This is a genomic window from Mariniflexile ostreae (genome assembly GCF_042427585.1).
GTDB lineage: Bacteria > Bacteroidota > Bacteroidia > Flavobacteriales > Flavobacteriaceae > Pseudalgibacter > Pseudalgibacter ostreae.
Window position 1 is genome coordinate 57672 of the sequence record NZ_JBHMFC010000010.1, and the last position, 57671, is coordinate 115342.

The following is a 57671-nucleotide window of genomic DNA, read 5'->3' on the forward strand; positions in this document are numbered from 1 at the left end:
GTTTTTGTATCAAAAGCCTAATCAGTTCTTAATGCTTTTTAATTTTTTTTATTTCCAAATCTAAAAGTTACATAACATAAAACTAAAATTGTGTAACATGTAAAGCGGATTCCCTATCGATATTTGTAGAGTCGATAAGCGGTAGTTTTATTATAAAAAATAAAACTGTGTAAAGAGAAATTAAAAAAAACAGCATCATGAAAACAGCATATTTAAAATCAAATACTATAGAGGTCATGTTTAAGCAATTAAAAAGAAGCTTAGGTGGCTCATTAAAACAAGATTCCAATGAATATGTTTTGGAAATAGAGAATGAAATAGGTAAAGGGAAAATACAAGGGATTTCTTTAAAAGGAGGGATTTCTTATCTGGAATTCAATATGGTGTTTTCAGACGATTTAATATTGTCTATACACACCACAGAAAAAAATCCAATTTACTTTACTTATTGCTCAAAAGGAAGTTTGTCTCACAGTTTTGGTATCGATGGTGAAAAAAGAGTATTAGAAAGTTTTCAAACCGGTATTCTAACCAGTCAAGAAGAAGATGTAAATGTGCTATATTTTAAGAAAGATGAAGTTTTAAAAAACACGTTAATAACGGTTCAAACAGATAATAGAACGCATTTGTCTGGTAATGGCGAATTGAAAACCAAATTGCGCCAAACCTTTTTTAAAGAAGGAACTCCAGGTAATTTTGTTTACATAGGCTCACATAATTTGAAAATTGCAGAAAAGATACAACAGTTAAATAGCATTACTCAAGATGGTATTGTAAGAAGCCTGTTAACACAAGGATTGGTGCACATGATTCTTGCCTTAGAGATACAGCAGCATACTGATGATATGAAAAATCAAGAAAGCTGTATGGGCTCATTATCAATAAGAGATATGGATGCTATTAAAGAAGCGTCTGTGTTTATTGAAAATAACTATGATGCACAGCTTTCTATTACAGAGCTGTGCAGCCAATTTAGCATTTCACCTTCAAAACTTCAAGAAGGGTTTAAGTTGATGCATGGACGTACAGTTACAGACTATGTTAGAGACGTACGCGTTTGTAAGGCCGAAGAGTTAATAAAAAATACCGACCTTAATATATCCGAAGTGGTTTATAGCATAGGTTTTACTAGTAGAAGTTATTTCTCTAAAATATTTAAAGCGAAGTATAATTGCAGTCCAAAAGAATATAAAGACTCTCAAAGATTAATGGCTATCTCTGCATAGTATTAGTTAATTTAATCCGAAAAAAATCCGCTTTTAAAGCGGATTTTTTTATGGTCCTAATAGTAGTTAGAAAAAGGCATTAAGTTTTATATAAAACATAATTTATGTTTTATATAAAACTTTCATCATCTGTGGTAGGTGAAATTGTAGGTGTTTGGTGATTCATTGTTTTTTTAAGTCCGGCAGAATCCACTCCAAAAAAGGTCATAATTTCAGAGCGCTGTGTTACCACCATCGCCCTATCTCCATTTATGGCAATAGGTTTCTGTAAAACCACTGGATTGTTGTTAATAATTTTTATCCAATCTTCTGAGTTAAAATCAGCAAACTGTTCCGTGTTTATTTTTTCTTGCAAATAATCTGTTTCGAAAATTTTATGGAAGGGCAAATTTAAATTATCCGCCAATTCTACCCAAATAGTGCCACTTAAGGTTTCTTTGGCAATATCGATGGTCTCAATTTTTTTATCTGCTGCTTGTACATAACCAAGAACTTGTTTGCCTAATTGGGACAGAGAACTATAAATAAGGGTGATTTGTTTTTTATCGCGTGCTAGTATGGGCATGTTTTTCATGTTTAAACAAAATATGTTATTATAATCAAACTTCATGAAAAAAATGTTCAGTTATTGATTTGAAAGGATAAATTGTTGATGCAAATCCCTCCTTCCGTCTCTGGATAGGCTCTTTTTCTTTCCAGTTAAAATTCTGTGTTTTAGAGCAGATCAAGCCCTGCCTGTTTTATTAATTTCAGTAATAGAAAAAAAATAATATTTAAAAAATCATAAAAATGAAATTACGAGATAAGAAGGTAGCGATACTTGCTACGGACGGATTTGAGAAATCAGAATTATTTGAACCTTTAAAAGCCCTAAAGGGAGAAGGTGCAACCGTACATATCGTTTCAAATAAAAACGGAAATATTAAAAGCTGGGACAAAACCGATTGGGGAGATACTATTGAGGTAGACAAAATCCTTAAAGACGTTCATGCAAGCGATTATCATGCATTGGTGCTTCCTGGAGGCGTTATTAGTCCGGATATTTTACGTATTGATGAATTGGCCTTAAATTTTATTAGGGCGTTTTTTAAAAAGGGAAAACCTGTGGCTGCAATTTGCCATGCGCCTTGGCTTTTAATAAGTGCAGAAGTAATTAAAGACCGAAAGGTGACTTCGTACAAAAGTATAAAAAGGGATGTTTTAAATGCAGGAGGGCATTGGGTCGATCAAGAAGTTGTGGTTGATAATGGTTTGGTAACCAGTAGAAATCCAGATGATCTTCCCGCATTTTGCAGTAAAATAATAGAAGAAGTACGAGAGGGAAGGCACGATGGGCAACACGTTTAGCATGTTGACCATTGCCTCTAATAAACGTTTTTTTATACATATAAGAATTGCCTAAGGATTAGTGCTTGGGAGCTTTATAGGGGCTAGTCTAAATATGCAAAAGGAACCAAGCATGGAATACCTGTTTTTAAACACGAGTACTATATAAAAACAAAAACCTATGATACGAAATTATGAAAGCTGTATAAAAGCCTGTCAGCAATGCTTTATCGATTGTCAAAATTGTTTGGTACAAATGGCTGGTAAAAAAAGTATGAACGCTTGCCCAGCCTGTTGTTTGGGATGTGTAGAGGCTTGTTTAGTATGCATTAAATTTATGATAGCCGATAGCCCATATACTAAAGCATATTGCAAGTTGTGCGCGGAAATTTGTGAATGGTGTGCAGCACAATGCCAAGAACATGATCACGAGCATTGTCAAATTTGTGCCGCGTCTTGCTTGGTTTGTGCTGAAGAGTGTCGCAAGCATGCAGCGTAAATTATAAGATATTTAAACTATAAAGAGTAAAAGAATGAGCGATAAAGATTTTACAAAAGATAAAGATGGCCTTCAAAAAATGAGGGATTTGATAGAGGTACCCAAAGTTGTTATGATGGCAAGTCGGTTGGATAAAATACCATTTTCAGTGTGCCCCATGACGCTTCAGAGTATGGATGCTCAAGGCGACTTGTGGTTTTTTACATCAAAGGAAAGTGGTCTTTTTAAGGATGTTGATTATGATAACCGCGTTCAAATTATGTGTTCCGATGAGGAAAAACAAAAATACATATCAATATTTGGTAATGCCACGCATATTGTAGATCAGGAAAAAGTGGATGAATTATGGAATCCGTTGATGAGAAATTGGTTTGATGGCAAAGAAGACCCTAATTTGGTATTGTTGAATGTTAATATGGAGAATGCCTATTATTGGGATAACCAATACAATAAATTAGTTTCTTTTTTTAAACTGGTTAAGGGCGCAATACCAGAGCAACAACCAAATATGGGAGACAAGGGACATATCGATTTACAAGACCACTAATTATTATGATAATATGGGGTTAATTAGTAGGGGTTAGTGAACAAAAAAAAGGCCTTAATTATATGTTTTTTTTGATTGATATATTAATGCGTATAGAAATTCAGGGATCAATTTAAACGACCGTTACTAGATAACGATTTTTCCTTAGGTATCTCTCCATGTGCTGTGAAGGCCTATGTTATGTCGCACTTTGTTGAAATAGTGGTGTTTTAGTTTAACAGGTATGAGAAAAAGTATTGTAGATTACGATTTACTTGTAGTGTGGGGTTACTTTAATTGAAAAAGGATTCCTTGAGTGTTTCAGGGAATCCTTTTTCAGTATTTAAAATAGAAGTTAATGGTTTTCTTCTAATGAACGTCTGATACCTAATTCTAAGCCGCGTAGTTCTGCAAGACCTCTTAAGCGTCCAATGGCAGAATATCCTGGATTGGTTTTTTTCTTTAAGTCGTCTAACATTTTATGCCCATGGTCGGGTCTAAAAGGCATTCGTAAGTCTTTACGTCCAGTAGCAACGCGCTTTTGTTGTTCTTCTACCAAAGCCTTCATTACACCATACATATCTACATCTCCATCTAAATGATCGGCTTCATGGAAATTACCGTGTTCGTCACGCTTTGTAGCTCTTAAATGGATAAAGTGTATGCGGTCTCCCAATCGTTTTACCATGCCAACTAGGTCATTGTCTGCACGAACACCAAAGGAGCCAGTGCAGAAGGTAAGGCCGTTGTTTGGGCTTTTTACCGCTTTATATAAATCTTCAATATCTTGTTCTGTACTCACCACTCGAGGTAAGCCTAATATAGGAAATGGAGGGTCGTCTGGATGGATGCACATTAAGATTCCTGCTTGTTCTGCAGCGGGGATAATGTCACTTAAAAATGAAAACAGGTTTGCTTTCAATTCTTTTGGCCCAACATGTTTGTAGGTGGCCAAAATCTGATTGAATTCTTTAAGTGTATAACCTTCTTCAGCTCCAGGAAGACCTGCAATAATATTTTTAATTAACTTTTTTTGGTCCTCGGGAGAGGCATTTTTAAGATATTCTTCTGCCTGTGTTTTCTGTGCTTCGGTATATTCGGTTTCTGCGCCTGGCCGTTTTAATAAAAACAATTCAAAAGCTGCAAATGCAGCAGCTTCAAAACGTAGTGCTGTCGATTTATCATCAACTTCATAATCTAAATTGGTACGCGTCCAATCCAGTACGGGCATAAAATTATAGCATACAATATCAATACCACAAGCGCCCAGATTCAATAGGGTTTGCTTATAGTTTTCAATATATGTTTTATAATCGCCAGATTTAGTTTTTATAGACTCATGAATGGGTACGCTTTCCACAACAGACCAGGTTAAGCCTTCTGCTTCTATAAGGGCTTTCCGTTCTTTAATGTCTTCAATACTCCAAACTTGTCCGTTTGGAACATGGTGTAATGCCGATACTATTCCAGTAGCACCAGATTGTTTTACATCTAAAAGCGATACAGGGTCCTTTGGGCCGTACCACCTCCATGTTTGCTCTAATTTTAAATTCATATCTAGAATATTAAGTTTTGTTTAATTAGCTGTTTTATTGCGGAGGTTTTATGTCGTTAATAAAACAATAATTGGTATTATTTTAATTATACACCACTATATGCTGCGAACCCACCATCGATAGGAATTACCACTCCAGTAACAAAACTAGCGCCCTCACCACAAAGCCATAGTGTTGTGCCTACTAAATCTTCGGGTTCTCCAAAACGCCCCATGGGGGTTTGGTCTATAATTTGGTTTCCACGTGGTGTTAAACTACCGTCTTCTTTGGTTAATAATGTTCGGTTTTGATCGGTTAAGAAAAACCCAGGAGCCAATGCATTTACACGAATGCCTACTTTTGAAAAATGGACGGCAAGCCATTGTGTGAAATTCGAAACTGCAGCTTTAGCACCACTATATGCTGGAATCTTAGTTAAAGGTGTAAAAGCATTCATGGAAGATATATTCAGGACACTGCATCCTTCACGCCCTACCATGTCCATGGCAAAAACCTGTGTTGGTAAAAGTGTTCCAATAAAGTTCAAATTAAAAACAAACTGGATGCCGTTAGCATCTAAATCGAAAAATGTTTTAAAGCCTTCATCTTTGTTCATTAAATCTTCTGCGACTAAATACGGGTTACTGGTGGTCCCTAAAGGATGGTTTCCGCCAGCGCCATTTACTAAAATATCACATTTTCCAAAAGCATCGTTCACTTCTTTTTTAGCTTGGATCAAAGACTCTTTTTCTAATACATTTGCTGCAACGCCTATAGCTTTACCACCTTCTTTTTTAATGCTTTCTGCTACTTTATCCGCAGCGTCTTTTCTTAAATCAAGTACGGCCACTTTGTGCCCTTGTTTAGCTAAAGCAGAAGCTAGCGTACTACAAATGACACCACCTGCTCCTGTTAATACAATTGTTTTGCTCATTATAATGTGTATTAATTAAATATTTTTTTTAAAAGTATTAAAAATACAATAAGTTTCTTAAAACTTACTGATGAATCTTCCTTGTTTAGCCAAATAAGGACTATTGTACCCCCTGATTTTAAACTTATAACCACATTTGTAAAGTTCTGTCTAAAAATGAAAAATTGATAGCCCTAAAATACTAGGCTTATTATATAGGACATTTCTTCATGCTATATTCGTTTTGTATATCGATTATTAATATTTTCTACTAGTAGGACACATTAATTATTAAAATCTATAGATATTTAAAAAGTGCTTTAAGAGGTTTTGATACTAGAGTCGACACATATATATCTTCATTTTTTGCTTTTTTGAGAATCTAGGGTTGGATGGCAGAAAATCAATTTTAAACTTTCAATTTAGGTGTTTTAGTCATTTAAAGCTGTTTATTTAGGTTTTAGATGTTTAATCATCTTTTTTGGGTAGAATCTTTTTATTCATGTCTTTTTTAATTTGATTAGTTTTGTAATTCACCACTATACTTATTGAAGTATCCTGTTGTCCAATACATCCTAATTATGAAATTTAAATTCCTTAATTTTTTCTTGATATTGTGTTTGTTATTAAATACACATATTTTAATAGCCCAGTATACACCATATTTTCAAAATTACTCACTTTCAGAATATCATGCAGGAAACCAAAATTGGGGTGTTTCGAAATCGGAAAACGGTAAATTATATGTTGCCAATAATAATGGTCTGTTGGAGTTCGATGGTTTGAATTGGGAATTAAAAGCACTTCCTAATAAAACGATAATCCGATCGGTTTTAGCTCATAATGATAAAATTTATACGGGTTCTTATGAAGAGTTTGGGTTTTGGGAAGACAATAAAAAAGGGGTTCTAGAATACACGTCTTTAAGTGATAAGCTTCAAGGAAATGATTTTTTAAATGAAGAATTTTGGGAAATTGTAGCTTATAAAGATATGGTGGTGTTTCGGTCTTTTTTAAATATTTACATTGTAAAAGGGGGCGACATCATAAAAATAAAACCAAAGTCGACCGTTATTTCGTGTGATATTGTTAACGGGCAGTTGTTCGTATCTACTTTAAGAAATGGGATATTCACTCTTGATAATACAAGATTAATTAATGTTATAGAGGATGAACTATTAAAAGAATCGAAAGTTGTTTCAATTTCTAAAATCAAGAAAGGTTTATTAATTACTACAGCGATTAAAGGTTGTTTTATTTATGATGGTACATCACTATTTCCTTGGAACTCGAATATAAACTCGCTAATAAAACAGCATCAGTTAAATTCTCATACCACATTAGAGGATGGCACTATGGTTTTTGGCACGATTCAAAACGGGGTGTATTATACAGATGCCGATGGTCGTATTAGATTTCATATCAATAAAGAAAATGGACTGGCAAATAACACAGTCTTAAGTCAGCACCTTGCATTAAATAATGAGTTGTGGCTGGGTTTAGACAACGGCTTAACGTCTATAGACTTAAATGGGGCCCACTCTTTTTATAATGATATTTCGGGAAGCTTGGGTGCCGTATACGATGTTATATCATTCCAAGGCACCATCTATATAGCAAGCAATACCGGTTTGTACTTTTTAGATCAAGAAAGTAGGTTGCACTTTATAAGTGGCTCACAAGGGCAGGTTTGGGATTTAAAGGAAATTAATGGGCAATTGTTTTGCGGACATAACAATGGTACTTATCTGGTTGAAAATAAAACCATGCAATTAATTTCAAATTTTACTGGTGGTTGGGTCCTTAAAAAAGTGCCAGAAAAAAACAAGATATACATGCAAGGAACTTATGCAGGTATAGTAAAGTTTGAAGAAAATGCCGGAAAATGGAATGTAACCCATATGCAAAAAACAACAGCGCCTATTCGCTATTTGGAATTTGAAGACCAGTATCATGCTTGGGCGGCCCATGCGTATAGAGGTGTATATAGGATGAAATTCAATAAGGACTATGATAGTATTATTGAAATGAAAAACTATAAACATAAAGGCTTAGAGTCTAACTTTAATGTGAGGGTCTATAAGATTAAAAACGATATATGTTTTAAAACAAACAATGGCTGGCATAAGTACGAGCCGCTTTTGGATAGTATTGTAGCGTATCCTTTTTTGAATAAAAAATTCGGGAAAGATGCCTATATTATTTCAGAAGCGGATATTAATGTATTAGGGGTTAAGGGGGATGAAACTATAAGTTTTAATACGTTTACATCTTCAAACCATGATTTTTTCTTGCCTATAAAGTATTTTAAAAACCGGTTAATAGTTGGGTACGAGAATATATCTAAAATATCCGATTCTGTTTTTGCGCTAAGCTTAAACGATGGTTTTGCTTTATTGAATAAAAGCGGTAAAGCTGTTAAGGACTCCTTGTTCCCTGTTTCTATTGAAAGTGTTGGAATTAACGGAGCACTAATAGACTTAGAGGGTGTTGATGCTATAGACTTGCCTTACAGTGATAACATTGCGATAACAATATCCAGTCCAAAATCTAAAGATGCTTTTTTTGAATATGCCATATTTCAGCAAACTCCTAAAGTTTGGAATAAAATGGAACGTGCAACTTTAAAGCTTTCAAATTTAAATAATGGCGATTATACCATTTCTTTTAGAGTAGCCAATGGTTTTGGAGATAGAAGTGTTGCTAAGGATATTAAAATAAAAGTACTTCCACCTTGGTATAAAGGCGTTAAGGGGCTGTTTTTATTTATTGCCGTACTGATATTGGTCTCTTTAGTTGCTTTTTATTTTCATAAACGAAAAATTGAAAAAGAGCAAAAAGCTTTGCAAGAGAAATTGGCAGCTAAGCAAGAGGCCCTACTTAAAGAGCATGCGGTAGAGAACGAAAAACGAATGGTACAGTTAAAAAATCAATCTTTAAAAAGCGAGGTAAAATTAAAAAGTAAGCAGTTGGCTAATACGGCTATGTCTTTAGTGAAAAAAAACGAGTCTGTACTTGAAATTAAAAATGAACTGGTTAAAAGTAAGGCAGAGTTTAAAAACACTTTTGTCTATAAGAAATTATTAAGAAAAATTGATAATTCCATAGGGCATGAAGATGAATGGCAGTTATTTGAGTATAATTTTAATCAAGTCCATGAAGAGTTTTTTAATCAATTAAAAAGTAAATTCCCCAAGCTTACTCATAAGGATCTTAAAATTTGTGCTTACATCAAAATGAATTTGCTAACAAAAGAAATTGCACCATTAATGAACGTGTCCATTCGTGGTCTTGAAACCCACAGATACCGACTAAAAAGTAAGTTGAATTTAGGGAATGACATTTCTGTAAGTGATTTTTTGAGAGATTTTAAATAAAAGACTGCTTTATTATGTGATTTTTTTACTTTTAAATTACGTCATTACTACGTCATATAGCGTTTTAGTTCTTAATGTACCGTTAAATTATGAAGGCATAGTATACGTCATATAAGGTTTTGACAAGCTTTTTTCTGCATGACGTAATTTTTGTGTAATCAATTTTTTTAAGAGCGCTTATATAGTTTATAACTTAGTGGAAACTAACTTTTAAATTAAACTATATGAAAACAAGAAATACTTTATTGTTTATTTTTCTATTTTCTATTTGTAGTTTTGCTCAAGATAAAACGATCTCGGGTGTTATTACAGGCTCAGAAGACGATATCCCTATTCCAGGTGTAAACGTTATAGTAAAAGGAACAAGCAGGGGGGTGAGCACAGACTTTGATGGAAATTATTCTATTAATGTAGCTAGTGGCCAAAGCTTAGAGTTTAGTTATTTAGGTTTTAAAACAAAATCTGTAAGCATTCAAAACCAAACAACTCTTAATGTCGCTTTAGAACCAGATGTTGCGGCACTAGAAGAAGTTGTGGTTATTGGATATGGGTCACAAAAGAAAGCCGATTTAACAGGAGCTATTACCACTATCAAGTCAGAAGATATTACAAGAACACCTTCAGGAGCTGCTATGCAGTCTTTACAAGGTAAAGTAGCTGGTTTGCAAGTGGTGAGCAGTGGTGCTCCAGGAGCAGCACCCACTATTCGGGTACGTGGTCTTGGGTCTTATACCGGCGATGGGGCGTCGGCGCCGCTTTATGTGGTAGATGGGACGTTTTACGATGATATCAATTTTTTGAATAATGAAGACATTGAAACCATTTCGATACTTAAGGATGCTTCAGCCTCTGCTATTTATGGAGTTCGGGCCGCAAATGGTGTGGTACTTATTCAAACTAAATCTGGAAAAAAGAACCAGAAACCACAAATAACGTATAGTGGTTATCAGGGCGTTCAAGTGGCTCAAAATATAGTTAAATTATCAAATGCAGAGCAATTTAGCACTTTGGCAAGAGAATCTGGTTCTGCTGCAGAAGCCAGTTTTATAGACAATGCTATGCAGCGCTATGGCAGGAGTAGAGTAAACCCTAATATACCTAATGTAAATACAGATTGGTATGATTTAATTTTACGCCATGCGCTTATACAGAATCACAGTTTAGGGATTACTGGTGGCGCAGAAAGTGTTACGTATTCCTTAGGTGTTAGTCAGTTTGAACAGGAGGGCATTCTAAAAATGAAAAACGAGTACGAACGTTTTAATATTCGTTCAAAAATAGATGTGGATTTAAGTGATCGATTGCAAGTAGGGGTCTCGGCGCTTTTAAGTAATGCTACAAGATATCGTGCGGAGGATGGTGCTTTTAATTCTGCTTATTTTGCGGTACCTATCATGCCTGTTCTCGACCTTTCTAAAACGGACGCATATCCAAGGCCCTATGCAAATGCTACCGATTTAGGCTATAGAGGGCCACAAAATCCATTCCCTTTAATGGAAAATACAGAAAACAGGGATAAAACACGAAATATCTTGATGAACTTTAATTTGCAGTATCAAGTTATTCCAGACAAATTAACCTTTAAAACCGTATACTCCCATAATTTTGAAACCCTTGAGGTAAGAGACGTAAGACTTCCTTATTTCTTCGGTGATGGAAATGCTTACAGGGAAAATGCAGAACTTGTTAAAAAGAATGAAACATTTTCAGAACAAACCTGGGATAATACAATAACTTATAATGATGATTTTGGAAAACATAATCTAACGGTTTTGGCAGGAACCTCTTTTAGAGATAGGTCCTTGGAACAGTTAGAGGCTAAGGGAGTGAATTTTCCAAATGGCCCAGGAATTGGAGACGAATCTTATTATTTAGATTTAGCAAAAGATATTGATGTAGATGGTGTTGGCGATAACGGTGTAAGACAATATTTTTTCTCTTATTTTGGACGGGTCGCCTATAATTTTGATGATAGATATTTATTGTACGGTACCTTTCGTGCAGACGGCACAAGTAAATACCAAGAAAAATGGGGTTACTTCCCTACTATTGGCGCCGGTTGGGTGGTGTCTAGTGAACCTTTTATGAAAGACAATGGTGTATTGGATTTCTTTAAAATAAGGGCAAGTTGGGGCGAATTGGGTAATGCTAATGTAAATGCTAGTACAGGGGGCATAACGTCTACCGAGGTTACTTCTGTTTTTGGCGATGTAAGATATCCAGGATTGGTTACCAATAGTGATTTTGAGGCTTTAAAATGGGAAGTAACAGCAGAAACAAATGTTGGTATTACCACAAGGTTGTTCAACAATCACTTATCTATAGAGTCCGATTATTTTGTTAGAGAAACACGGGATGCTATTATTCCCGTCTCTAGGCTTTTAGTTCCCGGAGAAACAAGACAGAACCTAGGAGTTATAAAAAACTCAGGATTTGAGATTGTAGTAGATTGGAATAAACGCGTCTCAGAAGATTTTAGCTATAGAATAGGGGCTAACTTTTCAACTTTAAAAAATGAGATATTGGATTTGGCCGGACAAGAAAATTTAACATCTGGTGGGGATACCGCGCAACGTTCTGTTGTAGGGGGTGCAATAAACTCTTTTTTCGGTCTTGAAGTTGCTGGCGTGTACCAAACACCCGAAGAGATTCAAGCAGACCCTGCGGCACAGGCTGCCATATCTAACGGATTAACGGTGTTGCCAGGAGATTTTAAATTTGTAGATCATAATGGCGATACCCAAATAGATGCGCAGGATAGAGTAGATTTAGGTTCTTACTTGCCTTCTTACAACTTTGGTTTTAATCTAGGGCTTAATTATAAAGCTTTCGATTTTTCTTTAAGCGTTATTGGCCAAGGTGGCAATGTAATCGCAAACCAAAAACGTTTTGCTATCCGACAAACTTCAGACCCCAATATAGATAGGGATTTTGCTATTAATCGTTGGCATGGGCCAGGTACTTCAAACGATTATCCTTCTGCAAGAGGTATAAGAAACCCTTGGAGCAATCAATTTTTAAACAGTTTTTTTGTTGAAAAAGGAGACTATGTGCGTTTGCAGAATGTAACCTTAGGGTATACATTACCAGAGTTAAAAGGAAAGTTTAATCCAGATATTCGATTTTATGTTACTGCAGAGCGCCCTTTAACGTTCTTTGATTATAATGGTTTTACTCCAGAGGTTTCAGATGGTAGGGATACCCAAACGTACCCTATCCCAGGAGTATATACATTAGGGGTAAATATTAAAATTTAAAAAAAATAGCGATGATACATATAAAAACAAACAAATTGCTTGGGCTTTTAGCTGTGTTGGCTATAACGCTCTCCGGATGCTCAAACGAATTGGAGCAACCCGAACTTAATAATAATTTTGCTGGAGGGACAGATTTTTCAAAAACTGAAAACATGATCTTTTCTCTCATTGGTGTCTATCAATCTGTTAGTGATAGGGGTTGGGAACAACCGCTGGTGGTTTCTACAAGAGGAGATGATGTGAATGCTGCAGGCGATCAACAAGGGCTTAAAAACCTAGATCGTTATGTTTACGACAATTCTTTTTTTGGCTCACGAACATTATGGGAAACGTATTATGGCGATATTATCAAAGCCCATACAGGAATGGAGCAAATAGAAAGGTATATAGAGTTCGCAGATGTAGAGGATGTCGCTTTAGGGAAGCAGTATATTGCAGAAGCCAAAGTATTGCGGGCTATATTGCTTTTTCAACTGTCACAGGTTTATGGTGCGGTGTTTATTCCAGAATCTTCTAATCTTAATGATTTTGCCAATGTAACTTCAGTGCCTTCAAAAGAGGAGGTAATGCAGCATCTTTCAAATCAGATGGGTGAAGCTATTCCATTTTTACTAGATATGCGTCCTAATGAACGTACCGATTTACCAGGTGGTGTTACTAAATATACAGCCTTACACATTAAGGCTCTAGCAAACCAAGAGCTAAAAGATTATCAAGCGGTAGCAGATGCGGCAGGACAAATTATAAGTTCAGGGAGATTTAGCTTAATGGCAGATTATTACGAATTGTTTAAAACTCCAGGGAAATTGAGCAATGAAAGCTTATACGAATTTCAATATTCCGATTTTGGTGCAGGAACAGGAGAACGGGTAGGACATCTTTATGCGCCTTATGGCCCAAACGGTTGGACGTCTGCCGTTGCGGGAGCGAGTCCAGGATGGGGCTTCTTTGAGCCAAGCATGAAGTATGTTAAGTTTATGTTGGATCGCGGGGAAAATGAACGCTTAGAAACCACGGTGTTATTTACAAAAAAAGGAATAGATAGTATTATTGCAACTACTAGCTATACTGCTAGTACACTTCCTTCTTTTGTGTCTGCAACTACGAGGGATGGAGATGTGTTAAAAGATAATGCGAGAGCTGTTTTTACTAGTGGTAAACATTATTTGCCAAGTAATCAATTAATTCCTGGTCGTACGGAGTATGGGAGCAACAAAAACTATATCGTATATCGGTATGCCGAAACACTTTTAATGTATGCCGAAGCTTTGGTTCAAGGTGCTTCAAGTAGTGTAATGACTAAAGATGAAGCGGTAAACATCGTAAGGGGTAGAGCAGGGCTTACACCAATAAGTGGTGTAACTTTAGATCAAGTTGTAGATGAAAAATACGCCGAGCTGGCCATGGAGTGGGGTAAGCGGTTTTTTGATATGGTAAGGTTGGAAAGATATGGTGAATTGAGTTTTGAAGGGAGAACCTTTACTAAAGACAAAAGCTTTGTAACCTATCACCAAGATCAAATTGATGAATTTCCGATTTTAGGCGAGATCGCTAACCAAAATTAACGAACAACACTGAAAAAAATGAAAACATATCAAAATAAATATATTGTATTATTGTCGTTGTTGCTGGTCTTCTCATGTAATGAAGGCATAGACTCTATAACGGCTGTCGACGCTGGCGCAGATACAGGAGCTCCTGTAGTAACCATTAAAGCGCCTTTAGAAGGTGCTAAATTTAAGGTGAATGATCCAGTTATTGACGTAGACTTAGAGTTTGAAGTCACTGATGATATTGAAGTCGGTTCTATTTCGGTGTTCTTAGACGGAACACAAATAGCCATGATGAGCGATTTTATAGATTATCGCCGTGTATTAAAAACCCTTAGCGCAAATAATATCACTACCGGCATTCATGAATTAAAAGTTACGGCAACAGATCTTGATGGAAAATCGACTACTTCAACGGTTAGTTTTGAGAAAGAGCCGCCTTATGTTCCTTTGTTTGCAAATGAAATGTTGTATATGGCATTTGATGGGGATTATACCGAATTAATAAGTGTTACTAAAGCAACAAAAGTGGGTGCGCCCAGTTTTGCAGGGGAGGCCGTGGTAGGGTCTAATGCGTATGCTGGTGCAACAGATTCTTACGTAACCTTGCCCACTAGTGCTTTACAGTTAGGGGCGGAACTATCAGCTTCCTTTTGGTTTAAAGTAAACAAGACGCCCGATCGTGCTGGGATTTTAGTTATTTCACCACAAGATGATACTAATCCGGAGGCACAAAATAATAGAACTCGTGGTATTCGGTTCTTTAGAGAAAATGCAGATGGGAAACAGCGTTTCAAATTAAATATAGGTGACGGCATTGCAGATACCTGGGTAGACGGTGGGGCTGCTGCCGATGTTATACCTGGCTCTGGTTGGGTACACTTAGCTTTTACAATTTCTGCAACATCTGCGAAAGTTTATATTGGAGGAGAAATGGTTAAAGAAAGTGCTATTACAGGGGTAGATTGGACGGGGTGTAATCTGTTATCGATCATGTCTGGTGCGCCTCGCTTTACAGAATGGGGCCATAAAGCAGATTTGAGTTTTATGGACGACTTACGATTGTTCAATAAAACATTAACCCAGGCCGAAATACAAAATGTTATTGAGGTTACCAATCCTTATATTCCAGCAGATAGGGAAACACTGTACATGGCGTTTGATGGAAATTATACTAATAAGGTAAATGGAGCAGAAGCTACAGTTATGGGAACGCCTACTTTTGATGATGCAGGTAAAAAAGGAAATGCTTATTTAGGCGCTACAGATTCTTATTTAACAGTTCCATCAACTGGTTTACAAGGAGAATCATTTAGTGCTACCATGTGGTATAAAGTAAACCCCACACCAGATAGAGCTGGCATTTTAGTAATGGGGCCTGAAGATACCGTTAATCCAGCCGCACAAAATAACAGGAAAAGTGGTTTTCGTTTTTTTAGGGAAAATGCAGGGGGTAAACAACGTTTTAAATTGAATGTGGGTAATGGTACTGAAGATGTTTGGGTAGATGGAGGCATAGCTGCCGATGTGGATCCCGATGCTGGAGCATGGGTGCATTTGGCCTTTACTATATCCCCAACAAAAGCTCTCGTGTATATTAATGGAGTTGCTGTTGGAGAAAGCAGCATTACTGGGGTAGATTGGACAGGGTGTGATTTGTTATCTATCATGTCTGGTGCACCGCGTTTTACAGAATGGGGTCATAAATTTGATGCTAGCTTCTTGGACGAGCTTCATGTATACAAGAAAGCGCTTTCTCCTGCAGAAGTTATGGAGAGTATGGGTAATTAAAAGCATAAAACCTTGATTGCACACGTGTTTTTGAGGTCTCTCGAATGTTTCTTTAAGTTTTTTTAATAGATGTTATTTTCAGCTGTGCCTTTTGTTTAAAAACAAAATTTCTAGGTACAGCTGAATAATAACAAACACTCTTTTTATAAAATTTTCATACTAATGAGGTTATTATATATATACGTTTTAGCAATTCTTGTTTTTAGTTGTAACTCTAAAACAAAACAGGCTAAATATGTGGAGAACGAAAACAAATATGTTGGACTATCAGATGATGTGCTTTTAGATTCCATACAAAAACAAACTTTTAATTATTTTTGGGATGGGGCAGAGCCTAACTCTGGCTTAGCTAGAGAGCGTTTGCACATGGATGATGACTACCCTACATCTCCTAAAAACACCATCACTACTGGAGGCAGCGGTTTTGGGTTTATGGCCATATTGGTAGGTGTGAAACGTCAGTTTATAACCCGTGAACAGGCTTTGGAGCGTTTTCATAAAATGGTCGATTTTTTAGAAACCGCCGACAGGTTTCATGGTGTATGGCCACATTGGTTGAATGGAGAAACAGGAAAAATGATCCCATTCAGCAAAAAAGATAATGGAGGTGATTTGGTCGAAACGGCTTTCTTAATAGAGGGCATGCTTACCGTAGCGGCGTATTTTAAAAACGGAAATGAAAGCGAACAGGCTTTGGTTACGAAAATAGATAAACTATGGAGAACGGTAGAGTGGAACTGGTACACTAAAAATGGTGAAGAGGTGCTATACTGGCATTGGTCTCCTGAATATGGTTGGGATATGGACTTTCCCATTGAAGGTTATAATGAGTGTTTGATTATGTATGTTTTGGCAGCGGCATCACCAACGTATCCTATAAAACCATCGGTATATCATAATGGATGGGCTCGAAATGGAGGCATTGTTTCAAATGAAAAATACTATGGGGAGGATGTTGTTTTAGATTATTATGCAGGAAGTGAGACTCTTACAGGGCCAATGTTTTGGGGGCATTACTCTTATGTGGGCTTAGATCCAAGAGGCCTTTCAGATTCCTATGCCGATTACTGGAAGCTTGTTCAGAATCAAGCAAAAATCCATCATAAGTATGCGGTAGACAATCCTGAGAATTTTAAAGGGTATGGCGATAGCTTATGGGGGTTAACCTCAAGTTATTCCGTTAAAGGCTACAAATCCCACCGCCCTGGTAATGATGTAGGGGTTATTGCGCCTACAGCAGCCTTGTCGTCGTTTCCATACACACCAAAGGAAAGCATGAAAATGCTTAAAAAACTCTACAGGGACCATGATTCTTTAATAGGGAAATATGGCCCTTATGATGCTTTTAGCTTAGAAGATAATTGGTATGTTCCTCGCTATTTAGCCATCGATCAAGGTCCTATTCCTGTTATGATTGAAAATTACCGTTCAGGGATGCTTTGGGAGTTGTTTATGAAAAATGAAGATGTTCAAAAAGGGCTTGATAAACTTGGGTTCACATATAATAAACCGCAGTAAGATTATGAGTAGATATATCACTTTGTTAATAGGCATACTGGTTTTTTCTTGTGATAAAGATCAAGGGCCGGGCTATCAAGAGCCTTACGTGCCAGGGGAGGAAGATGAACCAGATTTAGTAGAACCGCTTTCTGATACCGAAATGATGGACTTGGTTCAAAAAGAAACCTTTAAATATTTTTGGGACTTTGCGAATGCAGATTCTGGTGCCGCTAAAGAGCGTTATCACCCAAAAGATCCTACGCTTAATCAAGATGTGGTTACTTCGGGGGGAACTGGTTTTGGTTTAATGAGTATTATTGTAGGCATAGAGCGTGGTTTTATTACGCGAGTTCAAGGAGTCGAGCGCTTAGATAAAATACTTGCTTTTTTAGAAAATGCCGATAGATTTCATGGTGCTTGGTCGCATTGGATTGATGGTAACGATGGTCGTGCTATCCCTTTTAGCGAACTGGATGATGGTGGCGATTTGGTAGAAACTGCCTTGTTGTCGCAAGGCCTAATCTGTGTAAAAGAGTATTTTAAAAATGGATCGGATGTTGAAAAAGCATTAGCAATAAAAGCAGATGTGCTTTGGAAAGGAGTGGAATGGAACTGGTATACGCAAAACGAAGATGTGCTGTATTGGCATTGGAGCCCGAGTGTTGGATTTGAAATAGGTTTAAAACTTACAGGGTATAATGAAGTGCAAATAGCATATGTTTTAGCGGCTGCTTCTCCAAATTACAGTATTTCTAAAACGGTTTATGAAAAAGGATGGGCAAACTCAGGGGGTATAGTGTCTCCAGCTTCTCAATACGGGATTCCATTGGTATTAAATCATGCGGGAAGCTCTAATTTAGGTGGCCCCCTATTTTTTAGCCAGTATTCATTTTTGGGATTAAACCCGAAAAACCTTAGTGATCAATATGCTAATTATTGGAATGTGGTGGTAAATCATACTAAAATCAACCGTCAGTATTGTATGGCCAATCCTAATAATTATTTAGATTATGGTGCAGATTGTTGGGGATTAACGGCCAGTTATTCCAGAAACACTGATGGCTCCTTAGGGTATTCTGCCCACAGCCCTTCCAATGATTTAGGTGTTGTTTCTCCTACCGCAGCCATTAGCTCCATAGCCTATACGCCTGCAGAATCTTTAAAAGTTATGCATTATTTATATCAACACAAAGACAGGTTGTTAGGTCCTGCTGGCTTTTATGATGCTTTTAGTCCGCACTACAATTATTGGGTTGCAGATGCTTATTTGGCTATTGATCAAGGGCCTCAAATCATTATGATAGAAAACCATAGATCGGGATTGTTATGGAATTTATTTATGCAGAATACCGATGTGAAAAAAGGATTGGAGCAATTGGGTTTCAATTATTGAGCAGTAATTTAAAACGAATGTAAATTTATTATAAACAGGTTAAATTTTAATAAAAAATGATAAAATTAAGATATATACAGGTGTTTGTAATGTTGTTGATAGGAGTTGGAGGCATACTACATGCTCAAGACACGCTTTATGAAGCTAAACGCTTTATTAAGGCTCAAGACACACTGCAGTACCGTATTATGTATCCAGAAATGTTCGATAGCACCAAGTCATATCCTTTAGTGCTATTTCTGCATGGTGCGGGTGAACGTGGTAATGATAATATATCCCAATTGGCACATGGTAGTCGGTTATTTGCTTCAGAAGAGCATCGTAAAGAGTTTCCAGCTATTGTTATTTTTCCGCAGTGTCCAAAATCGTCTTATTGGGCAAATGTTGAAGTGGATAGATCTACAAATCCGATAGGTCTAGAATTTCCAATAAACACAGAGCCTACAACTGCCCTGAACATGGTTATGCAATTAGTGGACTCTATGGCATTAGAGCCCTTTGTAAAAAAAGAACACATGTATGTTGGGGGCTTATCTATGGGCGGTATGGGGACTTTTGAAATCTTATATCGAAAACCAGACAGGTTTGCAGCAGCTTTTGCAATATGTGGCGCCGGAAATCCAGAGGGTACACAACGATTTGCAGAAACCACACCGCTTTGGATATTTCATGGCGCTAAAGACGATGTTGTAAATCCGCAAGCTTCGGTAGCCATGGTAAGTGGTATTTTAAAGTATGGTGGCAAACCAAATTTCACATTATATGCTAAAGACAATCATAATAGTTGGGATACTGCATTTGCAGAACCCGAACTGTTATCTTGGTTATTTTCTAATTCTAAATCCTAAAACATGAACAGGAACACTATAATTACCTCGTTAATGCTTACGCTTTTTTTTACATTGAGCCATTCTCAAAACACAAGTAAAAATCAATTTGAAAAACAAGTTGATTCCATTTTAAAACTTATGACTATTGATGAAAAGCTAGGACAATTAAACCTGCCCTCTTCTGGTGATATTACTACAGGTGCTTCCCAAAGCTCTAATGTCGCTAAGAATATTGAAGACGGAAAGGTGGGAGGCCTTTTCAATATAAAAGGAGTTGAAAAAATCAAGGCCGTCCAAAAAATTGCGATGGAGAAGAGCCGCTTGAAAATTCCACTGCTTTTTGCAATGGATGTTATTCACGGTTATGAAACCACGTTTCCAATTCCTTTGGGGCTATCTGCCTCTTGGGATATGGATATGATAGAAAAAACCGCAAGAATGGCCGCTCAAGAAGCTACCGCCGATGGTATTAATTGGACGTTTTCGCCCATGACAGATATTTCAAGAGATCCGCGTTGGGGTCGGGTTTCCGAAGGCTCTGGTGAAGATCCTTATTTGGGTAGTAAAATAGCAGAAGCTATGGTTAAAGGGTATCAAGGTCAGGATCTTACAAAAAACAATACGATGCTGGCCTGTGTAAAACACTTTGCACTTTACGGTGCCTCGGAAGCAGGAAGAGATTACAATACTGTAGATATGAGTAAAATACGAATGTATAACGAGTATTTTCAACCTTATAAAGCTGCAATTGATGCTGGTGTGGCCACGGTTATGGCTTCTTTTAATGAAGTGGATGGTATTCCTGCCACAGGAAATAAATGGTTGTTAACCGATTTATTAAGAGACGATTGGGGGTTTAATGGTTTTGTGGTTACCGATTATACAGGAATTAATGAAATGATTGCACATGGTATGGGAAATCTGTCGCAAGTGTCTGCATTGGCATTAAAAGCAGGATCCGATATGGATATGGTGGGTGAAGGGTTTTTAACCACGCTTAAAGCATCCTTAAGCACAGGCAAGGTTACTCTAGCAGATATTGATAAAGCAGTGAAACGTATTTTGACTGCGAAATATGAAATCGGCCTTTTTGATGATCCCTATAAATACTGTAATCTTGAAAGGCCTGCAAAAGAAATTTTTACTCAAGAAAATAGAGCTTTTGCCAGGAAAGTTGGAGCGGAGTCTATGGTGTTATTAAAAAATGAGAACCAAATATTACCTTTAAAAAGATCGGGAACAATTGCATTAATAGGCCCTTTAGCCAATAATGCGGTTAATATGGCAGGAACATGGAGTGTTGCTACCAAACAAACAAAGTCCAATCCGTTGTTGGAAGGTTTAAAAACCGTAGCAGGAAAACATGTCAAGGTGCTGTATGCTAAAGGGAGTAATGTGGATTATGATTTGGAGTATGAAGAACGGGTAACCATGTTTGGGAAAACCATTGATCGCGATAAAAGAACAGATAAAGAGCTGTTGGATGAGGCCTTAAAAATAGCTTCTAAATCTGATGTTATTGTGCTCGCTATAGGGGAGACTGCCGAAATGAGTGGTGAAAGCAGTAGTGTTACCAATTTACAGATACCACAGGTTCAAAAAGATTTATTAAACGCCTTGCTTAAAACAGGGAAACCTGTAGTGCTTACCTTGTTTACAGGACGACCATTGGCTATTACCGAAGAGAATGAAAATGTACCAGCCATTTTAAACGTTTGGTTTCCTGGTAGTGAGGCAGGATTAGCTATTGCAGATGTCTTATTTGGCGATGTAAACCCATCAGGTAAAATTACCGCCACTTTTCCTATGAATGTGGGGCAGGTGCCAATCTTTTACAATCATAAAAACACAGGAAGACCTTTAGGAAATACCGAGGGTAAGTTCGAGAAATTCAAGAGTAATTATTTGGATGTTCGTAACGAGCCTTTATACCCCTTTGGCTATGGATTAAGTTATACAAGGTTTACGTATACCAATTTAAAATTAAGCAGTACCCAAATCACCCCAAAAACAAGTGTTGAGGTTTCTGTAGATGTTACCAACTCTGGCGATTACGATGGGAAAGAAGTGGTGCAGTTATATATACGGGATCTCGTGGGGTCGGTTACGCGTCCCGTTAAAGAATTAAAAGGGTTTCAGAAAATAGAAATTAAAAAAGGAGAAACTAAAACGGTAAGGTTTACAATTTCAGAAGAAGATTTGAAATTCTATAACTCTAACTTAGATTTTGTTGCAGAACCTGGGGATTTTGAGGTTTTTGTGGGCACAGATTCCGCAACCCAAATGAAAACCAGCTTTCAGTTGGTGCAAGATTAAAATACAAAAAGAAGGCTGTCAGCATTCAGTACCTAAAGTGTTGCTTAATGCTGATAGCTTTCAATTTAAAAAATAATAATTAGCAAATCAGAATATTAAGAATCCATGAGAACGACTATCCTTGTTTTACTGATTGCATGTGTTTTTCAATCTTGTAAAAATGATAAAAAAGATGCTATAGCCGCATCTTCAGAGCAACGTCCCAATATTGTTTTTATCATGGCAGACGATCATGCAACTCAAGCTATTAGTGCATATGGACACCCTATAAGTCAATTGGCACCAACGCCAAATATTGATAGAATTGCTAAAGAAGGGGCTATATTCAAAAACAATTTTTGTACAAACGCTATATGTGGCCCTAGTCGAGCGGTTATTTTAACAGGTAAGCATAGTCATATAAACGGATTTAGAATGAATGGCGACCGCTTTGATGGTAGCCAACAAACTTATCCAAAGCTGTTGCAAAAGGCAGGTTATAAAACCGCTCTGGTTGGTAAATGGCATTTACATGGCGAGCCAGAAGGATTTGATTATTGGAATATTCTTCAAGATCAAGGCAACTACTATAACCCTAATTTTATTGCTATAAACCCAGAAACAAAAAAAGTGGACACCACTATGATTCAAGGTTATGCGACAGATATCGTTACCCGTGATGCACTACGGTATTTAGAGAAAATTAAAGATGATAAGCAACCCTTTATGCTCATGGTACAACATAAGGCTCCGCACAGAAATTGGATGCCCGCTTTACGCCATCTTAATAAATACGATAGTGTTCAATTTCCAGTGCCGGATACTTATTTTTCAAATCATGAAGGTTCTACGGCTTCAAAAGAGCAATATCAGACTATCTATAGGGATATGTATGAAGGTCATGATTTAAAAATGACTAAAGAAAAAGGAAGTCCCGTGTTGGCCCATAACCCATGGGTCACCGATTTTAATAGGATGACACCAGAACAACGCACAGAATGGGACAAAGCCTACCAACCCAAAAATGATGCGTTTCACGATGCCAATTTAAAAGGAGAGGCTTTAGCGTTATGGAAATTACAGCGCTATTTACAAGATTATATGGCTACCATTGCTGCAGTAGATGAGGGTGTTGGTGATATTTTAGATTATTTAGAAACCCATAATTTAGCTAAAAACACTATTGTGGTCTATACCACAGATCAAGGATTTTATTTGGGAGAAAAGGGGTGGTTTGATAAACGGTTTATGTATGAAGAATCTTTAGCAATGCCTATGGTTATGAAATATCCTGCAGTGATAGAGCCAGGAACAGAGATTACCGCATTAACGCAGAATTTAGATCTTGCCGAAACCTTTCTAGATTTTGCCCAAGTCGCTATTCCTGAAAACATGCAAGGAAAATCCTTAAAACCCTTATTGGTTCAATCGGTAAAAGATGATGATTTTAGAAATGCTATTTATTATCATTATTACGATTTTCCAGCCTTTCATATGGTTAAAAAGATGTATGGAGTGCGAACAAAGCGTTATAAATTAATTCATGTATACGATGATGTAGATGAATGGGAATTATACGATTTAGAAAGGGATCCATTCGAAACGAATAATGTTGTTCATGATGCTATTTATAATGAAATAGCGTACTTGTTAAGAAGGCGATTGGGCGAATTGCAGCAGGAATATGGTGTGACCGATAAAGAGTTTGATCATGCCAGCCCCGAATCGATTGAGCGTGCTTATAATGGTTTTGAACGTTTAAGAGGGCAACCCGTAACCGCTTACGAACATTAATAATTTTAAGATTTGATAGAATCTATGCTGTTTTTGGTGACTTCTCATAGTTATCGGTACGGTTTGTTTAAAATAGAACGGTCAAGTCTTTAGTCTAATAAAAAATTAAAATGAATTTTATGAAATCAATAAAACACATTAGTTTAATAGCCGTTATATTAGGTGCAGTCTGTTTTCAATCTTGTAAGGAGTCAGAACCGCATTCAGAACCTATTAAAGAAAACAAAATAACAGAATTAGAAAAAAAGGATTTTAAAACCTATTGTAATCCTTTGGACATAGACTATTCTTATATGTCGCACTACAGAGCAATCAACAATGTGTCGTACCGCTCTGGAGCCGATCCAGCAATAGTAAATTTTAAAGGTCGGTTTTATATGTTCGTAACCCGTTCTCATGGGTATTGGGCCTCAGACGACATGAGCCATTGGGAGTTTATAAAACCCCAAAGCTGGTACTTTAACGGTTGTAATGCTCCTGCAGCAGCCGTAAGAGATGGAAAAATTATTTTAATGGGTGATCCATCAGGCCGCGGGGCTGTAATCGAGACCGATAACCCAGAGCTTGGAGATTGGAAGACTAATTATGCCGTTATTAATGTAGAGGGCGGTGTACAGGATCCAGACTTGTTTGTGGATGATGATGGCAAAGTATACCTCTATGAAGAATCGTCAAACAAATGGCCCATTCGAGGTATTGAACTCGATGCTGAAAATTATTATATCCCAGTAGGAGAACAAGTAGACTTGTTTAACCTCGAGCCAGAAAAGCATGGATGGGAACGTTTTGGACAAGATCATAATTCAGATTTAAAGCCTTTTATAGAAGGCCCTTGGATGATGAAGCATAACGATACTTATTATTTGGAATACGGTGCGCCAGGCACCCAATGGAATGTGTATGCCGATGGTGTTTATACCAGCAAAAATCCTTTAGGCCCTTTTGAGTATGCCCCCTACAATCCCATTTCATATAAGCCTGGAGGTTTTCTAAAAGGTTCCGGTCATGGCAGTTCGGTGAAAGATAATAATGGTAATTATTGGCATTATTCTACGATGGCCATTTCGGTAAATTATAAATTTGAACGTCGCTTAGGGATGTATCCTGCTGGCTTTGAGGATAACGGACAAATGTACGTGAACACGGCTTATGGCGATTATCCACATTATTTGCCAGATACAAAAGTGGCGCATCATAAAGAGCGCTTTACAGGCTGGATGTTGTTGTCTTATAACAAACCCGTAAAAACCAATTCGGGTTTAGTAACTAAAGACATTAATGTGGTTGATGAAAGTGAAGGAGGGTATATGCAAGAGCAAATCAAAGATTTCAACATAAATAAGATCAATGATGAAGAAATCCGATCGTATTGGGTTTCCGAAGCAAATAATGATTCTATTTATGTGGAAATAGATTTATTGAAGCCTATGAATGTGAAAGCCATTCAAATTAATTTTCAAGACTTTAATGCTAAGGTTTTTGGAAGGCCTAGTGGTATTAAACAGCAATTTGTAGTTCAAGGCTCTTTAGATGGTGAAAATTGGCAAACGGTTGCCGATTACTCAAAGAATGAAAGAGATATGCCTCATGCATATCTGGAACTTAAAAATGCTTTTGATGCACGATTTATAAGATATAATCATGTGTACGGTTATAATGATTATCTGGCAATTTCAGAATTCAGGGTTTTTGGAAATGGTAAAGAAGCAAAACCTCAAACGCCTTTAAATTTTAAAGTGGAAAGACAACGTGATAGAAGGAATAGTAATTTAACATGGGATAAGGTCGAAGATGCCACGGGATATGTTATTTATTGGGGTATTTCAAAAGATAAGCTCAACCTTTCTGCGCTTATTTACGATGTCCCTAACTATGAGTTACGGGCTTTAAATACAGATACAGGATATTTTTATCAGGTAGAAGCCTTTAATGAAAATGGTATTTCAGTTAAAAGCCCCATTTTATATACAAATTAAAAATATAAATCATATTAAAGTTTCTACGGGCCATAATGCTTAGGGTATCTCGGTTTTGGATATAGTAAATAATTATTTGCTGATAATAACTTTTGATAAACTCATCATTAAGTTTTTATTTATAAAGACTACTTTTGTATTCTTTAAATGATAACGATTATGTCTGAAACAATAGAAAGATTAAAATGTCTGATAATAGGGTCTGGACCGGCTGGTTATACAGCGGCAATTTATGCTGCAAGAGCAAACATGAAACCAGTGCTGTATCAAGGGGTACAGCCAGGGGGCCAATTGACCACTACAAATGAGGTGGAGAATTTCCCAGGGTACCCAGATGGTATTACAGGACCAGAAATGATGATAGATTTACAAAAGCAAGCAGAACGTTTTGAAACCGATGTGCGTGATGGTTGGGTAACTAAAGTTGATTTTTCTGGTAGTGTTCATAAAGTATGGGTTAATGATACCAAAGAAATCCATTGTGATACTGTAATTATTTCTACCGGTGCTTCAGCTAAATACTTAGGGTTAGATTCTGAACAAAAATATTTAAAACTTGGTGGCGGAGTATCGGCGTGTGCTGTTTGTGATGGATTTTTCTATAGAAATCAAGAGGTTGTGATTGTTGGTGCAGGAGATTCTGCCTGTGAAGAAGCGCATTACTTATCTAAATTATGTAAAAAAGTAACTATGTTGGTAAGACGTGATGAGTTTAGAGCGTCTAAAATTATGGCAGCTAGAGTACAAAATACAGAAAACATTGATATATTGTTCAACACAGAAACCGATGAGGTTTTGGGCGATGGACAGGTGGTAACCAGTGTACGGGTATTTAATAATAAAACCCAAGAAAAATATGAGATTCCCGCAACAGGATTTTTTGTAGCCATAGGTCATAAACCCAACACAGATATCTTTAAAGATATTTTAAATTTAGATGAAACAGGTTATATCATCAATGTACCAGGAACATCAAAAACAAATATTGAAGGCGTTTTTGTTTCAGGAGATGCTGCAGATCATGTGTACAGACAAGCAGTTACAGCGGCAGGAACAGGATGCATGGCAGCACTGGATGCCGAACGTTATTTAGCGGCTAAAGACTCTTCTTTTGAAGTGTCTACTTCAACATACAATTAATTTTATAAGCAAGTGGCTTAATTGTTTTAAACAAATACACTCCTTAAAAACATACTATTTTTTAGTATAAACCAAGCTTTTTAAGCTAAGGCGTAGGTTTTTAAATGGATATGGTCTGGTTTATATAAAAAAAATCTTAAAACAAGACCTTTATTGCACTTATTAGAGGGATGTATTGGTTTTTTTTTTTGATTTAAAGCATGAAAATAAACATGTGTTTTAATAGAAAATTATTTTTAAACCTGTGCGATTTAATCTCAACTTTTTTTATTTAGACTGTTTTAATTTGTAAATTCGCATGGCTAAAGCCATGCGAATTTATGGTTTTAAAAATCGAGGTTTGTTCATTAATGTCCATGGATTTATAGAAACGCTTAGGTGTTGGTTTAATGTGTTGGTAATAAAAGTAAAGAGAAACACTTTAGCGCGTTCAAAAAAGCATCGAGGATACAAAGGGTCGCTATGAATAAATTTTAATTTTTTTTATAAACAGAAAAAGCAAAAACGAGTTTCGATAATAATTAATTAAACATAAATCAATATGAAAGTTACAGTAGTAGGAGCAGGTGCAGTAGGTGCAAGTTGTGCAGAGTACATCGCCATTAAAAATTTCGCTTCAGAGGTTGTATTGTTAGATATCAAAGAAGGATATGCCGAAGGAAAAGCCATGGATTTAATGCAAACCGCATCATTAAATGGTTTCGATACTAAAATTACAGGGATTACAAACGATTATAGTCAAACTGCAGAGAGTGATATTTGTGTTATTACTTCAGGAATTCCACGTAAACCAGGCATGACTAGGGAAGAGTTGATAGGTATCAATGCAGGTATTGTGAAAACAGTATCTTCTAATCTTATTGAGCACTCTCCAAATACGATTATTATTGTTGTGAGCAATCCAATGGATACGATGGCGTATTTAGTGCATAAATCAACAAGCATACCTAAAAACCGTATTATTGGTATGGGAGGAGCTTTAGATTCTGCACGTTTCAAATACAGATTGGCCGAAGCTTTAGAGGGGCCTATTAGCGATGTAGACGGTATGGTAATTGGTGGACATAGTGATACCGGTATGATTCCTTTAACACGTTTGGCAACTAGAGCAGGTGTGCCTGTTTCTGAGTTTTTATCGAACGAGCGACTAAGTCAAGTGTTAGAAGATACCAAAGTTGGAGGTGCAACACTTACCAAATTATTGGGTACTTCTGCTTGGTATGCTCCAGGAGCTGCAGTTAGCGCATTAGTACAAGCCATCGCGTGCGATCAAAAGAAAGTATTCCCATGTTCTGTGTTACTAGAAGGTGAATATGGTTTAAATGATATTAGTATAGGCGTACCAGTAATTATTGGTAAAAATGGTGTGGAAAGCATTATTGATATACCACTAAACGATGCTGAAAAAGCAAGTATGCAAGAAAGTGCAGAAGGTGTTAAAAAAGTAAACGCTTTATTGGAACTTTAATATAAAAACTAATGCTTCAGGTTTTGTTTACAAGAGGTTTCTCCAGCAAAGCAAAACGCTAAAGGAATAACATACATAAAAGTGCTTCATGTGCTTAAAATTTGATGAAGACTGAAAACAATGTGTCAAAAACATAATTTCAGATCCCTTTGGATTTTAAGGGTTTGAAGCACTTTTTTATTATAGAATTTTAAACTTAAATAAAATTGCCAATTCCTAACTGAAATCATATATTTGGCGTATGAAAGATTCTTAAAGGGTCATTTTTTTATTTATTAAGAATCTCGATATGGATGTTACGTGTGTCCATGGAAAAAACAATACGCATTACACATGAATTTAAAATGGTACATTAGTGCTTTAATGATGCTCCTTACCTTAACAGGTATGGTTTTTGAGCCGCAAGTTTCTGTACCAAATCAGGAAATCATTCTGCATTTTACAGATGCTAAGATTACTCCAGAGCAATCCCAGAATACGTTAGAGCTTGTTAAAAAGCAACTCCAGGATTTAGGCGCAGAAAATATACAAGTAAAAGAGAGTCCCAACGGAAGCTTGAATATAGTTTATTATAGCGCTGCCGATGTGAGTATTATTAAAAACTCACTTTCTAAAGAAAAAACCTTAGCACTTGATTATGAAGCGGCGCCCAATAGAAAGACGCAACAACATGATTTTCCTTTAGATAAAAACCCAATTACATATAAGTTGGATGTTCATGAAATCCATAAAGGACATGATGCAGAATGGGACCTAAAAGGCACTTTAGTTACCGAACTAAAATCTAAAAGCAATAGCATTTTTTATCCAAAACTATCTTCCTATAGTATTCGCACTCTTAGTGATACAATAAAGTACAGTGTAAAAAAAACATATAAGGTTTACTGTGCTACTGTAATAACGGTTCTGGATCTCCCACATAGCATTCCCGAAGTAAGGGCAGGCCCCATTTGCTAAAATCATTTCTAGAATTAAACGCAAAGATCGTTTATGGCATCCTCAGTTGCCAAAATCATAATTAACATAAAAAATTGTCAAATTATTCGGTAAATTCTATATTTGCCGTCCCGAAAATACGGGGTAAAATTTGATTTAAAAATAAAAACAATGCAAAACAAAGGACTAGTTAAGTTATTTGCGCTTCTGTTTGGTTTGGTAAGTATTTATCAATTATCATTTACATTTAAAGCTAACCAAATAGAAAATGAAGCTAAAGAAATAGCAATCAGTAAATTTTCTGAATCTGAAGAAGATTATCGGGGCAAAAGAAGTGATGAAGAAACCCGCTACTTAGAAGCAAAAGGCACAGATACCGTTTATAATATCGGTATAGCCAAATTTACTTATAATGACGTTAAAGAAAAAGCCATGAATCTTGGCTTGGACTTAAAAGGAGGGATTAACGTTATTTTACAGATATCTGTAAAAGATATTCTTAAAGGATTGGCAAACCATACAAACAATCCCGTTTTTAACAAGGCACTGGAAGATGCTTCAGAGCTTCAGAAACAAAGTCAGAACACTTATTTAGAAGACTTCTTTCTTGCTTTTGATAAAATTAAAGGAGACACTAGATTAGCGTCGCCAGATATTTTTTATACCAAAGAATTAGACGGTGAAATTGATGGCACCATGTCTGATGATGCTGTAAAGTCTGTTATCTCTACTAAAATAGACGAGTCCATCGTTTCCGCTTTCGAAGTATTGCGCAAGCGTATTGATGGTTTAGGAGTTACCTCTCCAAATATTCAGCGTCTAGGGTCTTCAGGCCGTATTTTAATTGAATTGCCTGGAGTTAAAGATGTAAGAAAAGCTGAAAAGTATTTCACAACAACTGCCCAATTACAATTTTGGGAAGCATATAAAGGCGAAGAGTTTTTTCCTTTTTTAGTTGAAGCAAATGAAACTTTAAAAGATATTGTAGATGTAAAAGCTACAGATGAAGCTGTTGAAAACCAAGATTCAGAAGATGATAAAATCGATAGTCTTTTAGGAAACGCAGCAACAGACTCAACAGCAACAAATGCTGTAAATCCTATTTTTGATTTAATTCGAGGACAAGGCTATCAAGGCGGACCCGTAATAGCAAGATTTGATTTAAAAGATAAAGAGACTGTTCTTAATTACTTAAAAATGCCTCAGGTACGGGCTTTATTGCCTGTTGAAAGGCGTTATGTGAAATTTGCTTTCGGCAAGCCTGAAAGAAATAGCGAAATAGTTGATTTATATGCTTTAATAGGAAATAGAGAAGATTTCCCTGAGCTAAGCGGTGCTGTAATTACAGATGCTAGACAATCTTTTGGTCCTACAAATAAGCCAACTGTGTCTATGCAGATGAACGCAAAAGGAGCCAAAATATGGGAAGAGATGACGGGTAAGGCCTATGCACAAGGAAGCCAAATTGCTATTGTTTTGGATAATGTTGTATATTCTGCACCAGGTGTCACTTCTGGACCGATATCGGGTGGGAATTCTGAAATTTCAGGAGACTTTTCATTAAACGAAGCTACAGATTTGGCAAACGTTTTAAGAGCAGGGAAATTACCGGCATCTGCCGATATTATTTCTAGTGAAGTTGTAGGGCCATCTCTGGGGCAAGAAGCTATTGATAGCGGTACAAACTCGTTTATGATTGCTTTAGCACTGGTGTTAGTGTGGATGATGTTTTACTATGGCAAAGCAGGTGGATTCTCTGATATTGCCATGTCATTAAATATTTTATTGATTTTTGGTATTCTATCCGGCTTAGGCGCGGTATTAACTTTGCCGGGAATTGCCGGTATTGTTTTAACTATTGGTATGTCTGTGGATGCCAACGTGCTTATTTTTGAACGAATCCGAGAGGAAATAGCAAAAGGTAAAAGTCAAAAAGAATCTATTCAAGATGGGTTTAGTAACGCCTTGTCTTCTATTTTAGATGCTAACATTACCACAGGGTTAACAGCCTTAATCTTATTTGTTTTTGGAACAGGGCCTATTAAAGGATTTGCAACAACCTTATTGATTGGTATTTTTACATCCTTATTTACAGCCATTTTTATTACGAGATTATTAATTGATTGGTATATAAATAGAGGTGGTAAATTAGATTTCTCTACTGCACTTACTAAAAACCTTTTTAGAAACATCAATATCGAGTTTCTTAAAAAACGTAAAGTAGCTTACAGCATTTCTGCCGTTTTTATTATAGTGAGTTTAGGGTCTTTGTTTACCAATAGTTTAGATCAGGGTATCGATTTTGTTGGTGGTAGAACCTATCAAGTGCGCTTTGCACAAGACATGAACCCTTCAGAAATTACGGCTACTTTAAGTGATGTGTTTGGAAGTGCAGATGCCAAGACTTTTGGTGACGCCAACCAACTAAAAATTACAACAAAATATAAAGTCGAAGAAACAGGTACAGAAGTCGATGACGAAATACGATTAAAACTGTACAATGCACTTCAGCCCTACATGGAAGGTTTAACATACGAGCAGTTTATGGATCTTAATGATTCTGAAAAACAAGTCGGACTTCTAGAATCTTATAAAGTTAGTCCAACAATTGCAGACGATATTAAACAAGCGTCATTCTGGGCTGTTTTAGGCTCATTAATTGTCGTGTTCCTTTATCTATTGTTCCGATTTAAAAAATGGCAATTTTCACTTGGTGCTGTTGCGGCAGTTTTCCATGACGTATTGATTGTATTGGGAATTTTCTCTTTAACCTATCCTTTTATGCCTTTTAGCATGGAAATAGACCAAGCGTTTATAGCGGCCATTCTAACGGTAATAGGATACTCCTTAAATGATACTGTGGTTGTGTTTGATAGGGTTCGGGAGTACCTTAACGAGCATACCAGCTGGAAATTTGATAAAGTGGTAGATGTTTCGCTTAGTAGTACTTTAAGTAGAACCTTAAATACCTCTTTAACCACATTAGTGGTATTGTTATCCATTTTTATTTTTGGTGGAAACTCCATTAGAGGCTTCATGTTTGCATTAATTGTTGGGGTGGTAGTAGGAACTTATTCATCGCTATTTATTGCAACACCGATTATGTACGACACTGTAAACAGATTGGAAGGTAAGAAAAAGAAAGAAGAGGAATAGTATTCTGGTTTCTTTATAAAAAAAAGCCCATCAACTTAATGTTTGATGGGCTTTTTTGTTACCAAAGAAGTCTTTATACACTTGAAAACTGTTGTTTATTACTAGGGAATGGATGAGGTTATGCAAGTAAAGACAAGAAGTAAAAGTAAAGGATTGAAAATGCATTAAGCTGATGAGTAGGACTTACAAAAACAGCTTGTACATTTTTGTATCATTACTATTTTTGTAATAGAGGGTGGTTTGTATTATTTGTCGTTTTTAATGCTTTAAAGCGGGGTTTTCTGGAGATAAACAAGCGTCCACTTTTATAAAATCTTCTTGGCTATCTGCAAGAACCATTAAAACATCTCTTGCTTCTATTCGAGTAGAGCCCCCTGGCCTAATAAACTCACCATTTCGCTTAATCATCACGATAAAAGCTGCTTCCGGAAAATTTAAATCCACTATTCTTTTACTTTTAGGGAAAAATTTCGGGGAAATTTCAAACTCCTGTAAAGAAGATTTAGGTAGTTCTAAGATAAGTTTATCTGTTTCTGTTATTGTTTTTTCTTTTTCAGGCATTGCCACATTCATCCATTTGGCAAATATAGATAATGTGGTACCCTGGATTAAAATAGATGTAACAGAAATAAAGAATACAATATTAAAAATCATATCGGCTTTTTCAATTCCCGCCAAAAGTGGATAGGTGGCAAACACAATAGGAACCGCCCCTCGTAAGCCCACCCAAGAGATGTAAAAACGCCTTCTTAATTTCATTTTAAAAAACATTAAGCTAATAAAAACACTTAACGGTCTTGCTACAAGTATTAAAAATATCGAGATTAGTAGACCAATACCAATATAAGGAACAATCTCTGATGGAAAAACCAGTAAGCCTAGAGTAAGGAAGAGTACAATTTGCATCAACCAGGCCAAACCATCATACATTTTTAAAATGGTTTTTTTATGTATCAATTCTTGATTGCCTAAAAAAACGGCACAGATGTAGATAGCAAGAAAGCCATTGCCTCCTATAAAGTCTGTTGCCGAAAAAGTAATAAACATAAGCGCTATAACCAATACAGGATACAGTCCTTCAAAATCAAGTTTAATTCTATTGATAATTAACTTACTTAATTTTCCAAATCCAAATCCTGCTGCAGCACCTACAATCATTTGTGTAAGAAATAAAGGGATAATAGAGGCAACACTCTGGTCTTGATGTATTACTAAAGTTAAAAAAGCGATGGTAAGCACGTAGGCCATGGGGTCGTTACTACCACTTTCAAGTTCTAACGTGGGCCTTAAGTTGGTTTTTAAAGCCAAGCTTTTAGATCTTAAGATTGAAAAAACAGCTGCTGCATCTGTAGATGACACAATGGAGCCTAATAACATGCTTTCGTAAATTGTGAAGTCGGTAACACACCAAACAAATGTGCCAAGTGAAACAGCAGTGAGTAAAACGCCTAGGGTTGAAAGAACAATACCTTCTTTTAAAATGGGTTTTACAGCTTTCCAATCGGTATCGAGCCCACCGGAAAACAGAATAAAGTTTAGTGAAATTATACCGATAAATTGTGCTAGTTTTGGGTCGTCAAAGCGGATACCCCCAATACCGTCGGACCCTGCCAACATACCTATGGCCAAAAAGAGTATTAAGGTTGGAACTCCAAATTTATAAGAAGTCTTCCCAACCACAATACTTATAAAAAGTAATATAGAGCCTACTAGTAGTATGTTTTCAATCGTTAAATTCATATGTTATATTTTATAAGAACATGGTCTTATTAGCCAAACTAGAAATTTTTTTTGCCAACTTTTAAAGTAAGCAATATAGCTATCCATACTATTACGGTTAGCGTGAATGTAGGAGTTTAAGCAACAGTTAAATAGTACTTTATTTTTGCACACAAATATAACAGAAAAGAACTAAACTCTTGTTTGCTTTTTGAAGTTGCTTTTGCTTATTGGAACTTTTAACGGCATAAACTATAAAAAGAGCTCTTTTTTTCAAGGTAGAACAACAAGTTTCTGTTTTATTTTAGCATAAATGCCTTAATTAAATGGTTTGAAGAAATCCTGTACTTTTTATTAAAGTGCTTGCCCTTTTTTAAATAGAACTAACGCACCCTATAGTATAGCGTTGCTTAGCAATAAAATACCCACACAAATTAAACCCATATAAATATATTTTAAAAAATGGCCTTCTTTTAATTGATGATTTAAATACCGTCCCAGAAAAATAGCAGGAATAATAACCGGAATAGAAATAAAAAAATAATAAGTAACGGTGGTATTCCAAAGCCCTTTATAGGCATAACCACACATGGCTACAATACTTGCGGGAAGAAAATAGGCCTGTAGAGTGGCTCTGAAACGTTTTGCGGTCCAATGGCGAAGGTTGCCATAAACAACCAATGGTGGGCCATTTAAGCCATAAGCGCCGCCCAAAATACCAGAAAGGAAGCCGCAGACAAACAGCCATATTTTGTGATCTTTTTCTAATTTTAATACTTTTTTTGAAAATAAAGAGTAGGATGCGTAAAGAATAATCAAGAAGGCCAAACCTATTTTAATTAAGGTTTCATTCCCATAAAAAAGTAACACTAACCCTAGGGGTATACCTAAAATTCCAAAAAGGATGAGCCATTTAGCGCTTTCAAAGTGAATTTGTTTTCGGTCTTGGGCTACTACTATAGCTGCAATAAAAACAGAGATAAGTACAGAAAGGGGTACGGCAGTTTCCACGGGAATTACAAAAAGTAGTAAAGGTACTGCAATTAACGATTCGCCAAAACCAAAAGTGGAACGCACTAAGGTAGCTGTAAAAATAACTGACAAAATGTAAACGGTAATTAATTCCATGATTCTTCACGTTGTCAAGTGCAAAATACGCTTTTAAAATCTAATTAAGATTAAGGTTTTAGCTGAAGGTGCCTCATGTTTTTGCCTGCTAATGCTTGATTCTTAATCCATTTAAAGCCTAAAGCTAGGTACAAGGTTTCTGCTTTTTGGTTGTTTTCTTCAACTAATAAACCTAAAACGCGATTCTGGGTTCGGTGTTCGTGAATGAGATGTTTTAATAGTTGTGTTCCAATTCCTTTTCCTTGAAAACGTGGAAGAATGCCAAACGAATCGATATAATACTCACCGTCTGTTGTTTCTGGTTCAGGATTAAAGTCCGTTCCAATTTGGTGCTGTATAAAATTGGCAATGGGCCGTTTTAGGGCATTTAAATGAGCTCCATTATAACTATTTATAGCGCCAGCAATCATGCCATCTATTTCTGCGACATAACAATTTTGAAATGAGTATTGATTGTTTTCTTCATTCACAAAATGCAGTAACATGTGTTTTGCTTTTACAGAATCATTAACCCCTATAAATTTACATAAAAACGTTTCAAGAGCAAGAAAAAGACAGTCGGTAATGCCTTTTGAGTCGCTTTTAGTTGCTTTTCTTATAAAGCTATTTTCTTGACATTTTAAGGACATGCTTAGGTAGGTTTAAGAGTACGGTTTTTATTTGGCTCCTTCATCACCATGACATTCAAGAAGTTTATTCAGTAAATTCAATCCGATCCCCTACCGCAATAGCCCAAGCATCTACCAAACCCGCATTTATTTCCAATACATATTTTGCAGGGGCATTAGAAGGCAACGATCGTTCGTCAAAAGGTGTGGCGTTTTTTTGAAAACTGACAATCTTTTTATCGGCATTAATGTATATGATATCTAACGGGATACGTGTGTTTTTCATAAAAAAATACCGTTCAATCTCATTGTCAAAAAGAAATAACATGCCTTGATGGGTGTCCATAGCATCGCGATACATCAAACCTGTTTGGATTTCATAATCGGTTTTAGCCAATTCAATATCTAACGCCACTATAACAGAATCTGTTACAGTTTTATAAATTTGGAGTTCGCCTTCTTTTTTAAAAATGACCTCAGTTTGCGTGATATTTTTTTTATCCTCTTTACAAGAAATATGGGCTAATGATAAAAAACCTAAACTGAGTAGCACTGCAAAAGAAATAGATTTTAAACGCATATTATTTAACTGTATTTTTTGATTTATAAACAAACATAAAGTAAAGGCCCACTAACACAAAAGGAATGCTTAGCCATTGTCCTGTGTTCAATCCAAACCAATTGATATATTCATCACCTTGTGGTTCTTTAACAAATTCTACAAAGAAACGAACCGTCCATAAAAGCATTAGAAATAAACCAAATAGAAAGCCTGGTTGGTCTTTTTTAGTGGTTTTGGAATAGAAAAATAATAAAATTAAGAACACAAAAATATAACACATAGATTCGTATAATTGTGCGGGATGTCTATAGGGAACAGCTTCCAATAAATTTTGAAATTGCGGATTTTCTGTAACGGCATTATAAGCTTTTTGAACATCGCTTATACCTGTACGCTGTATAATTTCATTTTTATAGTATTGGTCTTGTATAAACCGAACACCAAAATCAGAATCGGTAATCTTTCCAATAATTTCAGAATTGATAAAGTTTCCAATTCTAATAAAAATAGCACCCGATGCAACAGGAATTACAATGCGGTCCAAGATCCATAAAATGGGTTTGTAATTATATTTTTTTCTGTATAAATACATCCCGATAATAATCCCTATAGCGGCACCGTGACTTGCCAGCCCTTGGAATCCTGTAAATTCAAATCCGCCTTTAAATTTAAAAGGTAGAAAGATGCTGAAAAAATCTTGAGATATTAGCTCCGACTGGTAAAAGAGCACATGCCCTAAGCGTGCGCCCAACATGGTTGCTAAAACGGTATAAATAAATAGAGGGTCAAGATAGTCTAACGACACTTTTTCTTTGGTAAAAATGCGTTTCATAATATACCATCCTAACGAGAAAGCTACTACCCACATTAAACTGTAGAAGTGAAGTTTGAAATTTCCAAAAATATCGATACCTGTTATGGGGTTCCAATCAAATTTTAATAAATACATAAGGGTTATTTTACAAGTTCTAAAATGTCTACTTCAAAGATTAAATTGGTTTTTGGCGGAATGGCACGATTGCCAGATTCGCCATAGGCTAAGTGATAAGGGATAAATAAGGTAGCTTTGTCGCCAACGCTTAACTGTTGTAATCCTTCTTTAAAACCCATAATCATTCGCGCATCAGGGCCAATAGAGGCTGGAATGGGTTGATACTGATTGGCAGCTTTTCTGTCTTCGTTTACAACGCCCTGTGCTTCGGCGGTTTCTAGTTTACTGGTTTCTATTAAGGTGCCATCTTCAAAATAAAGTGCATAATGTGTTAGTAATTTTGCCATTTTAGAAAGCTTTTTCCCTGTCCCTTTCTCTGTAATGGTGTATTGTAGCCCCGAAGGCAAACTAACAGCATCTTCTCTTTGGGCCTTAAATTTTGCTAAATTACGATCTTGTATGGCTTTGGCTTTGGCTTTTTTTTCTTTTTCCAACCGCTCTACTTGGGCAAAATGATCGCTAAAAATATCTGGTGCATCAAAAGCTTTTGCAGCTTTTCCTTTTCTGATGATATTGAGTTCTTTTATAATAACATCCTCTATTGGTCTGTCGTTGGAAGCCGTTTTTACATTAGAAATACTATCTTGAATCTCTAGCCCCAGCACAAGTTCACCAAATATATTATAGCTATTATCTAAAAAAGGTTTAGGGATTTCTGTGATAAAAAACTGACTCCCATTGGTGTTAGGACCAGAGTTGGCCATCGATAGAATACCAGGTCTATCATGTTTTAAATCTGGATGAAACTCATCATTAAATTTATATCCAGGACCACCGCTACCATTGCCCAAAGGATCGCCCCCCTGAATCATGAAGAGATCTATAACGCGATGGAAAATAAGGCCATTATAAAACTTTTTATCTTTATAGATGCTATCTACTAAAACGTTGGTGCCTTCTGCAAGCGATATGAAATTAGCAACCGTTACCGGAGTTTCATTAAACGTTAACTTAGCCACCATGGTGCCTTTGGTAGTAACAAATTCAGCATAAATGCCATCTTCTAAATCAGGGTATTGTGCTTTACAAGACATGAAGCATATTAATATGCTTATAAAAAGCAATCCGATTTGTGATTTTAAAAAGCCCATATCAGTTAGATTTGTTTTCGGTTATAGAATGAACCGTGACTTCGCACATAAGTGGAATGTTGGTACCTATTTTGTTTTCATCGCCATAATATCCAAAAGCTTTTTGCGAAGGAAATAGAAAAGTAGCTGTTTCCCCAGATTTCATAAGCTTTAAGCCTTCACGCATTCCAGAAAACAAAGCTTCTTGATCCATGGCATAATTACGAACTTTCACCTCTTCTTTAGAGTAAATAAGATGTCCGTCAAGTGTTTTTACATCATAAATAAAATTTACAATATCACCAAAATCGGGAGTTTGTAAAGAGTCTATTTCTGTTTTTGTATTGTAGTAATACCAAAAACCAGTTTCCGAAGCGATAAATTCATGATCGGCTTGTTTTGAAATAATCCTTTCAATTTCCGCCTCTTCTTCTGCGTTTAATCTCTGGTTTCGTGCAACTGAGGCATCGATAAATGATCCTGTGGTAACAGATATAGGTCTGCGGGCCTCTGGTGTTTTACAGCCCATAGCCAAAAGTGTGGCTATAAGTAGGAAGGCTTTTTTATTCATGGTTTAGGGCATTTTTATAGCTAGGTAATATATTAATAAATTTTTCTACGGTATCGGTTAAAGATACGTCGCTTTTTCCTCCAGCAGCATTAATATGTCCTCCTCCACCAAAGTGGGCTCTAGAAAAGGCATTAACCGAGAAGTTGTTTTTAGAACGTAAGGATATTTTTATAATACCTTCGGCTTTATCTTCTATAAAAATAGCAGCAAAAATAATATTATCCAAAGACAAACCATAATTTACCACACCTTCGGTGTCACCTTTTTTATAATTAAATTGGTTTAATTCGTCTTGCGATAAAGTAATGTATGCTGTTCGGTACTCGGGAAGCACTTTTAAATTACTAAGAGCACAGCCTAATAATTGTAATCTTTCGAAGCTATTTGTATCGTAAACATGATTGTGTATGTTTGCATTATCTGCACCTTTTTCAATAAGATCGGCGACGACTTTATGCGTAGTGCTGCTTGTCGATTTAAACCTGAAAGACCCAGTATCGGTCATAATACCTAAATATAAACAGGTAGCAATAGTAGCGTTAATAGTAGACGTGTCGCCTAGCATATGGATAAAATGGTATACCATTTCGCAAGTAGAGCTCATCGAAACATCAGAAAACATATATTTAGCGTAATCATCAGGTTCTTGATGATGATCAATTAAAATTTTAATGGCCTTGCTTTCTGTCAAAGCAGGCTCCATTTGGCCTGTTCTGTGAAAGGCATTGAAATCAAGTGTGAAAATAATATCGGCATCCTCAATACGGGCATGACTTTCTTTGTTCTGCGAATCAAATTTTAAAATCATGTCTTCACCAGGAACCCATTTTAAGAAGTTTGGATAGTCATTAGGTGTAATTACCGTAGCCGAATGATTGTGCTTTATAAGGTAATGGTACAGTGCCAAGGTAGAGCCAATTGCGTCTCCGTCTGGATTTTTATGAGGTACAATAACTATTTTTTTAGGATGTGCCAGTAATTCTTTTATATCGGAAATGTCTTGTTGCGTCATAAAAAGCGAATATACAATTTTTTTTAACCCACCATAGTGAGCGATGGATGCCTTGTAAAAGGCGAAATTACAATAAAATATTATGTTTTATATGCGTTTGGTAAAGGCTTTTGTTGTGGGGATATTAAAAAAAGAGCTAGACTTTGTGCTTTATTAGCATTTAAAAAAGAGGTGCGTTTTTTCAAAACATAAAAAGTGTTAAAAACAGGACTTACTTGTTTTTATTAAGAAATACGTTACTTTTACACCCTGTAATCAATGATATTAAATGATAAAAATGGCAAAGAGTAGAACTTTTACAATGATTAAGCCAGATGCTGTAGAAAACGGACATGTAGGCGCAATATTAGAAAAAATCTCAGCTTCAGGGTTTAAAATTGTAGCAATGAAAATGACACAAATGTCTAAAACAGACGCAGAAAATTTTTATGCTATTCATAACGAACGGCCATTTTTTTCAGAATTAGTGACCTTTATGACTAGAGGCCCTATTGTTGCTGCTATACTAGAGAAAGAAAATGCAGTTAGTGATTTTAGAACATTAATTGGGGCAACGAATCCTAGTGATGCTGCCGACGGTACGATACGAAAATTATTTGCTACATCTTTAGGAGAAAATGCAGTACACGGTAGTGATAGTGATGAAAATGCGCTTATAGAGAGTGTTTTTCATTTTTCAGGCAGAGAGATATTTTAACACTTTCAGTATAAAAAAACGTCCTATATATATTTAGGACGTTTTTTTAGCTTTAAAATTAAAGTTGACGCTTAAAAATATAACGGGTTATAAAGATGCCTTGGTTATCACCTTTTCCAGCATCGCTCTCTACAGCACTATTCACAAATGCTAGTTCCCAGCCTTCTGCAACCATAGTATTGATCTTTGAAGTGATTACGGCATCATTCGCTGCAATATTTTGAAATCGTATGCCAACGATATTATAAAAGTTCAACAATTTGGTTTCGTCAAAGTTTTTCACCCTGATATCGCTGCGATCTGATTTGTTACGGCCATTATCATCTTCTGTTTGGGTACTTGTAAACTCCTTATAGTCCTTCTCTTCGTTTGCGCTAATTAGTCTAGAGCGCCCTAAGCCACTAGAAACAATAGACTCTACACTGGTAATAACTTTGTACTCCACTTGAGCTTGCGTTTCTAAAAAAGAAAATAAGACGAGACTTAAAATAAATACTGTTTTTTTCATGTGATTTGGTTGGTTTTTAAGTTAGGCTGTAAATATATTCTTTTTCTTCAAATGAAAAGTTGTTAATTTGTATTTTGAAATCAAATGACAGGACGCGTATATAAATCTACAGGAAGTTGGTACTCGGTAAAAACCGAATTGGGAGAGGCCTATGAGTGCCGTATTAAAGGGAAGTTCCGAATAAAAGGTATTAAAAGTACAAACCCCATTGCGGTAGGGGATCTTGTAGACTTTGAGTTGGAACAAAATAATGATCAGGTTTCTGGTATTATCAATACGATACATGATCGCTCTAATTATATTATTAGAAAATCGGTAAACCTTTCCAAACAAACCCACATCATCGCTGCTAACATAGATCAGGTTTTTTTATTGGTCACCATCAATAATCCGCCTACTTTAACAAGTTTTATTGATCGTTTTTTGGTTACAGCACAAGCATATTCTATAACAACTGTTTTATTATTTAATAAAATAGACGTTTATGACGAAGATACCCTTAACGAAGTAAGATACTTGGCACATGTTTATAGAAAAATAGGTTATGAGTGCATTGGGGTTTCGGCCTTAACAGGTAAGAATATCGATAAAGTAAAAGCGCTGATGCGTGGAAAAGTAAGTATGTTTTCTGGGCATTCTGGTGTGGGGAAATCAACTTTGGTAAATGCTATTGAGCCTACGTTAGATCTTAAAACTAAAGAAATTTCTATGCAACATATGCAAGGACAACACACCACTACCTTTGCCGAAATGTTCGATTTGCACTATGAAAATGCAGACGGTGCAAGAATTATCGATACACCGGGTATTAAGGGTTTTGGAGTGGTAGATATGGATAAAGAAGAAGTAGGAGATTATTTTCCAGAGATTTTTGCATTAAAACAAAATTGTAAATTTAACAACTGTATGCACATGCAGGAACCAGATTGTGCCGTTAAAAAAGCTTTGGATGCCGATGAAATTTCTTTTTCACGATACCGAAGTTATTTGCAAATTGTGGCAGGTGAAGACGAACATTATCGTACCGAAGATTGGGATTAATAATGCTTTTCTCAAGAATGCCCTGTTTTAAAAGGGCTTGAAAGTTTGAGCGCTTTATTTTAAAAATAAAAATTAAAAATATTTTTTAGAAGGTAATGGCTTATGAAAGCAGTTATACAAAGAGTTTCAAAAGCAAGTGTAACCATAGCAGATAAAAAAGTAGCTACTATTGCTACTGGGGTTCTCGTTTTATTAGGGATTGTTGACGATGATACAAAAGACGATATTATCTGGTTGTCCAATAAAATCTCTAATCTTCGCATTTTTAATGATGAAAAAGGGGTGATGAATAAATCGCTTATCGATATAGGGGGAAACGCTTTAATTGTGAGCCAATTTACATTGCATGCCAGTACAAAAAAAGGAAATCGTCCCAGCTACATAAAAGCCGCCAAGCCAGATATTGCAATACCATTATACAAAGCATTTATACATCAAGTTGAAATGGATTTGTGCAAAACGGTAGAAACAGGAGTGTTTGGAGCAGATATGCAAGTGGATTTGATAAACGATGGTCCTGTTACTATACTAATAGATACTAAACATAAAGAATAATTACACCTTTTATAATTATATCCTATAATGAACATAGAAAACGCACAAAAAGCAGTCGACGATTGGATAAACGAACACGGTGTTCGCTATTTTAATGAACTTACCAATATGGCACAACTTACCGAAGAAGTAGGGGAGGTCGCGCGGATTATAGCCAGACGTTATGGCGAACAAAGTGAAAAAGAAAGTGATAAAGATAAGGATCTTGGAGAAGAGCTAGCAGACGTACTTTTTGTTGTATTGTGCTTGGCCAACCAAACAGGTGTAAATTTACAAGATGCTTTTGACAAAAGAATGTACAAGAAAGGGAAACGGGATCATGATAGGCATCATAATAACGAAAAATTAAAGTAAATTTGCAACTTGTTTAAAAAAGAATGTATAAAAGCATGCATATCACACTACATAAATCTAAAATTGCAAAGCAATCTTCTATAGAAATTACAGGTTCTAAGAGTGAGTCTAATCGCCTTTTATTATTAAAAGCACTTTATCCAGAGCTTACTCTTAAAAATGTTTCAAATTCTGATGATAGTAATTTAATGACTACTGCTTTAAGCGCTTCTTCAAACCTCATAGACATTAGTCATGCAGGTACTGCTATGCGTTTTTTAACGGCTTATTTTTCTACCCAAGAAGGACGAACCATAACGCTTACGGGGTCTCAACGCATGAAAGAGCGTCCTGTTCAGGTTTTGGTAGAAGCACTTCGAGAGCTTGGCGCCAATATTGAGTATCTCGAAAACGAAGGTTGCCCACCTTTAAAAATATACGGAAAAAAACTAAATAAGTGTCGAGTATCCTTAAAAGCCAATGTAAGCAGTCAGTACATTTCTGCATTATTGTTAGTAGCTTCAAAACTGGAAAACGGATTAGAACTCACTTTAGAGGGCGAAATCACTTCGGTACCTTATATAAATATGACCCTATCGTTATTGGATGAAATAGGAGTAGAGGCTTCTTTTATTGGAAATGTAATTACCGTAAAACCCAATACAGCAAAACTAAAGCCCAAAACATTGGTGGTAGAATCAGATTGGTCTTCGGCCTCTTATTATTTTAGTATTTTGGCCATTAGTCCTTTAGGCAGCGAAATCACATTGTCTTCTTATAAAGAAAACTCATTGCAAGGCGATTCTGTTTTAGTCGACATATACAAACATTTTGGTATTGCTACAGTTTTTAAGGATAACAAAATGACTCTAATAAAAGAATCATCCCCCTTAAAACCTTTGGCCGTAGATTTAAAAGATGCTCCTGATATAGCCCAAACCATAGCCGTTACTTGTTTCGCATTGGGTATAGCCTGTGATTTAACAGGACTTCATACTTTAAAAATAAAAGAGACCGATAGACTGGTCGCTTTAAAAAACGAAATAGAAAAACTAGGAGGCAAGGTTGCTATCACAGATAAATCACTTCATTTATCGGCATCGAATCAAATAAACGATATGGTGTCCATTGGCACATATCACGATCATAGGATGGCAATGGCGTTTGCGCCTCTAGCGTTAAAAACAAACCTTATTATTGAAGATGCGGGAGTGGTTTCTAAATCGTACCCTAGCTTCTGGGAAGATTTAAAACGTATGGGATTTGAAATAACTTAATAATAAACCCTTATTTACTTGACAACCCCTATCTCGAGGTTGTATCTTTGCAGTCTTGTAAAAACAAAAGGCATTTTCATCTAAAACGGAAATGATTTTTATTTATAGGGTTTTCAAAAGCCTTAAAACCTCTACAACAGGTGCTATGGCTAGAGAAAGTTCTATTTAATTCATAAAAACCTTAAACAATAAATACATGAAATTATCACAATTTGGCTTCAATTTACCTGATGAGTTATTAGCAGAACACCCAGCTGAAAACAGAGATGAATCTCGTTTAATGGTTCTGGACAGGGCCAAACAAACCATTGAGCATAAATCCTTTAAGGATCTTATCGATTATTTTGACGAAAAAGATGTGATGATTCTTAATGATACCAAAGTATTTCCTGCAAGATTGTATGGTAATAAAGAAAAAACAGGAGCAAGAATAGAAGTGTTTTTGCTACGGGAATTAAACGAAGAACAACGCCTTTGGGATGTTCTAGTAGATCCAGCACGTAAAATAAGAATAGGGAACAAGCTTTATTTTGGTGATGATGATATGTTGGTGGCAGAGGTTATCGATAACACCACCTCTAGAGGTCGTACCTTACGTTTTCTTTATGATGGATCGTATACAGAATTCCGAAAAAAATTAACGGAACTTGGTGAAACGCCACTTCCTAAATATATTAAAAGAGAGGTTGAGCCAGAAGATGAAGAACGTTATCAAACCATTTTTGCAGAAAAAGAAGGTGCCGTTGCAGCCCCAACCGCAGGATTGCATTTTTCTAAACACCTTTTAAAACGTTTAGAGATTAAAGGTGTCGATTTCGCAAAAGTGACACTTCATGTAGGTTTAGGAACTTTCAATCCTGTAGAAGTGGAAGATCTTTCTAAACATAAAATGGACAGTGAAGAATTGTTTATTGGACCAGAGGCCGTAAAAATAGTAAACAATGCCATAGAAACTAAAAGACGTGTTTGTGCGGTTGGTACAACCTCCATGAGAGCTATTGAAAGTGCTGTGTCTTCAAACGGCAGACTGAACGAAGTGAGCGGTTGGACCAATAAGTTTATTTTCCCTCCATACGACTTTAGTATCGCCAACTGTATGATTACTAACTTCCATACGCCAAAATCGACGCTATTAATGATGGCATCGGCATTTGCAGGACACGATTTTCTTAAAAAAGCATATGAAGAAGCGGTTAAAGAAAAATACAAATTCTATAGCTATGGCGATGCCATGTTAATCATATAAAAAAATATAAGAGCCTTGTTTTAACAAGGCTTTTTTTTGGGCATTACCCTAGAGGGTCGGGCTTTCCGCTATATCTTTTTAAAATATCTGCCCATACGTGATTCGTTTTTCCCATCTACTCCATCATGAAAAAGGGGAACGGAAGTTAAAGTTCAGTTTTAAAAAGGATGCCGCTGCAATCCCTAATGCAAATAGTAAATCCAATTCATAATTCGCAATCAAAAATCGTAAAACGCAAATCCTTTCACTATTTTTGCGGTATTCTGGTTGTTGCTCGGATTTGATATTAAAGAAAAAGGATGTTTTTTTCTTTAATACCATTCAGAAAATCAAACACAGCGTAAGCTATGCGTACTTTTTCTAAGGCAATCTAACGGGAAAACGGATGTTTTATGATGAGACATCCAACTAAAACATAAGATGGATTATGGCAACAGATAAAAAAGACATTCGTGCATTAACAAAAGATCAATTACGGGATTTTTTTGTAAGTCAGGGTGATAAAGCTTTTCGTGGCAATCAGGTTTACGAGTGGCTTTGGCAAAAATCGGCACATACCTTTGAGGATATGACCAATGTATCAAAAGAAACACGCCAAATGCTGGAAGATCATTTTGTAATCAATCATATAAAAGTAGATACCATGCAGCGCAGTAGCGATGGTACAGTTAAAAATGCGGTGAGGTTACATGATGGGCTTATTGTAGAATCTGTTTTAATACCCACAAAAACGCGTACCACAGCATGTGTATCCAGTCAAGTAGGCTGTAGTTTAGATTGCAGGTTTTGTGCCACGGCGCGTTTAAAACGTATGCGGAACCTAAATCCCGATGAAATTTACGATCAAGTGGTCGCTATAGACAATGAAAGCAAGCTTTACTTTAATAGACCCTTAAGCAACATCGTGTTTATGGGTATGGGAGAGCCTTTAATGAACTATAATAACGTTATCAAGGCTATCGATAAGATTACCTCCCCCGAAGGGCTGGGCATGTCGCCAAAGCGTATCACCGTGTCTACATCTGGAGTGCCTAAAATAATAAAAAAAATGGCCGATGATGATGTGAAATTTAATTTAGCGGTCTCCCTCCATTCTGCTATTGATGAAGTGCGAACGTCCATAATGCCTTTTAATGAAACATTTCCGCTTCAAGATTTAAAAGAATCTTTGGAATATTGGTATGCCAAAACTAAGCGCAAGATCAGTTATGAGTATGTGGTTTGGAAAGGGATCAACGATAGTCAAAAAGATATCGACGCTTTTGTTGCATTTTGTAAACATGTACCCTGTAAAGTGAATATAATTGAATACAACCCTATCGATGATGGTGAGTTCCAACAAGCGTCCCATGATGCTTTAGAAAACTACATTTCAGCATTGGAAAAAAATAGAATTGTTGTTAATGTACGCCGAAGTCGAGGTAAAGATATTGATGCCGCTTGCGGACAATTAGCAAATAAAAGCTAGGTGATAGCTTGATAACCCTAAGGCTTTTAAATGGAAAGGTATTTCAATTTCAACCCCATACTTGTAAATTTTATTAATTAAGTGTGAGAGATGATGTTGTTCTCAATACAAGGGCTGTCTTTTAAAAAGAGATTTATGCATCCTACTACAGATCAAAAACTATTGTTTTTTTGCCTTGTAAATAGTTATAGTTTAAGTTTATTAGTAAATTCGCTAGAATTTAATTTCACTTTTGAAAATAGTAGAACAAATAAAACAACCCATAGCTTATGAAATGGAACTTTTTGAACAAAAGTTTCAACTTTCTATGGCTAGCAAGGTTGCCTTACTCAACAGGATCACACACTACCTTGTAAACAGAAAAGGGAAGCAAATGCGCCCCATGTTTGTTTTTTTAGTCGCTAAAATGGTTTCCAATGGCGAGGTAAGCGAACGCACATATAGAGGTGCATCGGTTATCGAGTTGATACATACGGCAACTTTAGTACACGATGACGTAGTAGATGATAGTAATAGACGTCGAGGATTTTTTTCTATAAATGCATTATGGAAGAATAAAATAGCCGTTTTAATTGGCGATTATTTACTTTCAAAAGGCTTGCTTTTAAGTATTGATAATAATGATTTTGACTTGCTTAAAATCATCTCTATTGCCGTTCGAGAAATGAGCGAGGGCGAATTGCTCCAAATTGAGAAAGCTCGAAAATTAGATATTACCGAAGCTATTTACTACGAAATTATCCGACAGAAAACAGCAACTTTAATTGCGGCTTGCTGTAGTTTGGGGGCGGCCTCTGTAAAACCAGATTCCAAACATGTTGAAACCATGCGTAAATTTGGTGAACTTATAGGAATGGCATTTCAAATTAAAGACGATTTGTTCGATTATGGTAATACGCAAATAGGAAAACCAACGGGGATAGATATTAAGGAGCAAAAAATGACATTGCCTTTAATATATGTGCTAAACCATGCTTCAAAAAAAGATAAAAACTGGCTTATAAATTCTGTTAAAAACCATAATAAGGATTCTAAACGGGTTAAAGAAGTAATTGCTTTTGTGAAACAGCATGGGGGCTTGGATTATGCCGTTACAAAAATGAAGGCCTTTCAGTTAGAGGCGCTAGAATTACTTGAAAAATATCCAGAATCAGCCTATAAAAAATCCTTAGTTCTTATGGTGAATTATGTGATTGATAGAAAAAAATAAATCTATTTATAAATAATATTCGACTTTTCACAAAAAAGAATGAATTTAGATAGCATTTCTAACCAATGCTTTTCTTTAAACTTACAAACTACCTGATTATCTTTGTTATATACAAGGGTGTATTTAAAGCCTAATTGTTTTATAGTTTTTACCCGAACACCAGAAATTTGAGTGACAACTTTATCTGTGTTTTTATATTTTTCCGTAAACTGATTTATCGCTGACAAAAATTTGAAAGTTTCTTTTGAATTACCTTTAAAATATTCCACTTCATAAGCACCATTGGCCCAATCATCAAAAAAAAGTTGGTGTCCCCACAAGGAAAAAGAGTCCATTTCGACATCATGGCTAGATTCAAGCACTTTCCAATAGGAAAGGTAGGTTTCTGTGCTTTTATCGGAAAAGATGGTTTCAAGCTGATAGGTTTGTGAAAAAGAAAGCATTGAAATCATGCCCATAGCCATTGTTAGTATCGTTTTTTTCATCGTATAAAAAGTTTGTAAAGTCTTTTCCTTTGCCTTTTGCCATAACATCTATCAAATATCATGCAAAAGGGAGAGGAGAAAGTGCTCTTGTTCTTTTTTTAATTTACTATCATCCATTTTTTTCTTTTTCTTTTTCTGATTTGAAAATTTGACTCAGAAATTATTTTTTTATATAAAAAAACGTCTTAATTCTAATAACTATTAGAATTAAGACGTTTTAACATCTTTTTTTATGTTTTAATTACATCATGCCTGGCATGCCTCCGCCCATTTGTCCTGGACCAGAAGATTCCTCTTTAATATCAATTAAAGCACACTCCGTAGTTAATATCATGCCCGCAACAGATGCAGCATTTTCTAAAGCGATACGGGTTACTTTCTTAGGATCGATAATACCAGCTTCCAACATATCTACATAGGTTTCAGTTTTAGCATCGTATCCGAAAGCGCCTTTACCTTCCATAACTTTAGAAACGACCACACTACCTTCGCCACCTGCATTTTCTACAATGGTTCGCAATGGTGCTTCCACAGCACGTGCTACAATTTGAATACCTGTAACTTCATCAAGGTTTGCTGTAGTGATTTTCTCTAAAACAGATTTTGCTCTTACTAAAGCGACACCACCACCTGCTACAATACCTTCTTCAACGGCAGCTCTTGTTGCATGAAGTGCATCATCTACACGGTCTTTTTTCTCTTTCATTTCAACCTCACTGGCAGCGCCTACATAAAGTACAGCAACACCTCCAGCTAATTTAGCTAAACGCTCTTGAAGCTTTTCTTTATCGTAATCACTTGTAGTGGTTTCAATTTGAGCTTTAATTTGGTTTATTCTAGATTTAATGCTTTCTGCATCTCCAGATCCATTTACAATAGTCGTATTATCTTTATCTACAGTTACGGTTTCAGCTGTTCCTAACATAGATAAATCGGCATTTTCTAAAGTAAAGCCTCTTTCTTCAGAAATTACAGTTCCTCCTGTTAAAATAGCGATATCCTCAAGCATTGCTTTACGTCTGTCTCCAAAGCCTGGCGCTTTAACCGCTGCAATTTTAAGACCACCACGTAGTTTGTTTACTACCAATGTAGCTAAGGCTTGGCCATCTACATCTTCTGCAATAATTAATAACGGACGACCAGATTGTGCTACTGGCTCTAATATTGGAAGAATCTCTTGTAAGTTTGAAATCTTTTTGTCAAACAATAAAATGTAAGGGTTCTCAAGATCGGCAATCATTTTATCCGAATCCGTTACAAAGTATGGTGATAAATATCCGCGGTCAAACTGCATTCCTTCTACAACATCCACATAGGTTTCCATACCTTTTGCTTCTTCAACAGTAATAACACCTTCTTTTCCAACTTTACCAAAAGCCGTTGCAATCAATTCGCCAATAGTATCATCATTATTTGCCGAAATAGAGGCTACCTGCTTAATCATTTCAGATGAATTCCCTACTTTTTTTGCTTGTTTTTCAAGGTCTTCTGTAATAGCGGCAACGGCTTTATCTATACCACGTTTTAAATCCATAGGATTTGCTCCAGCGGCAACGTTTTTTAAACCTTCTTTCACAATAGCTTGTGCCAAAACAGTAGCGGTAGTGGTACCATCACCTGCTAAATCGTTGGTTTTAGAGGCTACCTCTTTCACCATTTGTGCTCCCATATTTTCATGCGGGTCGGCCAATTCAATCTCTTTTGCAACCGTTACCCCGTCTTTTGTGACTTGTGGTGCTCCAAATGATTTACCTATTATAACATTTCTGCCTTTAGGGCCTAATGTTATTTTTACAGCATTAGCTAATGCATCCACACCACGTTTAATTCCGTCGCGTGCTTCAATATCAAATTTTATATCTTTTGCCATATTATATGTTTTTTTGTCATTCCATTAAATCCCTCATTGATATGGGGAGGAAATCTGTTGTTTACGTATTAATTAATGTTTTTTTCTAGATATCCCTAACTAGACCTGTCTTGTTAGGATGAAGGAATTGAAAACGAGCGGTTAAACTATTGCAAGGATATCGCTCTCTCTCATGATTAAGTAATCTTTACCTTCTAATTTAAGTTCTGTTCCTGCATATTTACCATACAAAACAGCGTCACCAACCTTAACGGTAATAGGATCCTCTTTTGTACCTGTTCCAACAGCGATAACGGTCCCTCTTTGCGGTTTTTCTTTTGCATTGTCAGGAATGATAATTCCAGAAGCCGTTTTAGTTTCGGCCTGAGATGGTTCAATAAGAACTCGGTCTGCTAGTGGTTTAATGTTTAACCCCATTGTTATATGATTTTTTAAGTTAATTAATTTTATAACGTTTAATTTCATTCTTAAACGCATAAGCTGATATTCGAAAATTGTGCCAATAGTGGATTGCTGACAAACTTGCAGTAATTACAAAAAAAAATGCCAACTATTTAATAGTTGGCATTTTTTTGTTTTTATAAGGGTGTTCCATTATTCCGGAACCGATTCTGCTTCAGGAGCATCATTAGTGATGGGCTGTGCCGATGGCGCAGTAGGTATTGTTGGCAACGGTTGTGTGGTGGTTGCATTAGGATCCAATGCTTTAGAATCTGTAGTTGCTCCACCTTTATTAATGGCGACATTAGATAATAAAATCAAGGCCAGCATAACGGTTGCCAGTGTCCAGGTACTTTTGTCTAGAAAATCTGTGGTTTTCTTTACACCTCCTAATTGTTGTGTGCCACCGCCACCGAATGAAGATGACAATCCGCCACCTTTTGGATTTTGCACCATGATTACTACGATCAGCAAAAATGCTACGACTACGATTAAGGCTAAAAATATTGTAAACGTACTCATTATGATTTGTTATTTTGTTCTTGTAAAAGTTCTACTGCTTTAATTTGGATTGCAAAGAAACTACTTTTTTCTGGATATTTCAAACTTAAAATCTTATAAGATTGAATTGCTTTTTTATAATTTTTTTGCTCAACATAAATGCGGGCCAGCGTTTCCGTCATTAAAGTTTCAGGTTCTATCATGCGGTCTTTGGCTATGTTCCCACTAGGGACATAGGTTTTGACAGAGGGTATTTTGGGGTTTTTAGAAATAAACTTGTCAATCAATTTAAATTTTTTTTCACGTTCTAAAGCATCAGGGGATGAGTTTTTGGGCGCAATGTCTTCTGTTTTTTCTGTTTTAACAGGAATGTCTTTTGGGGCTTCTCGATGTATGGGTTCGAAGCGTGTTAATTTTAACCATTCGTTAAAGGAGTGGTTTTCTTTTTTGTTAAACTCTAGAGGTTGGCCTATTTTTAAAATGGCTTCAGCATCTAATAATTCCTGTTTTGGAAGGGAGGTAGGGCTTTCAGGAGTTTTAAGATTGTCTAAAGAGGGATTGTTAAGAGGAGTTTTAGGCTGAAATAGTGCAGGGTTAAAAACGCTATTAGCATCTTCTACCTGTTGGTTTAGAATATAATCGAGAGCAATGCTTTTGTCTACCGAAATGTCTTTTGCAACCACGGGAATGTCTAGAAGTTGTGACTTATGTCTCTTTATGAATTTTGATATTTCATTCTGAGTGAAAGCTTCCGATGTAATAAAATCGAATAAAATACTTCTGTCTGTGGTATAGCTCGCGGTTATTTTTAGCTCTTGATTATAATTTGGACTTTCTTGATTTTTTAAACCTTTAAGATAAAGCGCGCGTGCCGCTTGAAAATAAGGGTATCGATCAATAATTGATTTTACATCACGGGTTTGTTGCGGCGTTACCGTTTGCGGGTGTTGGAGTATGTATGTGAAATCGGTGCTGTTCATTGGCTCAGCCAAATTTAGTAATTTTTAAAAATTAATTTATTTATGCTCATAAAGGATCTCTTAACGTTCGAAACCAGGACTTTATAATATCTGAAATAGCACTACCATTTGGCCAGTGTGGCATTAAAAACATCTTGTGTAATACGTTCGAAAATTTCTTCAATGGCCGTGGTTTTTTGACTTCCAATAAGCTGTGCGCTTCCAGGATAGTCATAGAAGAACGAAAAAGTTTGTTCTAAATCATCCTCCACTTTCTTTCTATTAAAAAAGCGTACCCTCACCGAAATGGTTAGTCTGTTTTGTGCCGCAGTACTTTGTGCCGTGGCAGTGGTTGGGGAAATGCGGTATTCCGTAATTTCTCCTTCGTAAATTAAATCGCCACCAGAATTTACGTTGCTTAAATTGGTTTGATTTTCTAGCAATTGAATGAGTGTGTTTTGAAAATCTCTTTCAATGCCGGGTTCAATAAGAAGCGCAACATTTTCAAAGCGGTTCACTTGAAAGGTTTTGGTGCCAGGAGGAATAGATGCCCCTGTAAACGAATAAAAGCCGCAACCCGTAAGGGTTATACTAGCAAAAAAAAGAAGAAAGTATGAGGTGTATTTCATGGATTATAGAGCTGTTGCCTTTACAAGAATGACAAAGGGTTATTTCTTTTAAGATTATAAATCGTATTGTTTTATTTTTCTATATAAGGTGCGTTCACTAATTCCCAGTTCAGCAGCAGCTAATTTACGCTTTCCATTGTGGCGCTCAAGGGATTTTTTTATCAGTTCCAGTTCTTTATCGTGTAAAGACAAGGTTTCTTCTTCTTGAATCTCTTCTGCAAAATGATATTTATCGCTTTTATTTAACGATTCAGAATGGTCTATTTTGTGCTCTGGAATTGATAATAGTTCCGATTCTTCAGTGGTTTCTTCATATTCGGCATCATCTTCATCAGAACTTCCATAAATTTTTTGAATTAGGCTTTCATTCTTTTTTTCAACCTCTTTGGCATTTCCGTTTTTCATCAGTTCCAATGTGAGCTTTTTTAAATCGTTTAAATCACTTTTCATATCAAAAAGGACTTTATACAAAATCTCACGTTCGCTGCTAAAATCACTTTCCGCTTTGGATGTTTTTATAACAGCAGGTAAATTGGTTTTTGAATTTGGTAAATAACTTTGAAGGGTTTCGGCCGTTATGGTCCTGTTTTGTTCTAGTACAGATAATTGCTCTGCTATATTGCGTAATTGCCTCACATTACCTGCCCATCGATGTTTTAAAAGTACCTGTACGGCTTGGTCTGTTAATTTAATGGTAGGCATTTTGTACTTAAGCGCAAAATCACTTGCAAACTTCCTAAACAGCAAGTGAATGTCTTCTTGGCGGTCGCGTAAAGGGGGTAAGTGGATGTCTACAGTGCTTAATCTGTAAAACAAGTCTTCACGAAATTTTTCTTTTTGAATGGCTTCAAACATGTTTACGTTTGTAGCGGCTACAATACGAACATTTGTTTTTTGTACTTTACTGGATCCTACTTTTAAAAACTCGCCGTTTTCAAGAACACGCAATAAGCGCACTTGTGTGGTTAATGGCAGCTCTCCCACTTCATCTAAAAAAATGGTGCCTCCATCGGCTACCTCAAAATACCCTTCACGGGTTTGTGTAGCTCCTGTAAAGGATCCTTTTTCATGACCAAATAGCTCACTATCAATCGTGCCCTCAGGAATGGCACCACAGTTTACGGCAATATATTTATTGTGTTTTCTGTGGGATAGTTGGTGTATTATTTTAGGAATACTTTCTTTACCAACACCACTTTCGCCTGTAACCAACACCGAAATATCGGTAGGGGATACTTGAATGGCTTTTTCTATGGCACGGTTTAGAGCGGCGTTATTACCTATAATACCAAATCGTTGTTTTATTGCTTGAACTGATTCCATTTATTTATAAGATTCAAAAACCAAAACCCATAGAGTCCAGGCTTTATTTTTTTTAGAAAGCGCCATAAACCGGATATTTAATATATCGGACTTTGGTTATGGGCTCTGCTTTTTTAATTATTCTCACTTAAACCAATAGCTTCACCAATAAGGGTGGCACTTGTGCAGCTGGTTATTTTTACATGAACAAAGTCTCCAACCTTATAATGCTCTTTTGGAAAAACGGTCACCACGTTTTGTGAAGATCGACCAGACCACTCCGCATCAGATTTTTTAGATGCTTTTTCTACCAAAACTTCTACAACGGTGTTTAAAAAGGCTTTGGTTCTAATTTCACTATGTGCTCTTTGTAAATCTACAATATCTTGTAAGCGTCTTTTTTTAATAGCTTCGGGTACATCATCTATCATCTTGCGTTCAGCCAAAGTGCCCGGGCGCTCCGAATAGGTATACATATATCCAAAATGATATTTTACGTAATTCATTAACGATATCGTATCTTGAAAATCGGCTTCAGTTTCAGAAGGGAAGCCTACGATCATATCTTGGCTTATGGTACAATCTGGAATAATTTGACGAATATTATCAATAAGTGCCATATATTCTTCACGCGTGTGTAAGCGATTCATCTCTTTTAAAATACGATTGCTGCCACTTTGAACGGGTAAATGGATATGATTACAAATGTTTTGATATTTCGCCATGGTTTCGATAACATCCATCGTGAGGTCTTGTGGATTGGATGTTGAAAATCGAATGCGCATTTTAGGCTGTGCCTTGGCGCAAAGCTCCAATAAATCAGCAAAATTTACAGCAGTTGCTTTTTGGATAGCACTGGCAGCTTCAAAATCTTTTTTAAGGCCGCCGCCATACCAAAGATAACTGTCTACGTTTTGCCCTAATAATGTTATTTCTTTATAGCCTTTATTCCACAAATCACGAATCTCCTCTAAGATACTTTGTGGCTCTCGGCTACGTTCACGACCACGAGTAAAAGGCACCACGCAAAACGTGCACATGTTATCGCAGCCACGGGTAATAGATACTAGCGCTGTAACACCGTTCGTGTTTAAACGTACAGGCGATATGTCGCCATAGGTTTCGTCTTTAGAAAGAATAACGTTAATGGCATCTCTTCCTTCTTCAACTTCGGCTAAAAGATTTGGTAGGTCTTTGTAGGCGTCTGGGCCAACGACCAAATCGACGATTTTCTCTTCTTCAAGGAACTTTGTTTTCAAACGTTCTGCCATACAGCCTAAAACCCCAACTTTCATATTGGGATTGTGCGTTTTTTTTACGGCATTATATTTCTCTAAGCGCTTGCGTATGGTTTGTTCGGCTTTATCTCTAATAGAACAGGTGTTTACTAAAACTAAATCGGCATCTTCCAGATTTTGTGTGGTGTTATAGCCTTGGTTTGCCATAATAGAAGCTACAATTTCGCTATCACTAAAATTCATAGCACAACCATAACTTTCAATAAAAAGTTTGCGTTGGTTATCTTTTTTTTGTTCTAAAACCAATGATTCACCTTGTTTGTTCTCGTCTATAACGTTCTCCATAATATAGGGTCCTAATAATTCAATGGACTTTATTTTTTATTTTCTTTGCCTCCCTTACAGCAGGCCGCTGCAAAGGTACAATTTATTTGTGATTTGTGACAAAGTGTCATAAATGAAAAAACAATAAATTTGGGATATATCGGCAGAAGTATTTTCTTTGAACTTATTTTAACCTAACATCTCTTTATGAATAACTACTCATTTATACACGATAAAATCAATACCTGTGGAGCCCTCGATTTTGGGGATATTTTAAGTAAAAGTATAGCGCTTTTCAAAAAAACATGGTTACAGGGATTTTTGTTAATACTTCTTATTCTTATTGTAGCGGTTCCTTTTTTTATCATTATTTATTTGCCTATATACTCAGTAGTAATAGAACAAGTTCAAAGTGGCGATTATAATCCTAATGATGCATCTATCCTTATGTTACAGTCGGATGAATTTAGATATCAAATTTTAGGGCTTACGTTTTTAATGAGTTTCTTAAGCACTGTTTTGGCCGCGGGGTTTTATAGGATGGTTAAAAAAATTGATTTTGGAGAGGGGTTTTTGTTTTCAGATTTTTTCTTTTATTTTAAAGGAAAATACCTCGGTAAAATATTAACCATAGCTGCTTTGTCTTTTTTAATATCATTGATTAATTTTGCTTTTGAAAAGTTTTTACCACCTCAAACGGCATCGTTCTTAGGCGTTTTTATAGGAGTTGTATTTAGTGTGTACTCTACACTTTTTGTTGTAATGTTTGCCTTTAATCCAGAACTGGAAAGCAACGAGATATTTAGTTTGAGCTTTAACTTGGGGACTAAAAAATGGATGTTAATTTTTGGTTTAATGATGGTTACAGGGATTCTAGGAAGTTTTGGGATTATCCTTTGTGGTATCGGGATATTGTTTACCATAGCCATTTTCTATTTGCCTCCGTATTTAATATATAAAGATGTTATTGGTTTTGATCAAAAGAGCGATATTGATAAAATAGGGGAAATGCAATAGCATATATAGGTATAACATCTCATTTTTTAAAGGGACATTAAAGGTGTTCTGGGCAGACAATAAAAAGAGTTAATTTATAAAATGAGGTAGATAAACTTTTTTTCATATACATTTGTACCTTCAAAAAACGTAGTATGGCGAAGAATTTAGTGATAGTAGAGTCTCCTGCAAAGGCAAAAACAATAGAAAAATTTTTAGGAAAAGATTTTAAAGTAGAATCTAGCTTCGGGCACATTGCCGATTTACCCTCCAAGGAATTAGGGGTTGATGTAGAAGGTGATTTTAAACCAAAATATGAGGTATCCGTTGATAAAAAAGCGGTTGTAAAAAAACTAAAAGATTTAGCTAAAAAAGCCGATATGGTTTGGTTAGCGAGTGATGAGGATCGCGAAGGTGAAGCTATTGCATGGCATTTGGCAGA

Annotated in this window: 48 protein-coding genes (1 of these 48 only partly in view); 28 read left to right on the plus strand and 20 right to left on the minus strand. The window is 36.2% G+C overall.

The genetic code is table 11. The features are described 5' to 3' along the window. Window positions 1-197: 197 nt before the first annotated feature. On the plus strand, window positions 198-1226 hold the full coding sequence (locus ACFFU9_RS03635) for a helix-turn-helix domain-containing protein (RefSeq protein ID WP_379860012.1): 1029 nt from the start codon (window positions 198-200) through the stop codon (window positions 1224-1226). Between the two features lie 109 nt (window positions 1227-1335). Here ACFFU9_RS03635 and ACFFU9_RS03640 read toward each other — a convergent pair whose 3' ends face one another. Continuing rightward, window positions 1336-1791 (minus strand): arsenate reductase family protein, encoded by a 456-nt coding sequence (locus ACFFU9_RS03640; RefSeq protein ID WP_379860013.1) that lies wholly within the window; start codon window positions 1789-1791, stop codon window positions 1336-1338. Window positions 1792-2015: 224 nt separating this feature from the next. Here ACFFU9_RS03640 and ACFFU9_RS03645 point away from each other — a divergent pair, with 224 nt between their 5' ends. The 3 genes from ACFFU9_RS03645 (at window position 2016) to ACFFU9_RS03655 (ending at window position 3598) form a co-directional block, all read left to right on the plus strand. After that, window positions 2016-2573, plus strand: a complete 558-nt coding sequence (locus tag ACFFU9_RS03645; protein ID WP_379860014.1) for a type 1 glutamine amidotransferase domain-containing protein — start codon at window positions 2016-2018, stop codon at window positions 2571-2573. Between the two features lie 160 nt (window positions 2574-2733). Next, the gene (locus ACFFU9_RS03650) at window positions 2734-3051 is read left to right on the plus strand and encodes a four-helix bundle copper-binding protein (RefSeq protein ID WP_379860015.1); all 318 of its coding nucleotides are present in this window, start codon (window positions 2734-2736) and stop codon (window positions 3049-3051) included. A gap of 34 nt (window positions 3052-3085) precedes the next feature. Continuing rightward, window positions 3086-3598, plus strand: coding sequence for a pyridoxamine 5'-phosphate oxidase family protein (locus ACFFU9_RS03655; protein ID WP_379860016.1), 513 nt, complete (start codon window positions 3086-3088; stop codon window positions 3596-3598). A 334-nt stretch (window positions 3599-3932) separates the two neighbouring features. Here the strand turns inward: ACFFU9_RS03655 and uxuA are convergent, their stop codons facing one another. Together uxuA and ACFFU9_RS03665 are read right to left on the minus strand one after the other, a co-directional pair. After that, on the minus strand, window positions 3933-5132 hold the full coding sequence (uxuA, locus tag ACFFU9_RS03660) for a mannonate dehydratase (RefSeq protein ID WP_379860017.1): 1200 nt from the start codon (window positions 5130-5132) through the stop codon (window positions 3933-3935). Window positions 5133-5218: 86 nt separating this feature from the next. Next, window positions 5219-6046, minus strand: a complete 828-nt coding sequence (locus ACFFU9_RS03665; RefSeq protein WP_379860018.1) for an SDR family oxidoreductase — start codon at window positions 6044-6046, stop codon at window positions 5219-5221. Between the two features lie 560 nt (window positions 6047-6606). Between ACFFU9_RS03665 and ACFFU9_RS03670 the strand changes: the two genes are divergently transcribed. From ACFFU9_RS03670 to secDF, 14 genes are all read left to right on the plus strand, one after another. After that, window positions 6607-9402, plus strand: coding sequence for a transcriptional regulator (locus tag ACFFU9_RS03670; protein WP_379860019.1), 2796 nt, complete (start codon window positions 6607-6609; stop codon window positions 9400-9402). 224 nt (window positions 9403-9626) lie between these two features. Then, window positions 9627-12659: a SusC/RagA family TonB-linked outer membrane protein gene (locus ACFFU9_RS03675; RefSeq protein ID WP_379860020.1), complete on the plus strand. Its 3033-nt coding sequence runs from the start codon at window positions 9627-9629 to the stop codon at window positions 12657-12659. 11 nt (window positions 12660-12670) lie between these two features. Beyond that, on the plus strand, window positions 12671-14224 hold the full coding sequence (locus tag ACFFU9_RS03680) for a RagB/SusD family nutrient uptake outer membrane protein (RefSeq protein ID WP_379860021.1): 1554 nt from the start codon (window positions 12671-12673) through the stop codon (window positions 14222-14224). 18 nt (window positions 14225-14242) lie between these two features. Continuing rightward, window positions 14243-16000 (plus strand): LamG domain-containing protein, encoded by a 1758-nt coding sequence (locus ACFFU9_RS03685; RefSeq protein ID WP_379860022.1) that lies wholly within the window; start codon window positions 14243-14245, stop codon window positions 15998-16000. A 162-nt stretch (window positions 16001-16162) separates the two neighbouring features. Continuing rightward, window positions 16163-17518, plus strand: a complete 1356-nt coding sequence (locus ACFFU9_RS03690; RefSeq protein WP_379860023.1) for a glucoamylase family protein — start codon at window positions 16163-16165, stop codon at window positions 17516-17518. Window positions 17519-17522: 4 nt separating this feature from the next. Beyond that, complete coding sequence (locus ACFFU9_RS03695) at window positions 17523-18893, plus strand: glucoamylase family protein (RefSeq protein WP_379860024.1); 1371 nt, start codon at window positions 17523-17525, stop codon at window positions 18891-18893. Window positions 18894-18949: 56 nt separating this feature from the next. Next, window positions 18950-19741, plus strand: coding sequence for a carboxylesterase family protein (locus tag ACFFU9_RS03700; RefSeq protein ID WP_379860025.1), 792 nt, complete (start codon window positions 18950-18952; stop codon window positions 19739-19741). Window positions 19742-19744: 3 nt separating this feature from the next. Continuing rightward, a complete protein-coding gene (gene bglX / locus ACFFU9_RS03705; protein ID WP_379860026.1) occupies window positions 19745-22039 on the plus strand; it encodes a beta-glucosidase BglX in 2295 nt (764 codons plus the stop codon). 105 nt (window positions 22040-22144) lie between these two features. Next, window positions 22145-23812 carry a sulfatase family protein gene (locus ACFFU9_RS03710; protein ID WP_379860027.1) on the plus strand — a complete coding sequence of 556 codons (1668 nt, stop codon included), beginning with the start codon at window positions 22145-22147 and terminating at the stop codon, window positions 23810-23812. Window positions 23813-23931: 119 nt separating this feature from the next. Further along, on the plus strand, window positions 23932-25788 hold the full coding sequence (locus tag ACFFU9_RS03715; RefSeq protein WP_379860028.1) for a family 43 glycosylhydrolase: 1857 nt from the start codon (window positions 23932-23934) through the stop codon (window positions 25786-25788). Window positions 25789-25947: 159 nt separating this feature from the next. Continuing rightward, window positions 25948-26928, plus strand: a complete 981-nt coding sequence (gene trxB, locus ACFFU9_RS03720) for a thioredoxin-disulfide reductase (protein ID WP_379860029.1) — start codon at window positions 25948-25950, stop codon at window positions 26926-26928. A 541-nt stretch (window positions 26929-27469) separates the two neighbouring features. Next, entirely contained in the window at window positions 27470-28396 is a 927-nt protein-coding gene (mdh, locus tag ACFFU9_RS03725; protein WP_379860030.1) for a malate dehydrogenase, read from the plus strand. A gap of 333 nt (window positions 28397-28729) precedes the next feature. Beyond that, on the plus strand, window positions 28730-29353 hold the full coding sequence (locus tag ACFFU9_RS03730) for a hypothetical protein (protein WP_379860031.1): 624 nt from the start codon (window positions 28730-28732) through the stop codon (window positions 29351-29353). 150 nt (window positions 29354-29503) lie between these two features. Continuing rightward, window positions 29504-32488, plus strand: a complete 2985-nt coding sequence (secDF, locus tag ACFFU9_RS03735) for a protein translocase subunit SecDF (protein WP_379860032.1) — start codon at window positions 29504-29506, stop codon at window positions 32486-32488. Between the two features lie 258 nt (window positions 32489-32746). Here secDF and ACFFU9_RS03740 read toward each other — a convergent pair whose 3' ends face one another. From ACFFU9_RS03740 to ACFFU9_RS03775, 8 genes are all read right to left on the minus strand, one after another. Next, window positions 32747-34228 (minus strand): potassium/proton antiporter, encoded by a 1482-nt coding sequence (locus ACFFU9_RS03740; RefSeq protein ID WP_379860033.1) that lies wholly within the window; start codon window positions 34226-34228, stop codon window positions 32747-32749. 372 nt (window positions 34229-34600) lie between these two features. Further along, entirely contained in the window at window positions 34601-35335 is a 735-nt protein-coding gene (locus tag ACFFU9_RS03745; RefSeq protein WP_379860034.1) for a sulfite exporter TauE/SafE family protein, read from the minus strand. A gap of 50 nt (window positions 35336-35385) precedes the next feature. Beyond that, a complete protein-coding gene (locus ACFFU9_RS03750) occupies window positions 35386-35964 on the minus strand; it encodes a GNAT family N-acetyltransferase (protein ID WP_379860035.1) in 579 nt (192 codons plus the stop codon). A gap of 64 nt (window positions 35965-36028) precedes the next feature. After that, complete coding sequence (locus ACFFU9_RS03755) at window positions 36029-36523, minus strand: DUF192 domain-containing protein (protein WP_379860036.1); 495 nt, start codon at window positions 36521-36523, stop codon at window positions 36029-36031. 1 nt (window position 36524) lies between these two features. Beyond that, window positions 36525-37454, minus strand: coding sequence for a prolipoprotein diacylglyceryl transferase (gene lgt / locus ACFFU9_RS03760; protein ID WP_379860037.1), 930 nt, complete (start codon window positions 37452-37454; stop codon window positions 36525-36527). A gap of 5 nt (window positions 37455-37459) precedes the next feature. After that, window positions 37460-38530 (minus strand): peptidylprolyl isomerase, encoded by a 1071-nt coding sequence (locus tag ACFFU9_RS03765; protein ID WP_379860038.1) that lies wholly within the window; start codon window positions 38528-38530, stop codon window positions 37460-37462. Window positions 38531-38588: 58 nt separating this feature from the next. Next, window positions 38589-39137 carry a gliding motility-associated peptidyl-prolyl isomerase GldI gene (gldI, locus tag ACFFU9_RS03770; protein WP_379860039.1) on the minus strand — a complete coding sequence of 183 codons (549 nt, stop codon included), beginning with the start codon at window positions 39135-39137 and terminating at the stop codon, window positions 38589-38591. Then, complete coding sequence (locus tag ACFFU9_RS03775; RefSeq protein WP_379860040.1) at window positions 39130-40149, minus strand: DHH family phosphoesterase; 1020 nt, start codon at window positions 40147-40149, stop codon at window positions 39130-39132. Before ACFFU9_RS03775 ends, gldI begins: the two co-directional genes overlap by 8 nt. Before the next feature lie 277 nt (window positions 40150-40426). On the opposite strand from ACFFU9_RS03775, the gene ACFFU9_RS03780 reads away from it, so the two are divergent. Beyond that, window positions 40427-40846: a nucleoside-diphosphate kinase gene (locus ACFFU9_RS03780; RefSeq protein ID WP_379860041.1), complete on the plus strand. Its 420-nt coding sequence runs from the start codon at window positions 40427-40429 to the stop codon at window positions 40844-40846. A gap of 58 nt (window positions 40847-40904) precedes the next feature. Here ACFFU9_RS03780 and ACFFU9_RS03785 read toward each other — a convergent pair whose 3' ends face one another. Further along, the gene (locus ACFFU9_RS03785; RefSeq protein WP_379860042.1) at window positions 40905-41354 is read right to left on the minus strand and encodes a hypothetical protein; all 450 of its coding nucleotides are present in this window, start codon (window positions 41352-41354) and stop codon (window positions 40905-40907) included. A gap of 84 nt (window positions 41355-41438) precedes the next feature. Between ACFFU9_RS03785 and rsgA the strand changes: the two genes are divergently transcribed. From rsgA to ACFFU9_RS03820, 7 genes are all read left to right on the plus strand, one after another. After that, window positions 41439-42395: a ribosome small subunit-dependent GTPase A gene (rsgA, locus tag ACFFU9_RS03790; protein ID WP_379860043.1), complete on the plus strand. Its 957-nt coding sequence runs from the start codon at window positions 41439-41441 to the stop codon at window positions 42393-42395. A gap of 102 nt (window positions 42396-42497) precedes the next feature. After that, on the plus strand, window positions 42498-42950 hold the full coding sequence (dtd, locus tag ACFFU9_RS03795) for a D-aminoacyl-tRNA deacylase (protein WP_379860044.1): 453 nt from the start codon (window positions 42498-42500) through the stop codon (window positions 42948-42950). Between the two features lie 27 nt (window positions 42951-42977). After that, window positions 42978-43304 (plus strand): nucleotide pyrophosphohydrolase, encoded by a 327-nt coding sequence (locus tag ACFFU9_RS03800; RefSeq protein WP_379860045.1) that lies wholly within the window; start codon window positions 42978-42980, stop codon window positions 43302-43304. A 35-nt stretch (window positions 43305-43339) separates the two neighbouring features. Further along, the gene (locus tag ACFFU9_RS03805) at window positions 43340-44560 is read left to right on the plus strand and encodes a 3-phosphoshikimate 1-carboxyvinyltransferase (RefSeq protein WP_379860046.1); all 1221 of its coding nucleotides are present in this window, start codon (window positions 43340-43342) and stop codon (window positions 44558-44560) included. A gap of 196 nt (window positions 44561-44756) precedes the next feature. Then, entirely contained in the window at window positions 44757-45806 is a 1050-nt protein-coding gene (queA, locus tag ACFFU9_RS03810) for a tRNA preQ1(34) S-adenosylmethionine ribosyltransferase-isomerase QueA (RefSeq protein ID WP_379860048.1), read from the plus strand. A gap of 427 nt (window positions 45807-46233) precedes the next feature. After that, on the plus strand, window positions 46234-47274 hold the full coding sequence (rlmN, locus tag ACFFU9_RS03815; RefSeq protein ID WP_379860049.1) for a dual-specificity RNA methyltransferase RlmN: 1041 nt from the start codon (window positions 46234-46236) through the stop codon (window positions 47272-47274). A 232-nt stretch (window positions 47275-47506) separates the two neighbouring features. Further along, window positions 47507-48484 carry a polyprenyl synthetase family protein gene (locus ACFFU9_RS03820; RefSeq protein ID WP_379860050.1) on the plus strand — a complete coding sequence of 326 codons (978 nt, stop codon included), beginning with the start codon at window positions 47507-47509 and terminating at the stop codon, window positions 48482-48484. Between the two features lie 2 nt (window positions 48485-48486). Here the strand turns inward: ACFFU9_RS03820 and ACFFU9_RS03825 are convergent, their stop codons facing one another. The 8 genes from ACFFU9_RS03825 to miaB all read right to left on the minus strand — a co-directional run bounded on the left by ACFFU9_RS03825 (window position 48487) and on the right by miaB (window position 56254). Then, window positions 48487-48969 carry a hypothetical protein gene (locus tag ACFFU9_RS03825; protein ID WP_379860051.1) on the minus strand — a complete coding sequence of 161 codons (483 nt, stop codon included), beginning with the start codon at window positions 48967-48969 and terminating at the stop codon, window positions 48487-48489. 241 nt (window positions 48970-49210) lie between these two features. Continuing rightward, window positions 49211-50839, minus strand: coding sequence for a chaperonin GroEL (groL, locus tag ACFFU9_RS03830; RefSeq protein ID WP_379860052.1), 1629 nt, complete (start codon window positions 50837-50839; stop codon window positions 49211-49213). 141 nt (window positions 50840-50980) lie between these two features. Next, entirely contained in the window at window positions 50981-51256 is a 276-nt protein-coding gene (locus ACFFU9_RS03835; RefSeq protein ID WP_379860053.1) for a co-chaperone GroES, read from the minus strand. 177 nt (window positions 51257-51433) lie between these two features. Beyond that, on the minus strand, window positions 51434-51802 hold the full coding sequence (gene secG / locus ACFFU9_RS03840) for a preprotein translocase subunit SecG (RefSeq protein ID WP_379860054.1): 369 nt from the start codon (window positions 51800-51802) through the stop codon (window positions 51434-51436). After that, window positions 51802-52761, minus strand: a complete 960-nt coding sequence (locus ACFFU9_RS03845; RefSeq protein ID WP_379860055.1) for a DUF8458 domain-containing protein — start codon at window positions 52759-52761, stop codon at window positions 51802-51804. Before ACFFU9_RS03845 ends, secG begins: the two co-directional genes overlap by 1 nt. A gap of 101 nt (window positions 52762-52862) precedes the next feature. Continuing rightward, window positions 52863-53369, minus strand: coding sequence for an LPS assembly lipoprotein LptE (gene lptE, locus ACFFU9_RS03850; RefSeq protein ID WP_379860056.1), 507 nt, complete (start codon window positions 53367-53369; stop codon window positions 52863-52865). Between the two features lie 54 nt (window positions 53370-53423). After that, window positions 53424-54692, minus strand: coding sequence for a sigma-54 interaction domain-containing protein (locus tag ACFFU9_RS03855; RefSeq protein WP_379860057.1), 1269 nt, complete (start codon window positions 54690-54692; stop codon window positions 53424-53426). 113 nt (window positions 54693-54805) lie between these two features. Next, complete coding sequence (gene miaB / locus ACFFU9_RS03860) at window positions 54806-56254, minus strand: tRNA (N6-isopentenyl adenosine(37)-C2)-methylthiotransferase MiaB (protein ID WP_379860058.1); 1449 nt, start codon at window positions 56252-56254, stop codon at window positions 54806-54808. A gap of 186 nt (window positions 56255-56440) precedes the next feature. Here miaB and ACFFU9_RS03865 point away from each other — a divergent pair, with 186 nt between their 5' ends. Continuing rightward, entirely contained in the window at window positions 56441-57250 is an 810-nt protein-coding gene (locus ACFFU9_RS03865) for a hypothetical protein (protein WP_379860059.1), read from the plus strand. Window positions 57251-57384: 134 nt separating this feature from the next. Next, window positions 57385-57671, plus strand: partial view of a type I DNA topoisomerase gene (gene topA, locus ACFFU9_RS03870; protein WP_379860060.1) — the start only. 2203 nt of this gene lie beyond the right edge of the window; the window shows 287 of its 2490 coding nt (coding positions 1-287); its start codon is at window positions 57385-57387; the stop codon falls past the right edge of the window.

Coding starts and splice junctions, on each gene's coding strand:
- ACFFU9_RS03755 (WP_379860036.1), bottom strand. CDS start 36,523: ATGCGTTTAAAATCTATTTCTTTTGCAGTGCTACTCAGTTTAGGTTTT.
- ACFFU9_RS03780 (WP_379860041.1), top strand. CDS start 40,427: ATGGCAAAGAGTAGAACTTTTACAATGATTAAGCCAGATGCTGTAGAA.
- ACFFU9_RS03665 (WP_379860018.1), bottom strand. CDS start 6,046: ATGAGCAAAACAATTGTATTAACAGGAGCAGGTGGTGTCATTTGTAGT.
- ACFFU9_RS03775 (WP_379860040.1), bottom strand. CDS start 40,149: ATGACGCAACAAGACATTTCCGATATAAAAGAATTACTGGCACATCCT.
- ACFFU9_RS03805 (WP_379860046.1), top strand. CDS start 43,340: ATGCATATCACACTACATAAATCTAAAATTGCAAAGCAATCTTCTATA.
- dtd (WP_379860044.1), top strand. CDS start 42,498: ATGAAAGCAGTTATACAAAGAGTTTCAAAAGCAAGTGTAACCATAGCA.
- ACFFU9_RS03745 (WP_379860034.1), bottom strand. CDS start 35,335: ATGGAATTAATTACCGTTTACATTTTGTCAGTTATTTTTACAGCTACC.
- ACFFU9_RS03635 (WP_379860012.1), top strand. CDS start 198: ATGAAAACAGCATATTTAAAATCAAATACTATAGAGGTCATGTTTAAG.
- groL (WP_379860052.1), bottom strand. CDS start 50,839: ATGGCAAAAGATATAAAATTTGATATTGAAGCACGCGACGGAATTAAA.
- ACFFU9_RS03695 (WP_379860024.1), top strand. CDS start 17,523: ATGAGTAGATATATCACTTTGTTAATAGGCATACTGGTTTTTTCTTGT.
- ACFFU9_RS03650 (WP_379860015.1), top strand. CDS start 2,734: ATGATACGAAATTATGAAAGCTGTATAAAAGCCTGTCAGCAATGCTTT.
- ACFFU9_RS03675 (WP_379860020.1), top strand. CDS start 9,627: ATGAAAACAAGAAATACTTTATTGTTTATTTTTCTATTTTCTATTTGT.
- trxB (WP_379860029.1), top strand. CDS start 25,948: ATGTCTGAAACAATAGAAAGATTAAAATGTCTGATAATAGGGTCTGGA.
- ACFFU9_RS03680 (WP_379860021.1), top strand. CDS start 12,671: ATGATACATATAAAAACAAACAAATTGCTTGGGCTTTTAGCTGTGTTG.
- ACFFU9_RS03845 (WP_379860055.1), bottom strand. CDS start 52,761: ATGAACAGCACCGATTTCACATACATACTCCAACACCCGCAAACGGTA.
- ACFFU9_RS03700 (WP_379860025.1), top strand. CDS start 18,950: ATGATAAAATTAAGATATATACAGGTGTTTGTAATGTTGTTGATAGGA.
- ACFFU9_RS03765 (WP_379860038.1), bottom strand. CDS start 38,530: ATGTCTTGTAAAGCACAATACCCTGATTTAGAAGATGGCATTTATGCT.
- lptE (WP_379860056.1), bottom strand. CDS start 53,369: ATGAAATACACCTCATACTTTCTTCTTTTTTTTGCTAGTATAACCCTT.
- ACFFU9_RS03855 (WP_379860057.1), bottom strand. CDS start 54,692: ATGGAATCAGTTCAAGCAATAAAACAACGATTTGGTATTATAGGTAAT.
- ACFFU9_RS03835 (WP_379860053.1), bottom strand. CDS start 51,256: ATGGGGTTAAACATTAAACCACTAGCAGACCGAGTTCTTATTGAACCA.
- ACFFU9_RS03685 (WP_379860022.1), top strand. CDS start 14,243: ATGAAAACATATCAAAATAAATATATTGTATTATTGTCGTTGTTGCTG.
- rlmN (WP_379860049.1), top strand. CDS start 46,234: ATGGCAACAGATAAAAAAGACATTCGTGCATTAACAAAAGATCAATTA.
- ACFFU9_RS03825 (WP_379860051.1), bottom strand. CDS start 48,969: ATGAAAAAAACGATACTAACAATGGCTATGGGCATGATTTCAATGCTT.
- ACFFU9_RS03655 (WP_379860016.1), top strand. CDS start 3,086: ATGAGCGATAAAGATTTTACAAAAGATAAAGATGGCCTTCAAAAAATG.
- ACFFU9_RS03740 (WP_379860033.1), bottom strand. CDS start 34,228: ATGAATTTAACGATTGAAAACATACTACTAGTAGGCTCTATATTACTT.
- ACFFU9_RS03690 (WP_379860023.1), top strand. CDS start 16,163: ATGAGGTTATTATATATATACGTTTTAGCAATTCTTGTTTTTAGTTGT.
- ACFFU9_RS03645 (WP_379860014.1), top strand. CDS start 2,016: ATGAAATTACGAGATAAGAAGGTAGCGATACTTGCTACGGACGGATTT.
- secG (WP_379860054.1), bottom strand. CDS start 51,802: ATGAGTACGTTTACAATATTTTTAGCCTTAATCGTAGTCGTAGCATTT.
- lgt (WP_379860037.1), bottom strand. CDS start 37,454: ATGTATTTATTAAAATTTGATTGGAACCCCATAACAGGTATCGATATT.
- uxuA (WP_379860017.1), bottom strand. CDS start 5,132: ATGAATTTAAAATTAGAGCAAACATGGAGGTGGTACGGCCCAAAGGAC.
- ACFFU9_RS03670 (WP_379860019.1), top strand. CDS start 6,607: ATGAAATTTAAATTCCTTAATTTTTTCTTGATATTGTGTTTGTTATTA.
- ACFFU9_RS03800 (WP_379860045.1), top strand. CDS start 42,978: ATGAACATAGAAAACGCACAAAAAGCAGTCGACGATTGGATAAACGAA.
- ACFFU9_RS03715 (WP_379860028.1), top strand. CDS start 23,932: ATGAAATCAATAAAACACATTAGTTTAATAGCCGTTATATTAGGTGCA.
- secDF (WP_379860032.1), top strand. CDS start 29,504: ATGCAAAACAAAGGACTAGTTAAGTTATTTGCGCTTCTGTTTGGTTTG.
- ACFFU9_RS03730 (WP_379860031.1), top strand. CDS start 28,730: ATGAATTTAAAATGGTACATTAGTGCTTTAATGATGCTCCTTACCTTA.
- rsgA (WP_379860043.1), top strand. CDS start 41,439: ATGACAGGACGCGTATATAAATCTACAGGAAGTTGGTACTCGGTAAAA.
- bglX (WP_379860026.1), top strand. CDS start 19,745: ATGAACAGGAACACTATAATTACCTCGTTAATGCTTACGCTTTTTTTT.
- ACFFU9_RS03785 (WP_379860042.1), bottom strand. CDS start 41,354: ATGAAAAAAACAGTATTTATTTTAAGTCTCGTCTTATTTTCTTTTTTA.
- ACFFU9_RS03865 (WP_379860059.1), top strand. CDS start 56,441: ATGAATAACTACTCATTTATACACGATAAAATCAATACCTGTGGAGCC.
- ACFFU9_RS03750 (WP_379860035.1), bottom strand. CDS start 35,964: ATGTCCTTAAAATGTCAAGAAAATAGCTTTATAAGAAAAGCAACTAAA.
- miaB (WP_379860058.1), bottom strand. CDS start 56,254: ATGGAGAACGTTATAGACGAGAACAAACAAGGTGAATCATTGGTTTTA.
- mdh (WP_379860030.1), top strand. CDS start 27,470: ATGAAAGTTACAGTAGTAGGAGCAGGTGCAGTAGGTGCAAGTTGTGCA.
- queA (WP_379860048.1), top strand. CDS start 44,757: ATGAAATTATCACAATTTGGCTTCAATTTACCTGATGAGTTATTAGCA.
- gldI (WP_379860039.1), bottom strand. CDS start 39,137: ATGAATAAAAAAGCCTTCCTACTTATAGCCACACTTTTGGCTATGGGC.
- ACFFU9_RS03710 (WP_379860027.1), top strand. CDS start 22,145: ATGAGAACGACTATCCTTGTTTTACTGATTGCATGTGTTTTTCAATCT.
- ACFFU9_RS03640 (WP_379860013.1), bottom strand. CDS start 1,791: ATGCCCATACTAGCACGCGATAAAAAACAAATCACCCTTATTTATAGT.